This window comes from Methanobrevibacter sp. UBA188, assembly GCF_905234905.1.
Lineage (GTDB): Archaea > Methanobacteriota > Methanobacteria > Methanobacteriales > Methanobacteriaceae > Methanocatella.
In genome coordinates this window covers 1-57,671 of the sequence record NZ_CAJOJM010000006.1, presented here as the reverse complement: position 1 = coordinate 57,671, position 57,671 = coordinate 1, and the positions used below count along the sequence as shown (strand labels likewise).

The following is a 57,671-nucleotide window of genomic DNA, read 5'->3' as shown; positions in this document are numbered from 1 at the left end:
CTTTGCATCCATCACATAATCGGCACCCACCACAACACAGTCTGCAGGACTGCCTGACACAGAATAGGCCGGGCTTCCATCCTCAAGTTCGCACTGGTTAATTTCCAAATGTTTAAACAATGTTAGGCGACGACCGACACTGCTGTTATTCTTGTCAGGTGCCACAACACAAACATTTGCCAAATCCTCAACCGCCTGTTTTGCAGCCAATATGCCTGGTGCAAAAACACCATCATCATTAGATATTAAAATGTTCACAATATCAAGTCCTTAAAAATCAAATAATGTTTTTTGAGTTATACGTTTAATCTTTAAATCTTCATTTTCATAAAAACGATTATTCAAATCATTGTTAATCTTATCGAGATTCTTTAAGTTCAAAATGTCTTTCAATATCCTATATGCATCATATTTTGTTACTATTATCTTTTCAAAATCAAATGAATCCCAAATAAAATAAAATGTATTTATAATTGTATTTTTGCTGAAATTATCATGCAGAAATACCAAATTTTCATATGTCTCCAAAAGAACGCCATTATGGTCTTCCAGGTCATTGATTTTCCATATTGGATTTATGTTCATGCAATAGTTTTTCAAGACATGCACCAACATTTTTCTGTTGTTCTCCTTTTTGAAGAAATGTTCTGCCATCACCTGATTGTTTAAGACATAGCTTTCATGATTTTTTTCATCAATAGCCTTTCTGATATGAATGTTAATGAATTCAATGGGAATGTTGGCCTCTTTTTTCCTATAGTTGTCCATATAAAATTCATTGAATTCATTGAAATAATAATGATTGGAGAGATATTGATTGAAAATTCTTATTCTTCGTTTTTTATTTTTATAAAATACTTTGGATTTTGATGATAGATAATACTCATTTTCAATGAGTTTGTTGTCAATTATTCTCTTTTCTATCTTTTCTCTTTTTCCTGAAGCTTTAATGCCGTGGCTTTTCAGGATTTTTTTTAGGGTTTTGGTATTGTACTCATTGAGCTGTGCTGAAATGTCTTTCATCTTCGCCTTGTTTAATATATACTTATTTTCAATGAAATATTCTCTCAAATAATCTTCAGACAACTTATATTCTTTGACAACACCACCGATAGCTTCATCAATACCAGCGCCTTGTTTTAAAACTGGAAAGACAAAATCATATGTGAACTGGATTTCAGAAATGTCATAATCTTTGGGAACATTTTCCGAGTATTTAAGCGAAAACTTTTCTAAATAAGAAGTATCATCAAACATAATTGATAGTAATTTTATTGATAATAATTTTTATACTTATGTAAAATCGATTGTTTAATGTACTTGACTTATCATAGCTCCAAAATTGAATAAAGGATTTGTGATATTCGAATCATTAAATGAAAAGAAAAATTTTTTGCTTTAATTTAGTTGCATGTATCTGACATTAATTATGAAGTTATTGAAAATCCATCTGAATTTAATTCCACCATATATCAACCAGTATTCAAATGAAATTTTATGACAGAAATGGTCGATGTTAATGTTTAAAAAAATTAGATTGTGGAGGATTGCCCCCACTTCAATGATATCATTTGTTGATGGTGATGACTGTACTGTTTAAACCCAAAACCCTGGAGTAGTCAATTTTATCAGCAATTTTATTCAACATGGTAATATTGTCAAATTCCAAGTTTTCATTTTCAACAACAGGATTGAAGTCGATACCAGTATCCTTAATGGAAATCAGAATATTATCATCATTATCCCTAACGATAACGTCTATTGTGTCAATGCTTTCATTGGTGTTGATTATGTTTACAAGCATTTCTTCAATAGCAAGACTGACCAATGTTGCTGATTTGTCTGCTTTGAGATAATCCTTAACATCACGAGACAGATTTACCGCTTCGTTTACGTCCCCATGGATTGTATGCTCAAATACTTTTGTATCGTCATTGTGTTTGTTAATAAAGAATCCGCTATATTCGCCATTTGTACTTTTATTGAGGTATTTTGAATAAGCAAAAATAAACAGAATTGTTATGATTTCAGCTATTGCAAATGAAACCCAAATTCCATTTCCGCCAAATATGAATGACAATACCACTGCAAATGAAATAGGTACGATGAATCCTTCAAGCAATGAAATGATTGTTGACAATTTATTTTGCTGAATTGCCTGAGCATAGAATGTGTATAGAAATGTAATTGCAGTTCCCACATAGCTAATTGCAAAAATTCTCAATGCATTTAAAACCACAGGTATGTCAGCAGGATCTTTAACGCTGTAGAGGAACAGCAATGCCTGCGGATAAACAATGAACAATATAGATAGAGCCAGGCTTGCGACCAAAACTATTTTTAGAGACTTTTTGGTTACATAGCTTACTCCAGAATAGTCTTCTTCCTTAAAGTAAACTGATACGATAGGTGACATTGTCTGTGCGGTTCCAATCAGGAAGATGTACAATATGAACAGACTATTGTAACATATACCAAATGCGACAAGCCCTGATTTTCCTATATACCATCCCAATAGGATGTTCATTATGAACAGTTTTAGAGTTAGGTACAATTGTGTTGATGATGAGGAAAACCCTGAAGTTACAATTCTTTTAAGATAGCTGAAAAATGAACCTAATTTCAGTTTTATGAATTTCAATGTACGCTCATCCTTAAAGAAGTAATATGAAATGATTATTGAACCTACAATGTAACCTGTTGTTGTAGCCAAAGCAGCACCTGCAATTCCCATTCCCACATATTGAATATATATTATATCAAAACAGAGATTAAAAATATTTGCAATTAATATGGCTCTGAATGGAAGTGTTGGGATTCCATCCGCCCTTATGAAGTATGACAAACTCATCATATAACATAAAAATGGCATACCTATTATAAGTGCAGTGAAAAACTGTCTTACATCATTAGTCAAGGCAGGCTGTGATGAGCACAGAAACTGGGAGATGCTTTGTGAAAACAAAACACCGAAAACTGCAATCAGTATTCCAATTGTCAAAAGGGCAATTATTGAAACCGAAAAGTAACTGTTACTTTTTTCATCATCAAATTCCGCCTTTGAAACGGAACAAAGTACGCTGCCGCCCAATCCTATCATCCAATAGATGAGATTGACAAAAGTTATTACCGGAGCGACAATCTGGATTGCAGAGAGGTTTCCTGCTCCAAGCAAAAATGTAACAATCAAACCGTCTACAAACAAGCAAATGTTTCCTGCCATTGATGTAAACAATGTCGGCAGGAAAAATTCACTGAATTTTGCTCTTAATAATTCATAATTTCTTTCATACATGTTATACCCCTAGATACTGAAGAAATCTAAATCTTCAAGGAATTTTACAAAATTATAGATATACTCCTCGGATATGAATGGCCATTTGATGCCCAAACGATATAATGTCTGAATGGTGTATGTATTGTCGACCGGCATCCAGATTTTTTTGACTTTTCCAGAACCGATTGATGTGATAAGACCTGATACTCCCTCCTGCTTTGACTTGTCGGCAAGTGCTTCATCCAAAGCAGTTTCATAATCATCTTCCTCAACAGGCTCAATATTCAATCCTAAAGGCTTGATAATTTCAATGATGTCGCCGAAGCAAACGCTATGGTGATCATATGGATGGAATACAGTACATTCTTTAGGAGTTTTTGAAAGATTAACAATAGCTTTTGCAGTAGTGTCAATCGGTGAAAATTCCACATTGTTCATAAGCATGGAATAAGGCATTTTTCCAATTGTTACAAATGCTTTCAAACGATTTATGAATCCGTTTGATTCGAAATTAATTTGGAATTCGCTGTCTGAGCTTCTTGCCATAAGGTTTCCAACCCTCATGATTTTTACATCCAAATCATCTTCAACTGCAGCTTCCAATACCGCACGTTCTGCAAGGAATTTTGAGCTGAGATATTGGTTGTCAACTGCCTGACCGATAAAGAGATCATGTTCTGAGAATTTGACATCAACAGGAGGGTAGTTGTCTATACTTTCACCTGCAATACTGTATGTGGATACCTGCACATATTTTGCATATTTCATCTTTGCAAATTTGAGTCCGTTTATTACACCTCCAAGGTTGATATCCTCGATATCAGTTCCGGATGAGAAGTGTTTTACGTTAGCTGCACAGTTGATTATGGTATCGATTTTTTCAGAAGCAAGATTTTCAAAGTCCTCAATGTTGGTAATGTCCCCTTCAATGACATGCAACCTGTTGTTGAATTGTTCTTCATATTCATTTGAGAAGTAATAGAAGAGTAATGATTTTAACCTTTCTTCACCGCTCAGGACCTTATTTGCCCTAATAAAACAGTAAATATCTCCTGTTTCATTTTCCAAGAATTCCCGCAATACATGTATTCCTAAAAATCCAGTTGCTCCTGTAAGCAATATATTTCCTAAACTTTCTTCAATTTCACCATCAATCAGTGCTTCGAGGTTGTTTTTCTTGAGCAGATTGTTAATCTGTGTGTAGTCATAGGTAACTTCAGCCTTTTTGTCCATTGTTTCATCCGATAAAATGAACTCGGACAATGCTCTTGGAGTAGGATTTGAGAACACATCACCATAATTCAAATTATAATTACGGTTTAAAGCTTCCATTGTGATTTTAGTAACGAGAAGAGAAGTTCCACCAATTTCAAAGAAACTGTCTGTTGCACTTACTTCATCAAGACCTAATATTTCACCAAATAGGTTAGCAAAGAATGCTTCAATCTCATTTTCAGGAGCAACATATTCTGTAATGAGTTCAGGTTCAGGCAAGTTTCTCAAGTCTGTTTTGCCGTTTGCTGTTTGAGGCATTTCATCAAGTTCCATATAGACTGTTGGAACCATATAATATACAAGCTTTTCAGCAAGTGAAGCCTTGAGGTCATCTATATCAATTGAATAGCCATTTTCTTCACGGTTTTCATCCTTGTATTCATCATGAACCGTAAAGTAAGCACATAAATGGTCATTTCCTTTGATATTTTTAACTACAACTGCAACTGATTTGATTCCAGGATAATTTCCAAGACCAACTTCAATCTCACCTATTTCGATTCTTAAACCTCTAAGCTTGATTTGATTGTCCATTCTTCCGAACACATAATAGTTTCCTTCAGGTGTAACTTTAACAAAGTCTCCGGAATGGTAGAACCTTACTCCATTGATTATCTCATAGGCTTTTGCATTGTTCTCAGGACGGTTAAGGTATTCTCTTGAAACACCTTTTCCAGCAATGAACAACTCACCGATGACATTTGGAGGCAGAGGATTTGAATCGAAGTCCATAACCATTTCATGAACGTTGAATAGTTCCTTTCCAATGTGGATGTCTGGACTTTCCAAAAGATGACCGTTACAGTATACTGTTGTTTCGGTTGGTCCGTACATGTTGAAGAATTTTCCTTTGGAGTTTTTGGATAGGAGTTCATACAATCTCGCAGAGAACGGCTCTCCCGCATGGATGTATACCTTAAATCCATACATTACCTCCTGCATCGCTTCGATTTCAAGATACTGAAGCAATCTTGAAGGTGTTGCAACGTAAACGTTTGCACCGCTCCTGCGTATAAGGTCCATCATCTCAATTGGATCCTTATACTCTGTATCATTTGCAAATACCATTGGAACTCCATTCAATAGGGACCCCATCAATTCCTGTTGGAATACGTCAAATGCAACGGTTGTAGTAGACAATACCTTATAATCCTCTTTTTCAAGATTGTGGACCAGTTCATAAGTACATACGTTTCTTGGATCAGGATATACGAAGTTTGCAATGTTTCCATGTTCAAGAATTACTCCTTTTGGAAGTCCTGTTGAACCGGAGGTGTAGATAAGGTAAGCCATATTGCTGCCTGATACATCAGGGTCAGGATTGGAAGTGTCTTCCTCTTTAAGCAATTCATTAATATCCAATAGGTTTTCACTGTAATCACTTAAATTGATGCCCTTTTTCTCAATTACATCATCAATAATAATGTATTTTGATTCACTGTCAGTCAGCACATGTTCTATCCTCTCTGAAGGATATTCTGAATCCACCGGAATGAATGCAGCACCGGATTTTAAGATACCGAATGCAGATGCGATTACATTGCTGTTTCTGTTTAGAATGAACATCACCCTATCTTCAGGACCGACTCCTTTTTTGATGAGGGCATGAGCAATTCTATTTGCCTTTTCGTTTAATTCGGCATATGTGAACTCACCATCTGTTGCATACAATACAACCCTGTCCGGATGCAATTCAACCTGATTCTCAAATATCTTGTTTAATCTGTCTTCAGGAATTTCATCATATTCAAAATCGTCAACGCCCCAATCATCATTTTCAATGATTGAAATATCGCTCATCAAAGTATTTTCATCGAATGTCTGGAATTTGTTTAGGACAATTCTAATAGAATCAAGCAATGTGTCAATTAAAGATTCTGAGTATAGCTGGTCGTTGTATTCACAGAAAATTCTGTATTGATTGTCGACTTCAACTACATTGATGTTTATCTTGAATTTCAATCCGTCATAGTCAATTGACTGTCTTTCAACATTCATGCCGGCAATTTCAATGTCCTCTATGATTTTTCCATGATAAGCATAGAATATTTCCGGAGCGATGTCGAATTCATTTGATATTTCTGTTAAAGGATAAGATGAATATGCCAATACGTTGAGCCATTCATGGTTTATGTATTCAAGATATTCCTTAAGTGTTGACTGTGAGTTTAATTTCAATGCCAACGGCAATGTCTTAACCATCATTGCCAATGTTTTTTGCTGATTAGGATTGAATCTTCCGTTAGTGATTGTAGCAATTAATGTATCTCTGTTGAAAACGAATTTGTTTATTACAAATGAAGTTGCTGCCAAAAACAGATTATTCTGACTGATGCTTGATTTGGAACAGAATCCGTCAACGGCAGTCTTGTCAATGAAAATGTCTCTCATTGCAGATTTACCATCTGACTCATCACCGTTGATGTCCTGAGCAATCAATGTTGCATTATCAAATTCATTTATTTTGTTTGAAAAGAACAATTCAGCTTCCTTATAGAGGGTTGACTGTTTAACCTTGTTTTCACTTAATGAATATTCGAATCCGTCTAGCTCTTCCATCTCATAGTCTTTACCGTCATAGATTTTTGCAATTTCATCAAAAAGAATGTTTAGAGATGTTCCGTCAACAATGATGTGGTGGAAATCGGCAAGAAGCATTGAATTTCCAACTATCTTAAACCTGAAGAGCGGTCCTTCATCCAATTTGAACGGTTGCACAAATTCATCCTCATTAAATTCATCTACAATTTCAATCATATCATCGACATTTAAGGAATCTCTTCTTTGCTGGTAGACTTCACCACCATCCATAATAATTCTTGTTTTCAGGTATGGGTGATTATCTATGGCTTTGATGATTGATGATTTGAGCTTTTCTGCATCTATGCCATTGTCAAATTCCATTTTCTTTGGAAGATTGTATGCAAGATTTTCAGGGTCTTTAATGCAGTCAAAGTAAACTCCAAGCTGATTTGGTGTTAACGGATACAATTCCTGAATGTCTGCAGATGCATCTTCTTCAACTTTAATTTCTGAAGCTATTCTTTCAATTGTCTTGTATTTCAGGATTTCAGTTACGTTCAATTGAGCATTAAGATTATTGTATATTGCTGAAGTTAGCTGGATTACTGTCAGTGAGGTTAATCCTATGCTGAACAAATCAGTATTGACCCCAAACTCATCAATTCCAAGGATGTCAGATACCATATTGAACAATTCATTTTCAAGGTCTGTTCTTGGTTTTATGAATTCTTCAACATCAATTTCAGGATCTGGAAGGTTTTTGAAGTCAGTTTTTCCATTAGGTGTTTTTGGGAATTCTTCCATTTGTGTGAAATAGGACGGCACCATATATTCAGGAAGTGAATCAACCAGGTGCTGTTTGAGCTCATCCATATCGATATCACAGGTGGCCGTGAAATATGCGCACAGATGTTCTATTGAGTTGAGTTTTTTAACCACTACACTTGAAAGGGTGATATTGTCAAAGTTTGCAATCGCCCCTTCTATTTCTGACAGCTCAATTCTTAAACCTCTAAGCTTGATTTGAGTGTCGTTACGTCCCAACACATATAGCTCGCCGGAAGTGTCTTTTTTACCTAGGTCTCCTGTATTGTAATATGCAATGTCATTCAGTTGCATGAACACTTTATCAGTTTGTTCTGGATTGTTTAGATATCCTCTTGCGATACCAGCCCCTCCCACATATATTTCACCAGATACATATGGAGGCAACTGATTTCCATCTATATCCATTACCTTGCAGACTACATTAAGCATAGGCCATCCTGCAGTTACTTCAGGTGAGTCTATCAATTTATAATGTGATGCAATGGTAACTTCTGTAGGTCCGTAGGAATTGTAAATGTCGGCTGAAGTGTATTTTGACAGCCTGTCATATAGTACAGGTGGGAATCCTTCTCCACCTACAATTATGACATTGCATTTGCCGACAACTTCCTGGATTTCTTCAAGCTGAAGGTATTCAAGTAATCTTGTTGGTGTTGAACCGAATCCTTCTGCGTCGGTTGATTTGAATAATTCAACCAACTGTAATGGGTCTATTGCCTGTTCATCGTTTGCAAACACTACTGGTAATCCATTCAAGATTGTACCGAATATTTCCCTTAAAAATACAATGAAGGATACGGTGGAAATTGAAATAAACTTATTGCATCTATGGTTCAGCTCGTAAATCGGCACATTCTCCTCGACATTGGCAACATAGTTGGTTATTCCCCTGTGGGTAATCATTACTCCTTTCGGTTTTCCTGTTGAACCTGAAGTGTAGATTAAGAAACATAGATTGTCCGGAGTCAATTCAATTTTTGGATTTGAATCATCCTCCTCTTTGAGAAGTTCATCAACATCAATCCTGTTTTCACCATCATATTCAATATCAGTTGAGGCGATAACAAATCTTGAATCACTGTCTTCAAGAATCTGCTCTATTCTGTTTTTCGGATAATTAGGATCAATTGGAATGAACGCTGCTCCTGCTTTGACAATACCTAAAACTGCTGCAATCAAATCGCTGTTCCTTCTCATCATGAACATTATTCTATCTTCAACATTTACTCCCCTTTTGATTAATGCATTAGCGATTTTGTTTGCTTTTCTGTTCAATTCATCATATGTTAGTTGGCCGTCTTCAGCATAAAGTATTGTCTTTTTAGGATTTTTCAATGCAATATCTTCAAATACCCTGTTTACAATTCCTTCATTTGCAAGTTCAATCTCGAATCCTTCATCCAATTCTATTTCCTGCCTGATTGAAATGTCCTTCAACAGAGTATCTTCACAGTCAAACTTATCCAGCAACACATCCATTGACTCTAGAAATGCTTCCATGAGCTCTTTTGAATAGAATGATTTGTCATATCTGATGTTAATGTTTCCACTTTCATAATTCAATACCAATTTATAATCTTTCCTGTCGAATTCCCTGATGAAAAACAATATTTCACTTTCAAAGTTTAGCTTTCTGTTATTCATGAGAGGATATGAATTATACTCTTCAAATGTTTTTTTGAAATCGTTGAAATATTCTCCCACACTTAAATCTGTGTTGAAGTGGTATCCTGCTGCAACACGATTATAAGCTATCAGAATATCTTTTGAAAATGAAAACTTGGTTAAGTCATAAAGGAAAGTTGCAAGCAATAATTTTTCTTTTGTCAAAGAATACTTGTTAGAGAGATTCTTCAGTTTATCAATATCTATTGGCCTGGAAATTTTTGTAAATTCAACTTCATCTCCGCTGACATCAGGTGAAATTGCTGTTGGATTATCAAATGAATTGATTAAATTATTATAATAGTTTTCAGCCTTAAAGAATTCAACTTCTTCTATATCATAATCCCTGCATTTTTTGGAAGGATCATTTTCAACCTGCCTTGCCAAATCTTTAATGCCCTGCCCGATTGAGTCTATTTCTCTTGCTTCAAAACATGACTTGTCATATTCTATAAATATGGACTGTAGGCCGTCCTTATCTGAAAAATTCTTATTTATTCTGAAGTGAAGCGGGAATTTGATGTCCTTTTGAAGGGTGAGGAATTTGGAGCCATATTCTGTTGAGTTGGATACTATTGAAACCATTGAAATGCAGTCAGGGTCAATGTTGTTATTTCTTAAATCAGTAGTATATTCACTGAACTGTAATTTTGCATGACTTAAACCTTCCTTTAGAACTTTTTTGGAATATGCAAGCAATTCATCAAATGTCAATTCCTCATCATACTCAAGCCTTAATGGAATTGTATTAACAAACATTCCCAGTGCATCACCCTGTCCGAAGTATCTTCCATGAACTGAAGTGTTTAAAACCAAATCTTTGAATAATTTATTGTCCTTTTTGGATTTTGCCAGATATAAGAAACAAAGTGCAAGGGAAGTTACGAATGGAGAGTAATTGAATTCATGAGTCTTGTCAAACAGGACTTCAAGATAACCCAATTCGGAATCATCAAATGAATACCAGTCCTGATTATAATCCTTCAATGAATTAAGCCAATATTTCTTGTCGTTTTGCGCATCATCTGAAGCGAGATACTTTATCTCCTCATCAACATAACTGTCATAGGAGTAATCTATTGGAACAAATTCACTGTTGTCTTTAACGCAATCCATGTATCTTTCAATTTCTTGAGGTATTATTGAAAAAAGTGAGGTTCCGTCAAGTAAAATATGCTGAACAACCCCGATAAGCACAGTCGAATCGTCTGTTTTCAAAACTGCCCATCTGTATAATGGACTATCAAAAATGTCATCAAAAGGTTTATCGAGATAATCTTCTATGAATTCATCAATATCGTCTGAAATGTCAAATGAATCAACATTGACGACACGGCCATCAGTGAAATATTGCTTAAATTCACCATTTTCATCATATTTAATTTGTAAATTCAAATATTCTTTTGAAATACATTCAATTGCCGATTTTACAGCATCAAAATCCTCCAAATCATAATTTTTTCTAAATTTAAGATAGAAAGAATCATTATGAGGATTGTTTATCTCAGAAAACAAAAGCATTTTCTGAGCTGAAGATAAATTAAAAAGATCCATATTTTCCACCATTAATAAAAATCATTTCTTTAATAAAAATGACACATCTATAATATAATATATATGTAAAGAATATTATATAAAACTTGTTTAACTTTAAAGAATAGTATAGTAAAATTAAAAGCCCACAGAGCTTATTTAAAATATATTCAAATAGAAACTGGAAAAAATTAAAATTAACAGGTATTTTTAAGCAAAAAAACAAACAATAAATAAAAGATTGAATATAATATTAATTAAATTTTATATTTCACTTAAAAAATAAAACAAAAAATAGCATGACAGAAAAAACTTTAGATACAAGAACACGGAATTTGATACTAATCCTATTTTTAATAGGAGTATTCATGGGCTCATTGGATACTGGAATCATAGGACCCGTCCTGCCATCCATCGAACAAAGCTTTAACCTTACCAGCAGAGAATCAAGCTGGATATTTACCTTATTCGTCATTTTTTTCATGATTGGTTCACCTGTAATGGCCAAGTTTTCAGACTTCTATGGACGAAAAAAGATTTTCATTTTGGATGTGGTTCTTTTTGGAATCGGATCATGCCTAATTGCATTTTCGGCAAATATCGAATCAATATTTTTAGGAAGAATAATACAGGGCTTTGGCTGTGGTGGAATATTTCCTGTAGGAGGAGCATTTATCGGAGATGCATTTCCACTGGAAGAGCGAGGAAAAGCATTGGGAATTTTAGGAAGCGTATTTGGAATTTCAGCAATCGGAGGACCATTGGTTGGAGCGGCATTAATACCCTATGGCTGGAATTGGTGTTTCACTATCAATATTCCAATCAGCATTTTCATAATACTATTTGCACTGTATATTCTGCCGGATGCTGAAAACAAAAGAAAACTAAAAATAGATTATCCCGGAATCCTAATTCTAAGCTTGCTTTCAATATTTTTAGCATATGGCCTGAACCAAATCGATTCAAGTAACTTCATCAGCAGCTTATTGTCTTCAAAGGTTCTTCCGTTCTTGTTGATATTCATAATATTGATTCCAATATTTTTCAGGGTGGAAAAAAAAGCAGAAGAATCCATTGTAGCAATACACATGTTAAAGAACAAGGAGATTAGAATTGCATGTGTAGAAACTTTAGCCTATGGTATAATCTATTCATCAGCAATATTCATCCCATCGCTTGTTATTCTTTCAATGGGGCTGAACGACCAGTTAGCAAGTTTGATGCTTATTCCTATTTTAGGTGCAAATGCCGTTGCAGCACCTATTCTCGGAAAGATTCTGGATTCCACAGGTTCACGTAAGATAATGATGGTTGGAACAATATTACTGACCATTGGCCTAATAGCAATTGCAATATATCCGAATAACTTCCTGCTATTCATCATTGCAGGCTGTCTGGTAGGGGTGGGTTTGGTAACAATAATTGGAGCTCCTTTGAGATATATCGTTTTAAGTGAGGCTAAGCCTACCGAAAGAGGTGCTGGTCAGGCCATTGTCAATATGCTGTCAAGTGCTGGACAGTTAATAGGGGGCGCTCTAATCGGCGGAATCATAGCATCATTTGCAGGAATTATGGGATATAAAATAAGTTTGATTTTAGCCAGTGCAGTGGCATTCATCGCATTTCTGTTCACTTTAAAGCTAAAAAGTCGTGACGAACAGATTGAAACTATGAAATCAAACCAATAGCCATCTACACATTAAAAAAAATTGTTTCCTGTTTGTATTTCAAACAGGTGTATAATAATCTATTCAACTTGATTTAATAGGTCATAGAGTTCAGGAATCGCCTGTTCAAATTTAACTCCATAAGTATGAGTTTCATCACCTACAGTCTTTTCAATCGCTTTTTTAGTAAATTCACCTGCGACTTTAGCTGCAGAAGTAGGTGATTTTCCGACCATGACAGATCCCACAAACGATGAAGCAAATACATCACCTGTACCATGACTGACATAATCTACCCTGTCATTGTATACGAATTCACAGGTTGATTCCTCCTTATCCAAAACAACCATTCCAAGCTGATTTTCCTTGTGTGTATCACCTTTCAGGATAACATATCTTTTGGTGAATGCTGAAAGTTCATTTGCCATTTCCAACATTTCCTCTTTTGTAAATTCCTCTTTCCAAGGTTTATGTAAAATATAACAAGCTTCAGTTGTGTTTGGAAGAATATAATCTCCTAATTTACAAAGTTCCCCCATTTTGTCTGCAAATTCCTGGTCAAAACCATTATAGAATTCACCATGGTCAGCCATAGCCGGGTCGACAAATACGCATCCGTCAGGCTTTAATCTGGAATCAATTATTTCCTTTATATAATCCAACTGTTCCATTGATGCGATAAAACCAGTGTAAATAGCATCAAAATATATTCCTTCACTTTCCCAATGTTTTCTAATTTCTGGAAGATCTTCTGTCAAGTCCCTAACAGTGTACCCAGTGAAACCTGATGTATGTGTTGATAAAACAGCAGAAGGAAGAACTGCAGTTTCTATTCCAAAAGCAGAAACAACAGGCAGTGCAACTGTTATTGAACATTGACCGTAACATGAGATATCTTGAATTGTTAAAATTTTTGTTGTATCATTCATATTTTTAACCTGATTTTATTAATTTTTATAAAAATACCAATAATAATCTATTAAATGTAGTATTTAAATGTTTTTAGTGCAGAAAAATGTAAAATAAATTTAACTTCATAGTTATTTGAAAAATCAATTCATATACTCTATTTAATCATAACCCATTAAGGTTTGATTTCTATTTTTGAACGCCAATTCCTTCTAAAAGCATGTTCAATAAATTGTCCACATAATGATTTGTATCAAAACCAACATCAATAGAATATATCTTCCACAATAGGACTGACTGGAAAATTGAATTGAAGCACATTACTGCTATTGACCTGATATCCATATCCTTCACGATTCCCTTTTCTATTTGTATCTTAAAGAATCCTTCAAGTTTTTCAATTATGAATAGTGCAACTTCAAGCATGATGGATTTATTGTCTGAAGACTCCCTTACTTCTTCCATAGCAAGTCTAAGTATATCGAAATCACTTTCTTCAAGATTCAATATGCCGAAAAATGTGATTCTGAGAAATTCCTCTATATCCTCATCTTCACCATAATCAAATGCATCTTCCAATTTATCCATCAATAATTTAAGATAATATTCCTTTGTAGCATTGATTAAATTATTTTTGTTTTTAAATTTCCTGAAAATTGTCAATTCATTAAATCCAGATTCAGCAGCTATTTTTTTAGTTGTTGCTTTTGATCCTTCCCTTTGAAGAACCACCAATGTAGCTTTCATGATTTTTAATGAAGTTTCATCGATATTTTCTGCCATAAAAACCTATTTATTATTCATTATTTATAAACTATTTTGAATATCATCTTGAAAAAATCAGATATTAATCTCATTTTTATAGAAATCATCCATCATTGCAGAAATTTTTGCATTATTTATACCAACCAGAAGATTATGCCTTACATCATCCAAAACAATGAATTTTGACTTATTAATATGCCTGTGAATGTTTTCCTGCACACTTACAGAAAATATTTCATCATACTTTCCGGCAAAAATCAGTGCAGGGACGTCAATTTGACCAATTTCATTTTCTACATTGAAATTCAAACATGCATCCACAGCCTTTTTATATGCATCCACATTTGCATTTTGTGATGAAATCTGTTTCAACATCTCCAATTCTTCTCTGTTTTTTTCAATTACCTCAGGACACAATACTTTAGGAATCATGAAATCATAGAACTCATCATAGCCCCTATCAAGTTCCCTTTTAAATTGATTTAAAGTGGTAGTAATGTTTTCATCGCATTTCGCAAAAGTTGACATCAATACAATCGAAGATACATAATTCGGATATCTGATTGCAAAATCCATTGCAACAACGCCTCCCAATGAAAATCCAATTAAATTTCCAGCATCTATTTTAAGGTCATCCAAAAGGTTTTTCAAATCATCTGCATAAGTATCAATAGTAATCTCATCATCACCTAACTCAGATTCTCCATGGCCTCTTAAGTCTATTCTGATAACTTGATATTTTTTCCTAAGAGTGCTTGTTAAAACTTCCCAATATCTCAAATTATCGGAAAGACCGTGCAGAAATATTAACGGTTCTCCTTTTCCTTCAACGACATAATTCAATTTCATAATATTCAATTTTAATCTCAAATATGAAATACTTTATGTCAATGAAATATTCCATCAAAACATTTATATATTAAAATAACCTTATACCCCATAAGGTATATGAAATATAATATTTAATTTATTGATTATTTTTCATTGCCACTTAAATATAAATCTATGAATTAATATTAAATAAGGTTTTAGCTAATTTAAAACATTTATATTTATTATAAATTTTAATTTGCTGAAATCTTATTTTTTTTAAAAATACAAATTATACCCTATCGGGTATAACTATATATAGGGCTGTTTAAAATGAAATTCTCAAAACATGAAAAAATAGACTTGCTGGCGATAATGATTTCAGCCATAAGTTTAATTGCAAGTTTCATTCTATCCATAGATTATCTATCTTGGATTGCAGTAATTTTATGTGGAATTCCAATTTTTAAGGAATGTGCGGAAGGACTTATTACGGAATTTGATATAAAAGCAGATTTACTGGTTTCAATAGCCATTGTTGCATCAATAATAATCGGAGAGGTATTTGCTGCCGGCGAAATAGCAACAATCATGGCTATCGGTGGATTTTTAGAAGAATATACTGTATCCAAAACCCAAGGAAGAATCAAAGAACTGGTGAATATGACTCCACAAGTTGCAGTAAGAATTAGAAATGGAAAAGAAGAAAGAATACTAGCTTCGGAAGTTCAAATTGGAGATATCCTAAAAGTGCTTCCTGGAGAAAGCATTCCAACCGACGGCAGAATAATCAATGGTGAAACCTCAATTGACCAGTCCACATTGACTGGAGAATCCATACCTGTTGATAAAAAAGCCAATGATGATGTATACAGTGGAACAATCAATCTTTACGGTTCATTTACAATGGAAACCACAAAAGTAAGTGATGACAGTTCTCTTCAAAAATTAATCAAATTGGTCGAATCATCATCTCCCGAAAATGCCAATGTAGTTCGCCAAGCTGACAAATGGGCAACATTTGTTGTTGCAATAGCTTTTACAGCTGCAATCTTGACATATCTGTATACATTCGAAATTGCACGATCAGTGACAATTCTCGTTGTATTTTGCCCATGTGCACTTGTTTTAGCCACACCTACAGCAATTATGGCTGCAATTGGAAACCTGACCAAATACGGTATCCTAGTAAAGGATGGAGCATCAATAGAGGAATTGGCAAGAACTGATGAATTGGTATTCGATAAAACCGGAACATTAACATACGGCACCCCCGAAGTTGTTGACATTATTTCCAACAACCCTAAAAAAATGATGAGAATGCTTGCATCACTCGAATCAAAATCAGAGCATCCCATAGCAAAGGCAATTGTAAAATATTATGATAATGCAGAGGAATTATTGGATATTGAAGATTTCACAATGCATATCGGCAAAGGCGTAACCGGAATCATCAACGGTTCAAAAGTGATTGCAGGAAATATAAATTTAATGGAATCTGAAAACATTGACTTGAAAGATTACAAAAGCGAAAGCAGTGATATTACCATATTTGTTGCAGAGAACGGCAGACTAATCGGGAACGTATTGCTTGCAGATACCCTGCGGGAAAATTCAAAGGAAACCATAAGAAATCTAAAGAAACTTCGAATCAAAACAACACTCCTTACAGGAGACAACGAAAAAACTGCAAGACACATTGCAAAAGAGGTTAAAGTTAGAAACGTTAAATTCAACTGTCTGCCGGAAGACAAAACAAATTACATTAGAGGAGAACAAATGCTTGGACATAATATTGCCATGATTGGGGATGGAGTAAATGATGCTCCTTCACTTAAAAAGGCCAATGTTGGAATAGCTATGGGAAAAATTGGTAGTGAAATAAGTGTTGAGGCTGCCAATATTACTTTAATAAATGACAATGTTGGAGACATACCTCATTTGATTGGTATTGCCAGAAAAACTGTCAGAACAATCAATATAAGCATAGCGTTTGCCCTAACTTCAAATGTTGTTGCAATGGCATTGGCAATACTTGGAATCCTAAATCCAATTGAAGGTGCCCTGATTCACAACATCGGATCTGTAGCGGTAATAACCTATTCATCTACGCTTATCAAGTACAGAATGTCAAAAAGGGATTATAAGCAATCAAAAAAAGTAGCAATTAGTAAAAAAATCAACATGGCAATGAATTAGGATTAATGAAAATTACTTCATAACTTGGTTATGGATTAAATATTGCACTGCAAATTTCCAAAAATTATCAGCATCAAAAAAAGTTTTTAATGAATTAGAAACATATAGTATAATATTATAAAATCGGATGAGAGTTATGAATATTGGAAAATTAGTTGGAAATACACCAATGATACAAATTGATTATGAATACGAAGGAAAGAAAGGTAGCATTTATACCAAACTTGAGTTCTACAATTATTCAGGAAGCATTAAAGATAGAATCGCATTATATATCATTCAAAAAGAAAGAGAAAATGGAAATCTAAAAGACGGTCAGGCAATTGTTGAAGTCACAAGCGGAAATACTGGAATTGCATTCAGTGCCATTGGCGCTCTTTACGGTCATGATGTCCATATTTTCATGCCAGATTGGGTTTCTCTTGAGAGAAGAAAACTGATTGAAATGTATGGTGCCCACGTCCATCTTATATCCAAAGAGGAAGGCGGTTTCAAAAGAGGTCTTGAACTAGCCGAAGAGTTTGCAAATGAAACAGGCGCATACAGACCACTCCAGTTTGACAATGAATTAAATGTTGAAGCCCAATATAAAACAACCGGTCAGGAAATTCTTGATGATGTTCCTGACGTTAATGCTTTCGTTTCAGGTATCGGAACCGGAGGGACATTGATGGGTATTGGAAAAAGATTGAAAGACAACAACCCCGACTCCAAAGTTTTCGCTCTCGAACCATCCACATTATCCATTCTTAAAATGGGAATGGAAGAAGGCAGCCATATGATTGAGGGAATTGGAGATGACTTTATTCCAGGCATTGTTGATGAGGATTTGATTGATGATATTGTTTTGATTCATGACTGTGATGCAATAAACATGTCAAAAAGAATAGCCAATGAATTCGGTTTGGGAATCGGCATTTCCAGTGGTGCGAATTTCCTTGCAAGCGTCATAATGGACAATGAAGATTTAAAAATTGCAACTGTTTTTCCAGATGACAACAAAAAATACATAACTACAAGACTATCCGAAAAAATCGATGACAATCCCGAATTGATTTCCAATAGTATTAAGCTTCTTGATTTTAAAGTGATTTAACATGAATATACAAAAAGCTGAAATGGATGATTTACCTGCAATTATGGCCATCTACAAATCAGCACAGGATTTCATGATAAAAACAGGCAATCCCACCCAATGGGGCCATTCTTATCCAACCAGAGATTTGGTTAAAAAGGATATCTGCAAAAGGATCTGTTATTTGATATGTGATGATGATTCTCCCCATGGAGTATTTGCACTCTTCAACAAAGCTGAGCCAACCTACCAATACATTGAAAATGGAAATTGGCTGAACGAAGATGAATATATTACATTGCATCGCATTGCAAGTGATGGCAAGCTTAAGGGAATCTTCAATTTTTTGATTGAATATTGTAAGAACATTTCAAACAATATTCGAATCGACACCCATCCGAACAATCATATTATGCAAAATCAGATTGAAAAAAATGATTTCAAGAAATGCGGAACAATATATGTTGCGGATGGATCTGCTAGAATAGCTTACCAATGGTCCAAAAACCATGAGTAAGACTTATTTTTCCAAGACTGCAATATAGTCCATCCTATTTCTTATATTTGGAATCCATGTGAATAGCCTGAATATTGGCTTGTAGACATTCGCCCCATCAAATAGATTCACATCCCTTATCCAATTGAAAGCAGAATTTAATTTTGTCAACTCATTACCTTTTTTAACTCCCCATGTAAATTTAGAATCAGTTTCTTCAACGGATATTTCCTTAACGTTTTCAACAGAAGTTGGCGGCATGATTTCGACAAAAATTGTGCAATTCTTGAAGTTTTCATCAATGATATTCAGGATATCAGACACATCGCCCTGATTCAGATACATAGTCAGACCTTCAATGATGAACAGCACATCGCCATCAGCCTTGATTTTACTTGCCCATTCTGGATCCATCGCCGAGTAGGCCAATGTTGTTACCCTATCTGTATCTTCTATGTAGTTCAATCTGAATTTTGCTGAATTTTCCAAATCGACATTATACCATCTGATTTGACCATTATCCAATCGGTTGAATCTTGTATCCATTCCTGATGCAATATTGATTATTATACAGTTTGGATGCTGTGATATATACTCTGACACCATATCATCCAAAACAATTGTTCTTGAAATTACTCCCAGTTGCATCTTTCTGTCTTTATCTGCCATTGTGAAGTCATAGTCTATTTGTGAGATGACCTCAATAGCTTTTGAATCATAAAACTTATGATTCTTTTGTCTGGAATGCTTTGCTTTTGTGTAGATTGTCAAAAGCATTGTTTTTTCTACTCCTTCTAAATTCATTCATTTTACCTCGTTTTTTTATTATATATTCTAATATTGTTGAAGGAATATATAAATTTTTAGGTATGCCTAAATTTTATACTATACATTTAAATATAATGAATTTTTTTAAAAAAAAATTGATTCCAAATTAATTAAAATCAATGCAAAAAAAAGAAAAAACATATTTACAAAAGAAATGAAAATATACCTGGAATTCAGAATGAAAACTGTCATTCAAACATATATTAAATCCACAAATCACTTTCAATCATTTTCAGAAATCTACCTAAGTAAAATAAGATTACTCCAAGATTATATTGAATAGAAATGATAGTTTTAGTAGAAACAACTAATTAGAACAGCAGAAATTCAAGAAATAATTATTCTTTTATTCCATTAAATATTATATTTAGATATTCCTGAAAATACTGTTCTGTTTCCACACTTGGAGTTTTATTGTAGACTTTCCACAAAACGATAGACTGGAATGTTACTCCAAAACACATTATTGACAATGCCCTTGGATTAATATCCTTGATTTCACCTTTTTGAATCTGCAATTTAAAAAATTCTTCAATATTATCAAGAATAACATCATTTATTTGTGAAATTAAACGTTTTCTGTCTGAAATTTCTCCCCCTTCTTCCATAGCAACTTTAAGTACACTGAATTCCTCATCAGAAAGGTTTAAAAGTCCAAAAAAGTTATCTTTAAGATATTGCTCGATGCTTATATCCTCATCAAAGCTGAATATTTCTTCCATTTTGTTTAAAAACAATTCCATATAATGATCTTTGGTAATATCTACCAGATTCTGCTTGTTATTGAACTTTCTGAATATAGTTACTTCATTAACACCGGCTTCAGCTGCAATCTTTTTAGTTGTTACCTTATCAATACCATCCTTTCGAATAAGCCTAAATGTAGCTGAAATGATTTTATCCTCAGTACTTTCAGTCTGAATATTCATAATTATAAATATTAATCATATATAATTTAAAGTTGTCTATTTTAAATTGAATTTAGATTACTGCCTGAATTGCATCATACAATAAGTATAAGGCTCCAAAAATCACCAGTACAGCAAATATTTTAGGAATATGCCTTGTTTTTGATATCAGCCTTTCCAAATTAATTTTTGAAATGAAGAGACTTAATATGAATAATGTTAAAGCAAAACCCATACAATAGATAATTATGTTTAAAACAGCATAGGTCGGACTGCTTGAACTTATAAGCAATGAGATTAATGAAATCAGATATCCACTATAGCATGGTGCCCATGCAACCGATGTCAAAATACCCATAATATATGATGAAAACAGACCATCACCATTTATTTGAGGAATTGCTTTAAATCCCATCGAATAATCAAAAAACATCAAAATACCAATAATCAACAAAATAATTGAAGATATAATCCTTATCGGAACAATATACGAATATAGAATTGATGTGAAAAAACCTGTCAAAAATATTATAATAACAAAAATTGTCAACAAACCGCCGACAAACGATATCAGGTCAAGCTTAGAGCGGGATTTCAGACTAACGCTTACAAAAATAGGCAATATCGGCAATATACATGGGGACAATATTGATATTACTCCCGAAGTAAAGGAAATTAGGGGAAGAACTTCCATCTAAATCTCCTTAATCAAATTTAAAAATTCACCAGCGGAAACGTAACCTTCAATCCTTTGAACTTCATTTCCTTTGGAATCTAAGAATACACAAGTCGGAGTTCCCATAACTTTATATTTTGAAGCTATTTGTGGCTGTTTTGTAATATCAATGTCTACAACAATGAAATCCTTTTCCAATTGCTTTTGAACATTCGCATTGGATAAAACATCCTTTTTCAACAAATCACAATAATAACAGCTATCCTGGTCAAAGATCAATAAGACAGTTTTATTTTGAACTCCTGCATCATTTAATGCTTGAGTGAAATTTGTTGTGCTGTTTAAACCATCTACAATTGGTGAATCAGCACTGAAAACTGCAGATACGGATACAAATGCCATTAAAATCAAGATAGCTAAACCGATAGTTTTATAATTCATGCAGATAATTATGAAAAAACTCATAAATTAATGTTTTTGTGAATAATTGTTTACATTAGAATCATATTTATATAATTTTATCTTAAATACTATCATGAAAGACTTATTTGATTACTGTGAATTTGGAGATTTGAAGCTTAACAGCAGAATTGTCAGAACAGGTTTGTGGGAGTCTGAAAGAGAAAAATCAGGTAATTTGACTCCTGAAATATATAACCGATACGAAAATATTGCAGCCAGCGGTGTTGGATTGATAATTACAGAATTATACTCCCTATATCCGAGGGACGTTTTTTCAAAATATTCTAATACCGTTAACTATACTCAATTTGTACGTGAAGCGCGTGACCTGACAGATTTGGTGCACGTTTATGACGTTCCTATTTTTGCCCAATTGGGTTTTGTACAATTCAACAAGAAAACCGAGCAGAATATGAAAATTGATGACATATCAATAGAAGACATTAGAAAGATTCAAACAGACATGATTATCGCCGCCCAAAAATTCGATTATGCAGGATTTGACGGCATTCAAATAGGTCTTGGGAACTACTATTTCCTGTCCAGATTCATAAATCCCAATTTCAATTCCCGTAGCGACAGATACGGAGGAAGTACATTAAGCCGTTTGAAAATCGTTTTGGAAATAATTAAAGTGATTAAAGAGACTACAGAACTTCATATAAACTGTCGTTTAAATGCATTTGACGGAACAACAAATGGAATGACCTTGGATGAGACAATTGAAGTTGCTAAAATTCTTGAAAAATATGGTGTTGATTCACTTCAGATAACACGTCCACGTTCACCGCAATTTTTCACACGGGAAAACAAGGAGAAAAATCCGTTGGTTGAAGCAAGTGAAAAAATAATCAAAAATGTTGATATTCCAGTTATTCTAGGTGGTGGAGCCACTACCCAAAAACAGATTAATGATATTTTAAATTCAACTGATATTAACTACATTTCAATGCAAAGACCATTTGTGGCTGATCCTAGCTTTTTGGTTGAATGGCAAATTGAGGGTAATGGTGAGAGTAAATGCAAAACATGCAATAACTGTTACTGGAAAAAAACATCCACATGTTTTATTAACAGACCCGCAAAATGGGATGTACAATCAGACATTTCATCCCATTAAACCATTTTTTCGATTTCCTTAAGATTTTCTTCAATGAATTGCTTATATTTTGGGTTTGCTAAGATCTTATATTGTTTTTTATTGGTCCTTTCATGTGCTTCTTTCATAATGAGTTGTAATTCATCAATATCACTATTCAAGACAGCATGCAATTTGTTCCTTTTGTTGTCATCCATGCGATTCAAAAAGGACTCTATTTTAGATTCAAACTTGGAAACCAAATTAGTATTTTTTTTGGCCCATCTTTCTAGTAAAAATGAAGGAGTTAATGTGAAAAATTTTTCATACTGTCTAACATCATCATAAGTAATTTTTTCTTCACTCATAATTTCACCTAAATATATTCTTTTTGATATGATAATATAAAAGCTTTCGCTTTTTTTAAAAAAAAATATACATGGGAAAACCCATGCTACAAGTCATAGTGAATATTGTGCAATTTATACAGACATACAGAACTGCTTGAAGGGAATGCATAAATCATATAATCTAGTTCTTCAAGAGTTATTTTCTTGTTAATGATAAATGCAAACATGTTCGCTACATTTTCAGCGTCTGCAGCATATATTTCAGCACCGACAATGTTTAAATCCTTATCAACGATGACCTTTGCCTCTGCAGTAGTATCGTTTTTAAGTTCAAGAGAGTATGAATTGCCGTATCTGATTGTGTGGACATCATATTCGTCACTTTCATCTGCAACATACGCTGGAACACCGACAGTGGCAATTCTAGGAATGGTGTATGCAACGGCAGGAACTACAGGATAGGTTATTTCATCGGCTTCACCAAGCAATTCCTTTGCAAGGTATTTTGAGTGATGTATAGCTACGGTAACCAGTTTTGCAACGCCTGTATCTGCAACATCACCTGAAGCATAAATGTTTGGAACTTCTGTCTGAAGGTGTCCGTTTACCTTAATACCCTGTTTGGTGCTTGTAAGGCCAACATTTTCAAGACCTATTCCATCCACATTGGCTTCTCGCCCAATAGCTGCAACAACATAATCTCCACATAATGTTAGGCCACTTTCACATTTTACTGTGAATGCATTTTCATAAGCCCTGTTGTCGATTTTGGCTTCAGGATCTCTTAGCTCATCATCTGTATTCAAAGCCTTTTTGAGATTTAAAACTTTTGCTTCGGGGTTTTCAATTGTTGCACTGTCATCCTTAATGATTTCGCTTACCTGCTCATTGAAATGGAAGCGAATATTTTTTCCTTCAAGAATTTCAATTACCCTTTGAACATAAGGCTGATGGAAATACTTTAATGCCATGTCCCCTCTGATGATTACGTCTGCTTCAAGGCCTGCTTCGGCAAGGATTGATGCAAATTCCATACCGACAAATCCCGCACCTATAATGATGGAATGTTTCGGAAGCTCATCAATGTCCAAATAGTCAGTGCTGTCATGTAGAAACTCTTTTCCTTTGATATCAGGAATTACAGGCTTCAATCCAGTAGCTATAACGATTTTATCTGTAGTGAATGTTTCATCACCGACCTTTACAGTATGTTCATCTACAATAACACCCTTTCCATGAGCCACATCAAGGTCGTACTCTTCAAATTTGCCATCCAGAAATGGAGCCATATTTGCAATTCTTTTCCTTTTGAATTTCATTAATGCCGGCCAGTCAACTTCAAAGTTACCTGCTTTTCCAACACCTTCAAAGTTATCTGCCAAAGCCTTTATTTCATATGGGGCATCGAGAAGTGCTTTTGAGTTACATCCCCTGTTAGCACATGTTCCTCCATATAGGCTTTCTTCGACTATCAATATTTTAAGGCCTGCTTTTCTTAAAAACCGGCCTCCCTGCCATGCGGCATTTCCGCTTCCAATATAAATAACATCATAATCCATAATTTAATCTCCTCCATCAACTATACCAAAAAATGTATCTTATTTTTATCCAAATCACTTTCATCGTGAGGTTTTGGAATATTGTCGCTGTGACCTAAGGCAAGAATGCCCACAATTCTATAATGACCATCGATTTTTAGGATATCCCTCACAACCTCTTCGGAATCCTTGCCGTCTTTACTTCTTAAGTGTATTTGGACCCAACAACTTCCAATATCAAGTTCTGTTGCCATCAAATGCATATGAGTCAATGCAATGGATGAATCCTCAATCCATGTATCTGCAACCATAGAATCCGCAACAACTACAATAGCCTTATTTGCACCAGCTATTAAATCTGCACCATGGTCTTTTGATTTAGACAGTTCCTTTAATGTTTCAGTTCTTTCAACAACCATGAAGTTACATGGCTTTCGGTTCATTGAAGTAGGCGCTAAAAGAGCAGACTTAAGAATCAAATCAAGTTCATCCTTAGATATATTTTCATCATTGAATTTTCTTGTACTTCTCCTTTTAAACATTACATCAATTAAAGACATGATTAAAAATAGGATTTAATATACTAAAAATATAACTATTACATCAATCAAATTCATAGATAAGCACAGCTATTGAAATTGATTTAAATGACAGACAATAGAGAATATCTCAATACAGACATTGACAAGCAAAATCAAAATGACAAAACTTACCAGGCCACCTTTAAAGTATCAAAAACTTCTAAAGTAGAGCATTTAATCAAGGAGCAGAAGTATGATGAAGCATTGGTGGAAATTAACAAGATACTTCAAAGTGACAATGATTACTCCAATTGGAATCTTAAAGGAATCATTCTTGATAACTTGAAGGAATATGAAAAGGCAATAGAATGCTTCGATAATGCATTAAACATTAATGAATCATCAGACATCAAGATTAACAAAGCGAATTCACTGTACAATTGGGGCAAACTTTCATTTTTCCCAGAAGGCAATTATGACAAGGCATTAAGATTGATCAATTGCGGATTGGAAGTGCTTGGGGAAAGTGAAGACCCATCGGAATTTTATTTTTTAAAAGCGGAAATATTGGAAGGTTTAAATGACCTCGTGGAAGCACAAAAAGCATATTTGATAGCTTATAAAGAATTTGATAGATTAAAAGAACTGGAAAATCAAATTGAATATATTAACAATACATCAGACATTTTAATAATCATTACAGGCTGCAGTTTCTATAACTTTACTCCTGAAAGTGGAATTATCGTTAGTCTGGTTAAGGACATTGAAAATGAGCATGACCCTGATGCGATAGCTGTCATGAAAGATGAATCTATTGTAGGATATGTTGCAAACAGCGATTACACGCTAATCGAAGAAGTGAAAAGTGCAAGTGACATCAAAAATGTAATGAACAATGAGCAGAAGGCAGAAATACTCTTTGATTATATCGGAGAGTATACAATTGCAAAACTAATCTGAATTTTCGTTTTTAAGCTCATCTATTTCCTCTTCCAACTCTTCAATTCTATCCAAATGTTCTTCCAAGGTATTTTCCATCTCATTTATTCTAAATTCTTCATAGGAAATTTCTTTTTTAGGTTGAGTCTGTTCCTGGACAATCATTAAAAACAACGCCATGCCCATCACTGATGCAAACAACATCAAAGGATAAATGTCTTCCACAAAATGAAAAGAAATATTATTAGGAGTTAATATTACTATTAAAAGCATTTCAAATCCAATGAAATAAAAAATCAGCAATATTGAATGTAGGCTTCTAAGAATTTTTTTACCATTCCATACATATATCAGACTACCTACAATCCCCGATAAAACAGTTGAAAGGGCACATGGAAATGCAGTTACACCGCCCTGTGAAAATCTGAAGATTCCCGCAATTATTCCTGAAGGTATCCCTACAAAAGGTCCTCCAAACAATCCCCCAATCATGATTATTAAAGTTCTAACGTTTGCTGGAGTGTTATTGACATATACATGATACAATGAAGCAATGCAGCCCAAAATGGAAAAAATGATTAGACATAATATCTGATTTTTTCTTGTAATTTTGCCTTTCATAATATTTTTAAAAGGCTTTGTCTTGGTTACAATCAGCATGAATATCAGCATTACCGATAATACCTTGAACATTTCCATATAAGGAGCAATGAACATTTCAGTATTCGATGTCTTATTGAAATAGGAAATAACCATGCTTAATATTCCAATGATAATCAGATAGCATACTTCATAAATGGAGCTGTCCCCCAAATTTCTAAACTGGGGAAGTCTTGTCGAAATGAATCCTAAAATTATGATTGCAGAAACCATAGTAAGAATGTTATTCAATGTTTCAAAAGGAATATTGAAATTGCTATCATGATATAAATTGTTTAGGAACGCCACATAAAGAATGATGTTGGAAATAAACAGCAATATAAAAATAATATTTATTCTTGCATTGTTAATTTTAAATTTATTCCTTTTGTACTTCATAAAAAAACACGTCTAAAAGTAATTAAAATTTAATTTGTTCATCAGACTATAAATATTTTATACAAAAATTTTTTTTATAAACATAAATATTCATAGCTATTCAATTTAACTTTAAAAAGTTTATTATTAAATATAAAAAAGTTATTCATTGGAAAGCTCATCCAATGCTTCCATAACCTGCTTTAGGTCAAAGGGATACTCCAAAAATCCATCGGAATTGCTTTTATTTAAAACGATTGTTGCTTTTATAGAATTCTTTTCGTCTTTCATGAATATCACCTATCAAACCTTTCATCTATTTCATATAATTCCCTGACTATGACTGCCAAGTCATCATAATCGTGGAAATCTAAAGCTATTGATGCTCTTTTAGACAAATCTTCATAATCTTGCCTATTTTTATCATAAATACCCTCGGTTTTTAAATTGAAGAAGCTGGAAATGATAACATCATCCTTATTTAATTTGACATATTCTCTAATCAAATTATTGTAAATCTCATCTAATTTCACAAAGTCATTTGTATTTACTGCAATGTCCAGATATCTATTGAAATCAGCAGTTTCAAACAATTCTCCTCGTTTGGCAATATCGAGCTTATTTTTCACATTTTCCAAAAGCATTGAAAAGTTCAAGTTGAACTTTTCCCTTTTTATCATGTTTTCAAGATAATCAAGATATATTGAAGCCAACTGCATTGCTCTTTTATCTATTTTAACCAATTCAATTAACCTGTCTATATAATCTATGATTTCTATGCCTCTTATTGAACATGAATATTCATTCAAATAATCAATTGATTTTATTAAAGAGCTGTATTTATCCAGAATATACATTTGAGATATGTTGGCGCCATCGGATGAAAATGCATTGTCAAAAAACTTGATGAACATTTTATCATTTTTAACTAAAATAGGAGACCTTTCATCGATTTCAACCTTGCTATTGTGGTCATATATCACTATTTCGTAGTCTCCCTGGCGAATAAGTACCTTAAACGTACCGTCAAGATTGATTGGAACTTTACCAGTCGAGTATTCATCACCTATGAATTCAACATAATAACCAAGAAACGAATATTTGTCATCAATCGTAAAAACCCTTCCACTGACATAATCTTTCTGGATATTCAATATCAATGAAAATGGATTTGATGAAATGTCAACATTTGGCTTTTTAAGCATGCCAGCATATATTGATGCTCCTTTGGCAACAACGGTAAGTGGATTAATGCCATGTTCCAGACCCATGTCCAAATTTTCATTGATCAAATCCTGAACTATCGGACTAACGCATGACCCACCTACAAGAATGACCTTATCAATATCACTGCTTGAAAGAGAGTTATCATTTAATAGCTTTTGCACTAAATTAAATGTAGGTTTGATTAAAGGCTCAATAATTTCCACAAGCATATCTCTTGTTAAAGTATAAGTAAAGTCATAATCATTGAAAAGATTATGAATAAATATATCTGCACTACTATATTTTGACAATTCTTTTTTAGAATTTTCAGCTACTACCTTGAGCTTTGAAAAGATTCTTTTATATCTCTTATTATCTCGTGTGAAATCTTTCAGTTTTAATTGTTTGGCAATCTTTGGTGCAAAAATATCATCTACAATTGCCCAATCAAAAGCATTTCCACCAAAATCATCTAGCCTGATGCTGTCCAAACTATCAATTTCACCTGAAAAATATCTAATCAGGGAAATGCTGAAAGTGCCTCCACCCAAATCATAAATTAACCAATTATTTTCCTTCAAATCATATGCTATTGAAACGGCAACAGGTTCCAGCAAAAGACTGTGGGATCGCAATCCCGCAAGGTCAGCGGCATCATTTATCGCTTTGGTTTTAATGTAGTTAGAATTTGCAGGAACACAAATGACTGCATGTTCAACGTTTACGCCTAATTGTTTATATGCTGAAGTTCTCAAATCCTTCAGAATTTCTGCAGATAGCTCTTCAGGCTGCATTATACGTGAAGATTTTTGAAAGTTGAATGGAATGGAAAATCCCATATTATGCTTGAACTCAGAAATCGCATTCTTATCATCAACCCACAATGCATTCTTAGCATCTTCACCGACGTGAATATTGTTATCCTCATCAATCAAGACAGCCGAAGGCGTGAAATCATCACCAGTCAGATAATTCTTGACGATAATGGGATTTCCATCATTATAATATGAAAGAATGGAGTCCGTCGTTCCCAAATCAATTGCATAATCAATAGTATTGCCCTTGAACTTGTTGGATATCTTAAATTCATGATTCATATTCTGTTTCCATAAAGATAACTTATATTCATAAGAATCTCTGATATCCGAATCAAAAACAACAGCGAACTCCATAAGATTGGATGCATCAATGAGATTATTCAGATTGACCAGATGATTTGACTGTGCAACAATCTCTTCAACGGAATAAGTTTTCAGAGTATTTATGATTGGAGAATACATCTGCTTAATATGCTTATTTTTTTCCATCAGCTCTTCCAGTGAAAGGACTGCCTTAATCAGGTTGGCATCTTTTGACAATTCAATGAAAATTTTCCACAGATCAATATAATGACTGAATTTATTTTTTATTGAAGGATTGTAAGATATTGCTTCTTTTAACAAATCAATTGACAAATAATAATTTTTTCCACTGAGATTAACTGTAAAAGCTTTTGAAATCAGTTTTACATCAGGATTTGGAGATTTCCACATCTTTAATGTTTCGCCATAATGCTTGCGGATTTCATAATCATTCAGAAATTCATTTTCCAAAATTTCAATAGCCATATCCAAACCGTTTTCCCTTTTAGCCAATCGGAAAGCATTCCTAAGAGAATTATTTATTAGATAATGATAATCATCCTCAATAGCTTCAGTTCTGTTAGTCATATCAACTGCAGGTTCCAGATTATTGATGGCTATTTCAATATCAGCCAACAGTTCAGAAGCATTTTGATACCTGTCCTTCGGATTGATTTGAAGACATTTCATTACGATTTCATCAATATTTGTTGAAACATTTTTATTGTGGTAACTCGGAGGTTTGAATTGCTCTTTCCAAGGCTTCAATTCCAATAGGTCTTCCATGGAAAACATATCCATATCACAGGGAAATTTATTTGTCAAAAGTTGATAAAAGATAACTCCAACCGCATAAATATCTGTCATGGTAGATATTGTCTTTTTAAAACATTCAGGTGCCATGTATGGCCTTGTACCCACTATGTCAATATCTGAAATTTTAGTTGTAACTTCCTTCGAAAAACCAAAGTCGGAAATCTTGACAACAATCTCGCCGCAGTTATCAAAAGTAAGCAGGATATTTTTAAGCTTCAAATCCCTGTGTATTATCGGAGGATTTGACATGTGAAGCGTGTTCAAACCCATCAATATCTGTCTTATTAAAGTCAGCACCTTATTTATAGGCATCAGAATATTTGAATTTATGAATGAATTTAGGTATTGCTCCAAATCTCCGCCCTGTACATACTCCATTACAAAAAAAGCTAAATCTTTTTTATTTTGCCCGAATGTTGACATGATTCCCGCATCATATATGCTTATGATATTTTCATGTCTCAATTTGGTTGCAAGCATCACTTCCTTGAATACTGATTTGATGTTTGTTGCCGGACTTACAGGTTCCTTGATGATTTTCATTGCCCGTAGGTCTTCAAGATAATTATGCTCTACAAGATAAACCTTGGCAAAGGATCCTTCGCCTAAAAACTTTTTAACTTCATATTGGCCATTGAAGAATTCGCCGACCAATTGTTTAATATCATCCAATTCCAACAACATCACCAAATTCTAATAGGAAACGTGAATAACCGCTCCGCCATTTCCTCGGGATAATTTAATGAAAGAGTTATTTTTAACTTCAACAGCCTTATTGATTGGAATTTCAATATCTTTTATAAATGTTCCGTTTGAACTTCCACCATCAATAACATACCATTTGTCTTCCTTATTGAAGACCTTTAAATGAGGTTTTGAAACATTTGAAACTGTTTCATATTCATTATCCAATAGAATAGTAGGAAGTTCGAAGTCTTCATCAGTGAAATTGCTTTTACGGCCTATTAATATACTTTCATCCTTGTGAACCTTGAATGTTTTGCCCTTATCCGGCCCATTGAATATTGTTATGATGCAATATCCATCCTCCAATCCAAGATTGATTTTGTGCAAATCAAAGAATGTCAAGATTTCATCAGAAAAGAATGAGATTTCCAAAAACAGATCTTCAAAAGCATTATCCTTCAGGGAATATCCATTGACATTTCTCTGTCCCACTTTATTGACTACCTCTTTTTTGACAGTGACTTCCTGAATCAGCTCAGATTCAACAAGTTGCTTCAGGTGTTGTCCCAGCATTTGAACTGTTATGGAAATGTTATACTTATTTAAAAGAATTGAATTTATTTCACGGGAATATAAGGGTTCCTTGCTGTTATCCCTTAAAATTTCCAGAATTGAAAATCTGACCTTATTGTTAATTGCGGCCAACTTCTTTGAGATGATATCACATTCAAAGGTGTCTATTATTACTGTATTTGTTAACTCCGAATCACTCATTCAAAACCCTCCAAGAGATGATTTATATTAGATATATTCTAAATATCTAATAAATCACATAAAGGAAAAGGTTTATTTTACAACACCTGATACAACAGATGGCTTAACATTATTTAACTTATTGAATTCCATGACATTGTTAAATGTATCCTCAAAAGAGCTTTCAGCACCAATTTTTTCCCAAGATTCTACAATAAAATATTTATTGTCAACTTTGATTATTTCACAGGTTCCTTGCTCTTTTAAAGGTTCATCAACGAAATTATAAGTTTGATTTTTTGATTTATTTACAGAATAACCGTATTTAGTATCATTTTTAAAGTAATCCTCACCACCGGATTTGGAAAATGGAACTACAGCCATACTTTGTTCTGCTTGACCTGTTGGACCGTATTTAATAAAAACTCCATCCCCAACATCTTTAAAATCACTGTTAAATTTAAAATCAGACACTTCCTGAGCTGATACAAACCCCATCAGGAATATAGTTAGAATTAAAAATATTGATAACCGTTTAAACATTATAGTCACCTAAAAGTATATATCCCAATCATATATAAATAATTTTTCAAAAAATTTAATTAATTTCACATTAAATGTATAATTTAGATAACATGGAAATTACAGCCCAAGAAATGAAAAGAACAATTCAAAAGATTTATCAAAGACTCGATGAGGTAACCCCTGTCGATTTTGATTGTGGGAAATTATGTGGTGAAGTATGCTGTGTTTATGATGCTGATGAAACACACACTGAAGAGCTTGTTTTATACTTACTTCCCGGTGAAGAGCTAATGTATGAAGACAGCCCTGATTTTGAGCTATACTATATGGATTCATCTGAAATCAGATATCCTCATTCATGGAAAGATAATATATATCTTGTCAAATGCAAAAATCCGCCAAGATGCGACAGGTCAATCAGACCGATTCAATGCAGAACATTTCCTTTAGTGCCACATATCTCCAAAAATGGAGAATTTCATCTTGTTTTAGATGAAACTGAATTTCCATATGAATGTCCCATCATCAGGGATCATATAAAACTCAATGAGGACTTTATTAATGTCACCTATGAAATTTGGAAAATGCTTATTTCAAACCCGTTAGTTTATGATTTGGTTGATATGGACTCAAAAGACAGAGATAGGAGAACTACAAAATATAAAATAATGATTTAAATTACGATAATGAAATTGAACCTTAATAATAATTTCCCTACTTCTATTTAAATAATATCAAACACAGTATTAATATGCTTAAAAAAATCATGATTTTTATTTTTATTCTAATGTTTTTAATTAATGCAGTAAATGCACTTGATAGCTCCAATTGGACTGAAGCTATTGTGGGATATGAGGAGTTCAAGATTCCTCCGGAATACAAAAATCCATATTCAAGCGACTTCAATATGTACGAATTCGATGAGGACATTGACGTTTTCACAATAAGATATGTCAATCCAAGAATAATGGATTTGTATGGATATTTTCTGGAACACAACAGCCAAATCAAAAAAGTCAATGTTGAAGGCCACGATGCAATCCACTTCATGACATATGACCGCAATGACGGAGCAAACAATTCCAAGTTATGGTTCTCAGCAGGTGATGAGTTCTATTATATCGCATGGAGAGGCAGCGACATAACACCAACAATTAAAGAAGTGGTGAAAAGTGCAAACAAGTCAAATTACAACAAGACAGAGTTCTATTCCATTCTCAATAATGAATATAACAACTATAAGGTTGTAAATGCAATTGAATCTCAAAGATATGATTACCCTCAAAATGACAAGGGACATCATTCCTTTGTATCTGTTGGAAGCAATGGTATTAACTTTGGAGTTATGAGCTAAATCATAATCTCCAATTTATTTCTTTTAGATTATTCTGCTTTAAAAATTCATTAGCTTTTATAAAATGATTTGAACCGAAAAATCCACGTCTTGCAGAAAAAGGCGAAGGATGAGACGTTATCAAAACCAGATGATTTGGATTTTTTATCAATTCCTTTTTCTTTTCAGCCTGTTTTCCCCAAAGCATAAATACTATAGGTTGTGTTTGACAGTCCAATAGTTTTATCACATTATCTGTAAAAATTTGCCATCCACATTTGCTGTGGGAGTTTGCATTACCCTCTTCGACTGTCAAAACTGTATTGAGTAAAAATACACCCTGGTTTGCCCATGATTCCAAACATCCTGATTCGGGAATGGGATAATCATATTCTGCATTGATTTCTTTAAAGATGTTGTTGAGTGATCTTGGTTTTGGACGGCCAGAGGGTGTTGAAAATGCAAGTCCATGGGCCTGTCCCTTTTCATGATAAGGGTCCTGACCTAAAATAACAACTTTAACCTCGTTCAATGGTGTTAATTTAAATGCGTTGAATATCTCATCATATGGAGGGTAAATTGTCTTTGTTTCGTATTCTTTATTGATGAAATCATTAATTTTTAAAAAATAGTCCTTTTCAAATTCTTCCTTTAGTGCCAAATCCCAATCATTGCCTATCATAAGAATTATTTTATTGATTGAAATATATTATTTTTTTCTTTAGGCATACCAAAATATTTATATACTATAGTTGATAATTTATTAATTGTAATAAAAATTTAGGTTTACCTAAAAATCTGATTTTTCATTACTACTCCGATTGATTAAATTAGGCTAAGATATTTTTCTAATTTAATTAAAACATATGACTACTCTCACGAAATTAAATATGTCCCACCATATTTAATTTCACTCCAAAATACATATCCTATTTTTCCCGAACAATTTTTCCAGAGATATGATCTATAGTAATTTCAAAAACCTCAGTTTTATCAAGCAATCTATCAATTTCACGTACGGTTTCTTCATGAGTTGGGAAAAACTTGTCTCCAAGGTAAGTCAACCTATCGATTTTTTCTTTTTTATCAGCAATGGTTTTAATTTTTCCAAAGATTATGACACTTCTGAAGGTATACCACCAGCTATCCTCCTTTTTAACGCCAGAATCCATCACACAATATGATACCTTATCATGCTTTTTAATTGCATCATTCTTATGGCCTTCCATAGCCCCATGAAAATAGATTTTCCCATCAACAAATACATGACTCATAGGCAATGCATAAGGATAGTCATTATCCCCCAAAAGCGCTAAAACACCTCTAGGTTCATTTGCCAATATTTCAATACACTCCTCTTCAGATAGCTCTTGTTTGTGTCTTCTCATTTTTCGAAACATAATACCACATCCAAAAAGACCTGAAGTTTAACTGATTTCCTTCAATCTTTTCATCAAATCATTTTTACTGGATCTGTCAACATTTTGAATAGCTTTCTTTAGGATATCCCTTTCACTTTCCTCATCATCCTGTTTGCGGTAAATGTCAGCCAATCCATTATATGCTTCAAGATTTTCAGGCATTATGACTAAAACTTTTTTATACAATTCTATAGCTTTGCTTTCATCAGAATTTTTAGCTTCTTTCAATAACTCTGTAACGTCTTTAATAGAAGCAATATTTTTATCAACTTTCTTTGAATCGTCTGAATTGATTTTATCTAATTTATCAAAAATTTCATTGGCTTCATCCTTATCAAAATTAGAACCGAATTCACGATTGCTCTTGTTATTTTCTACCATGTTAATTAATTTGAATTATTAATTTAAAAAGATTTTTAAGATATGCTATCGAAAATATTCATGACTAAAACTTTTTTAAACAATGGGAATTAATCATTAAACATGATATTTCATATTAGATTATATTACAGAGTTGATTAGAATGGCAGAAGAGCTAAAAATGGAAACAAAATGTTATGATGCTAATGAATACGGCTATCTTTATGGTCTGAATCAAAGAATTCCTGATGAAGAATTTGAAAAGGTAAAACCATACATGAGAGACTTTAGAAGAAAAGATTTCGTTGATGGCATTATCAAAGTTACCGGAAGACCTGAAGGATACAGATGCCTCGAAAAAGATGTTAGCAAAGTAGAAGAAATTCTTGGAATTGAAAATACACTACAAAAAAGACAGGACAAAATAAAAAAGGCCTTTGCAGACCCTATTGCTAAAGTAAACCTTAAGGATAATGCATACAATTGGCTAAATACCCTATTCAAAAAGACTGGAACCCATCCTAAACAGAACCTGTCAAGACTGGCGCTTCACTCAACCAAAATCTATGACCCTGACGACAGCTTCAAAAAAGGAGCAAAAAATGGTGAAGGAGTATTGTTCATCTACACCCCTCACGGAATGTGGTATATAATCAATAATTGCGGTGAAAACAGCGATACATCACTTAATAATGTTGAATCCAATTCAGGCGGAGCAATTGGATATAGATTGATGTATGATGATACTGTTGACACATTAATCAGGATTTACACTGAAGAAAATGAATATACTGGGGAAAAATTATATTAATCCTCATCAAATTCCTTTTCAAGCAATATTGTTACAGGACCGTCATTCAACAAATCGACTTTCATATATGCGCCGAAAACACCTGTTTCAACATCAACATGTTGCCTGCATTGTTCGGTGAAATAGTCAAACAGTTCAGTTGCCTTATCTGGATTTAATGCCTTATGAAATGAAGGTCTGTTCTTTTTGGTTGAAGCATATAATGTAAACTGAGGAACAAGCAACAGTTTAGCACCAATATCCATTACTGACTTGTTCATTCTTCCGTTTTCATCCTTAAAAATTCTTAATTTCACCAGTTTTTTGGCCAGATAGTCAGCTTCTTTAACAGTGTCATTTTGGCCAAATCCTACCAAAACCATCAAACCCTTTTCAATTTCACCTACAATATCTCCATCAACTTCTACACTGGAGTTGGTGACTCTTTGAACTATCAGTTTCATTAAATTTCTCCTTAAAGTATTGCTACAAATGCAAAGATTATAAAAATAAAAATGACACAAATACAGCATGCCCCTAGGCTGGAATCCTCTTTTGCTTTTCCCATAGGTGTGGAAGTTACCTTGGTTACGACAGGATTTTCATCCATATCATAAATGTCAACAAGCTTTATGGCAACCATTATTGACCTTATCAAGGCTATGAATGCTGCCAAAAGTAAAATCCATCCATAATATATAATCATTGAAGAGGAGGAATATATTGCAGATGCCACTAAATAGAAAAACCATGGCAATTCATAGGTAATTCCTTCCAAAATCCAGTTTTTGTTGTTGAATTTCATCCCAATGTATATAAACCCAACTCCTGGAAACAGGAATGTGAAAGGGAAAATTACCCACCATGATTTTTTAATCTTTTCAAATGCATTCATAATAATCTATTGTAAACGGTTATTGTTGTTTGTTTCAATTTTTTCAACTACTTTTTGGCCATCTTTAGCCATATCACTGAACATATCAATTGTTTCTTTCATTTTTGGAAGTGCTTGTTCTTTATAATTGCTAACATCTTCAATAGCTGCAATAGCTTCAGAAAAGGCTGCTTTAAGTACCTCCGGAGAAATCATTGTCTCAGCACTTTGCTTTTGAATTTGACTTCCTTGCTCTCTTAGCATGTGTGAAGTGGTTTCAATAATGTCGCTGGTAGTTTCATTCAATATCTGAATCTTATCCATTACAATTTTCTGATCATATAATGCGCGTGCAACCATAACTCCAGTTCTTAGAGCAGATACTGTTACGTTTTTAGCCCTGTTAACTCCACGAATCAATTCCTTATTGTTTCTTCTAATTACATTTAATGATACTATTCCCTGTTGGTTTACAACTATCATCTGTTGCATATCCATTATTCTCTGCCTTAATGGGAATAGAACCTCTTCTTTGACAAAGGCAATTTTTTCAGGGTCCACGCCCTCAATTTCCGCCTGTTGTATTTGCAATTCAATGGATTCATCCATCTTTTTACCAAGCTCAATATCGGCCAATAATTTATTTGTAACTTCTCTAAGGTTATTTTCCTCATTCAATATGGTTACATTGTCATTTTGCAATACCTTGCTGCTGTGGTCAAGTGATTCAACAATATTTGAAATGGAATTTTCCGCCTTTTCATATTTGGCGAAGTATTTGCGAACAGGATTCATGAGATTTCCAAGAACACCTTTCTTTGTGAAATCCACTTTACTTGGATCCAAATCCTTCATCTGCCTGTCAAGTTCGGAGAGTTTTTCACCAATATTTTCAGCATCCTGACCTCCTTTGTTAATATCTACAAATCTGGTAGCAAGAAGCTCATTTCTTTGGGAGGATCTTGAAATATCATCCATACCAAAGTTTTCCAATGGTCTTAAAATACTTTCTCTTTCTGAAGGATTATTTAAATCAGCTTCAAATATTGCCACAGCATTTTCATCAGCCTGGTTTTTAATATTTGAATTTTCCAATTTTTCTTCTTCCTGTTTCAGTGTAGTTTCAACATCTTTCTTAATTTCATCAACATCAAGTGAAAATTCCGCCATTTTATCACCTTATTTTGTTTGATTATCTTAAAAATTAAATTTATTTTTATCAACTTTTGTAGAACATTCCTTAATAACTTTGTCCTCTTTCAGTATTTCTACTTTAACTGAATCAATATCCATATGCTTGTATGAAGTATGATAACCAACAGATATTGCATAATTGGTATCATAATAAACGTTGGCTAAGCTATCCATCTCATGACCAATATCAGTATTGTTCTCATCAAGATATGTAACTTTTACAATATAGTCTTTTTGATTTGATGGAACCTTTTGGAACAGTACTTCTGTCCAAAAGAAGTAATTTTTATTTTCTTTACTATAATAACCGTTAACATCACTTATAGTAAATGAAAATTCGCTGGCTTCCTTGGCTATTTCGCTATCAACGCTCTGATTGTTATTATTACTGCCATTCCCACCCATTGAAAATATCAGGATGCCTCCGACAATAAGTACGACAAAAATTAAAACCAAAAAGATTTTACCATTTGAAAATACCCTTGATTCTTCCTTGCCACTCTCATTATTATCCAAATGATATCCACATGCAAGGCAAAAATTTGATTCATCAGGCACTTCCTTTCCACATTTAGGACATTTTTTTGTCATTTTAATCATCTATTTGTAATCTTTAACAGAATCTATTAAATTTTCCATGTCATCTACCAAATTTTTAACATCATCATCAGATTTATCATCGGAACTTATATTTATCACAAGCTCATTGGTTAAATCTTCAATTTGGTCTATAATTGATTTCAATGTATTGATTTTATTTTCTAGTTCATTTTTAACTCTTGGAGTGTCTTCAACGGCTAATTGGGTTATATTGAGAGCACTTTCAGCTTCATGATAAAACAAGTCATGAGATTTATCAATGATTGTCATGAACCGTTCATAAGTTATTTGTGGAGGCTCAAAGCGTTTTTCAATTAGTTTCCTGACGGCACTCTCTTTTGAATCGTATGATGCTTTCAAATCTTCAATTTCATCAGCATATTTTTTGAGTGATTCCAAACCTTCAGATTCATGATTTTCCTGAGTGCTGCCAATAGTCGAAAATCCAGACTTTTTAACTTGTTTTTTGGCACTTTTATCAACATACTGCTTTAAATTAAATATGTAGTAAAGATAAAGCAACGGCAGTATGGCTAAAATCAAAACAAAAAACATCAATGATTTATTTCCACCATATACAACCGGAATTGCAATGCAAATTAAAATTGTATAATAAAATCCGATAATCCATGGAAGAGAATCATAAATCAGCATCACATCAGAATTGTTTCCAACGCCCCTTCTGAGTCTGACCTTAGCGGCTTCCTTTGAGTTTGGAGCATACTCCAAGATTTCATCATCACTTAAAATATTGCTGTCCGGTTCAATGACATATTGCAACTTAGAAAAAGTTTCAACACCTTTTATCTCATTTCCATGACTGTCATAAACCTTGTAATCATCATATTTCAAAGGAGACTTCAATCTATTAATTTCAACCGTTTTGGAATTATCATTAACCATTTCTTATTCTCCAAAGTCATTATATAAGAATATATAATTTTTAATGTTTTTAAACATTTGTTTTTAAGTTGTTAATATAATTAAAATAATTAAAAAAAAGGAGATGAATCATTTTTTAAATTCACCTAAAAAATTCATTTTTTCACCACTTTTAAGCATATCTATGATATTAGGCAGTTTTTGAGAAAAATGCATCCCCAAAAAAGTTGTGGGCATTTTACAGGAATCCTACATTAACTCCAATGATGAATCCTAAACCATTTTCAAAAACGATGAAAAAACCAAATGCTAATGAGAATGACCATTACCAATCATTATCAAGAGCTTGTAAAACTTCATCGGTGGTTTCTTTTACTATTCGACATGCTTCATGAAATTTATTCTTTTCATAATCATTCATATGAATCGGAACAATCATGGCTATTCCCTTTTTTGATAAAACAACAGGAACGCCTAAAGAAACATCATATACGTCTTCAATTTCACCATCAAGATATGTGCTCACAGTCAAGATTTTATGGCTATCAGTGATTATTGTTGAAATTAAATTTGAAATAGCAAATGACGGACCATATTCAGTTGCACCCTTTTTGCTGATAATGGTATTTCCAGCATTTTTTAAACGATTAAGCAATCTTTTGACATCAACATCTACAGATTTGACAAAATACTTTAATGGAATACCCCCAATTGTTGTTGAACTCAAAAGAGGAACCATATGATCACCATGCTCACCAATGACCCTTGTATGTACCTCAGAACTGTTAATGTTTATGAATTGGGAGAAATATGCTTTTAATCTTAATGAATCCAAGTGGTTTCCAATTCCAATAACCTTTTTGCGGTCAAATCCGGAATATTTTAAAGCGACAGTAGTCATTATATCAACAGGGTTTGTTGCAATTAAAATAATGGCATCAGGAGCATGAATAGCAATTTGTTCCGAGTAATTTTTTACAATTTTTGCATTTGGAATTGCCAAATCACGTCTGTTCATTCCTTCCTGCCTTGGAATTCCTGCAGTAATCAACACAATTGCAGAATCCTTGATATCATTAAAATCAGATGTAGGAGTGAGCTCGCAATCAATATCTTCAGCTGCCAATGCATCATACATATCAAATGTTTCGCCTTTCGCCTTATCAACACTTTGAGGCCTTGCAAACATAACAATTTCATCAACTGTATCAGCTCTTGCCAAGGTAAATGCTACGTTTTTACCTATTACTCCAGTTGATCCTAAAATACTTACTTTCACCATGGTTATATTTATTGTTCTTCGAGTTTATAAAAATTTTGAAAAATAATTCCAAACTTCGCATATAATAACAAATTGTTAAACAATACACAAAACTGATAAAATTTTTATAAAAAATTACCATAAATGGAAATAAATATAATTAAAAATGAAAAAGATTCATGAAATTAACTTACAACTTCATGAATATTGTGAGCAGCCCAATTTGGAGCCATGCTTGAATAATACGAATTGATTTGATTTTGAACATTTTTGCTTAACTTATAATTTAGCCGGACAATCAAACCATCATCATAATTCTTGTAATATCTGGTTTTCATATATTCAACAGTAAGCCATTTGGAAGGAATATCATCATAACTTCCATAGGAATTGCTTACCAAAACCTTCTTGCCGTCTTTACTGATATCCAATATGGCTACATAATGGTGTTTAGCATGAAATACTACAGCACATCCACCTTTTTTAAGTTCATTCAATGCTTTTGAAAAAGAATTTCTATAAAACAAAGTGCAAATAAAATTTTCTTTATTCAAAGCTTTAACCATGCCTGAACAGGTAGTTCCATCTGCCCGTGTTGTTCCCGAATGTTTGGCAAGGTATGATTCGCACAGATAATTCTTTAAAACCTGACTGCACATGCTACAGGAAGTCGGTCCGCAGGTATAAGACGTATCCTGCCAGTCCCTTATTTCTGGATATGAATATGATTTGCCTTTCAGAGATACAGTAATGGAACCCGGCCAGTAGCCATGCTTATTTGCATCAACAAGCTTTTGATTAATAGCCTTTTCAATCACGTTCCATTTTTCTCTTTTGATTAAATGATTGGTTTTTGGATGAGATTTTGTTTTAAAGAAAGTGTATTTTGTCAATTTATTGTTTAAGAACAGACAATAGCTATCCCTTTTTAAAACTTCCCTATATTGTGCCTTGGTAAGAGTATATGTTCCGCTTCCATCAGCCCAAACAAAGTTTCCAGGCATCACATCAATATCCGGAACTCCATTTCTCAATGGAATTGCCTCTTTTAATGGATCTTTAACATTTCCATTAAAGCATCTTATAATTTTTGAAGTGTAATACTTACCGAAACTAGCCGTAATCTTATATTTGCCGACACTCATTTTAGGTTTAATGACAACAATACCTTCTGAATTGGTTTTTTTAGAAAATCTTTTATTTCCTATAGTGATTTTGATGGTTTTTTTCCAGATTTTGGACTTTGTAGCATCATTCAGATATACCCTTACAAAACCGCCAGTAAGCAATCGGGAATTGCCTATCTTAATTGAAGTAAATTGATTTACATAAAAACTGATTTTTTTAGATGATGCCTTGTAATATCTGTCGCCGTCAAATTTGCATCTCAATGTAATTATCTTAGATGAAGATTTAATCTTTAAGGCAATCCGGCCATTTTTATCTGTTTTTCTTGAAAATGTTTTCCCATTTACCTTAACGCTTACCTTTTTAGATGCAACTCCATTATCTTTCCCATCTTTCAAATATGCATAAAAGTAATTGTTATTTAAAACGAAATTAGAATATTTCTTAATGCTTGTCGATAATTTTGACACAGTAATTTTGAATGTTTTGGAAAAGGATGTGAAATTGTCATCTTCACCAACAGAGATTTTCAAATTATAATTCCCTGCAGGAAGATTAATGTTCAATACCGTAATACCTTTTGAATTTGTTGATAATTTATAGTCCTTATTGTTTATTGATGCTTTAAAACTTTTAAAAGGCAAAGCTGTTCCGTTGCAATCTTTTAAATCAATTTTCAGAGTATCTTTACTTTTTACTTTAGTTGAATCAATTGAAATTACCGGATGTGATTTTTGTGAACTGTTATCCGAATCAAGTGATGAATTATCCTTTAGTATTGGCACTTCAACACTGGATTCATTAGTCACATCATCCGCTGTTAATTCTGTCTGGTTGACATCATTTGCATATGCAACATTAATTGAAATTAATAGAAAAACTAAAATAAAAATCAATTTGGATTTCAATTTCATAATTCACAATTATTATTTAAACAAATTCATAATTAATAAAAGTAATCCAAAAATCATTTCAAAATTTTTAAGTAATATGAAATTATAATTATATTCTATCAAAAAAAGGAGCGTGTAACAATGGATTTCATTGTTGTTTTAGCTAAAGTATATCCAAAAAATGGTTGTAAAGACAGCATTATTGAAATTTCAGAAGAGTTAATAGAAAAAACTCGTGAAGAAGATGGAAATATTGAATATCAACTATTAATGTCTTTAAATGACAATACATTAACCTTTGTTGAAAAATGGGAAACTTTAGATGACCTAAAAAAACATATGGCATCCCCACATTTCCAATCATTTGGTGAAGAAACCAAAGATTTTGTTGAAAAAACAGATATTCAAGTTATAGGTGCTGAAGAGCTTAACCTATAATACCTTATTTTTTTTAAATGCATTCATTGCAGCTTTTGACAGCAGATTTTCATCAATCATCCTACATACTTCATCTTTTGAAAACCATCCATATTCGTCGTGCTCTTTGCTTATTTTTACTTCATCGCTTCTGGAAGTTACTTTCATGATAAGCTGAATTGATTTGATTTGCTCATTGGTCTTGCAGGCAGTATAGTTATTTTGAATTGTATTATAAAGAGATTCTATTGTAATTTCAAGTCCTGTTTCTTCCAAATATTCGCGCCTTAATGCATCATCAAAAAATTCTCCTTTTTTGACTTTGCCGCCTGGAATTTCCCATCTGTTTGCATCATGACTTGATTTTGATCTGACTTTTAAAAGTAAAATTTTTCCATTTACTTCACATATTCCCCTTACTGTCAATCCCCACATATCCTTCACAATAACACATCCAAATAGATATTTAAAAACAATGTTTAATTTACTGTAATGCAGTCGTTTGGACATATTGCCATGCAGACTTTGCAGTTTCTACAGACCTGATGGTCACGAACGCAACATGTTTCATCGACCAGCATAAACACATTGTTTGAACAAGCTATCACACACTTTTCACAGCCGTCACAACTGCCTATGTCAATGTCTATGTGTGATTCATCGACTTTTTCTTCTTTTTTATCTTTTTTATTTCTCTTAAAAAGTGAACCTAAACCCATATAAACTACCTTAGATTACAATATTACTTTTTTGATTCTAAAATTTACTGCAAATGCTTTTCACAAAACTCTGGAATTTTTATCCCAAAGCAAATCCAAAAAAATAGTGAAAAAGATTGGAAAAAAATCCAATCTACATCTTTAAATTAAAATTTTAAACCTAATTCGTAAGCTTCTTTTAATTTGTCTTCCTGTTCGGTAGCTACGATACCGGCAGGACCTGCACTACCAGCATCCACATGGCCAATTACTTCGTAGCCCATAAATGTGAATGGTGAGAATTTTGTAAGTTCAATGTAGTCTGCATAAGTTCCTTCAGGCTGATTTTCAGTGAATATCAATGCAGCTTTACCGGATAAGCTTTTATCAGGATTTTGTCCAATGCTGTAGAAACGGTCAATGATTAGTTTACCTTGAGCAGTCATTTGACCATAATAAATTGGTGTTGCAAAGATTACGCCGTCAGCAGCAACCAAATCATCCAATATTTTGTTACCGTCATCTGCACGAACGCATTCAGGATTTTCAGCACAGTACATGCATGCTTTACATGGTGCAATGTCTTCTTTTTCCAAGTAATATTTAACTACTTCTCCACCGTTTTCTTCAATACCTTTAATCATTTCATCCATTAATACATCACAATTTCCACCTTTACGCGGACTTGCTTGAAGTGCTACAATTTTCATTTTATTACTCTCCGATTTTTTAAGTGAATACTCTCATGTCACTTGTTATTAAATTTTGTTGAAACTTATTAAAAATAGTTTTGACAATATCCAATTGACTTGCTCAAATCCTCATGTCAAATAGTTCAAATGATGAAAAAATGCATTATCATAAACCACTTTGTTTTAACTTAATTATATATAGTTAAAAATCAAATAATTTAGTATGGACAGTATGAAAAAACTTTATGCTTTACTTATCATTTTAATTGTTATTTATGTTGGCATTAATGTAGGTGCCAATGGCTTAAATATTCTTAATTCAAATGATAACACTACCACCACTGTTGATGCTGGTAATAAAGACGTTAAACTTGGTGACAGTAGCTTTTCCAAAATAGGCAACTTTACAGATTCCAAAGTTAACGATACTGCTATTAGATTAGTTGACAATAGAACAGGAGTGAGCATTTTAGTTGAGCAAATCGACAGTTCGCTTAATTTGAATGATACCTATAACAGCCTAATCAGTCAAGGATCATACTCATCCAATCAAGAGCTTAATCAAAATGGAGTACCGGCATATTTCTTATACAAAGAAAGTGGTGAAGGCTACGATTCTGACATCTATTTTGCTAAAAACAATCAGAATTACAAGATTAGTGGAACCAACGTTACTTATGACAACAGTGAGTATTTCATTAATTCCTGTAAAAACATTATTGATACCATCGGTGGCTCTTCAAGCAATGATGGTAAAATTAGCAGATGGTAAAATTTTAATTAAGAGAGTTTTTTACTCTCAAAAAACTTTTTTTTAAGTGTTACTATGAAATTATCTAAATCAAAAGTAAATTCTTATCTCAAGTGTCCTTTGGAGTTCAAATTTCAGTATATTGATGAAATTGAAATGCCTCAAAACCAATATATGGCACTTGGAAGCGATGTTCATCAGGTAGCCGAAAAGTTCACAGAAAAGTTCGGCGATAACATAAGCGATATCGACACAAGAAACGAGCTTATAAAGATTGCCTATGATTTGGATATCGGATATGACTTAACTGAGCATATTGACAACTTAAGCATATTTTTTAATGAAGTCTTTGTTGAAAACAATTATAAGCTATACTCCAATGAAGAATATCTTCTTGATGAAAAAAACAGGTTTTCAGGAATTTGTGATATTATTCTAGAGGATGAAAATGGAGGCCTTGTCATTATTGACTATAAAACATCTAAATCAAGTTCATTTTCTAAATACCGCCTGGAGCTATGCTACTATAAGCTGCTTGTTGAAAACGTCTACGGAAGAAATGTTTCAAGTGTTGGAATATTTTTTACAAAAAACGGAAAATTGAGACTGCTGGATGTTTGCAATGAAGACAATAAACGCAAATATCTAAACCAAAGTGAAATCAATCATGCAATTGATACATTGCATGAAGTTAGAGAAAAAATAAATGACGGAAAGTTTCCCGCCAGAAGGCAGTTTCTATGCAGATACTGCACATACAGGAAACTTTGCGATGAATATTAGAGGTAATTTTTAATCTCTGAAATTATTTCCTGGACATCCTGATCATCGCTAAATTGATTTAAATAGTTCAAACATATATCGATTCCACTTAAATCAGAGTTTTTGTAGAAATACCTTTCAAAATCAGTGTAATCAATACAGCTCATATCAAATTCTTCATAGTAATTGAGAGGATGGTTCAAGATAAATTCATAGCCTTCCTCAGTTATTTCACCATTGAAATAATTGTTTTCTTCCAGGAATCCATTAAGTTTTTTCCAAGTTATGTTATAGGTATTTTCAATTGTACGGACAGCATATTCAAACTCGATTCCATCATCAATCAATTTCAGAAACTTGTATGCAACATATCTAATGTCTTCTTTAAAATCGCCGCTTGGAGTTTTTATGTTATCCATCAGGCTATCGAACATATTTTCACTGTCATAATTCAGATTTATCCCACAGAAATGGCAAAACCTGTCATGATCATCAATTGGCATGTCACAGTAGGGACATGTATCTGAGTGGGATTTAATAGTTGCTTCAGATGGTTTTTCAAACAGATATGCCAGTCTAATCAATAATGATTCATTCAATATCATTCCGGCCTCATATTCCTCTTTTATCTGATTTTTGATTTCCAAAGCCTTTTGACGGGTTACATGAGCATCATCAATCAACGATTCTATATAATGGGAGAACTCATCACCCTCACCTATGACTTCTTCCAATGTGTAGGTCTTAAGGTTAAGGTTTTCTTCAAGTTCAATGACAGCATCTATAAAGTCATCATCATGTTTCAGGAACAGTTCCCTGATATTTTCAAAGTACCCATCATCCATTTGGCTTCTCTTTTCCAAACAGTCATAATGCATAATATCATAATTCAGAGGGCCACTGTATGCAACGTGTGACTTTTCCAAATCCAGAAAATGAATACTTGCACATATATTTAAATCATAAAAATGGGTAGCCAGCTCCTCGGAGGAATCATATTCAATATTTGACAGGACATGGGCTCCAGGCACGATAAACTCAATGGAACTTGCAGCGATATTGTCGGTGATTTTTTTTGCAAATCCATACCTAATCAAAAGCTCAACGACCAGTCTTGTTGGCTCGACAATGCTTGGCTTGTTCTGCTCTTTCATAGTCTTTTCAAGTTCTTCAAAAAACAGCCCGTTTCCTCTGAATTGGGGAAGGACATAAATGTTATTTAAAGCGGAAGTCATGAAGTGCCTTGAATAGTCATATGTGCAGAATCCAACCACCTTGTTGTCAAAAACCAGTTCCTTGAACAGGCTGCATGTTGGATTTTTAATTGAAAAGTCTTCATTTTTCATGGACTCGACAATATAATCATAGTTTTCATCCAATATTTCAGAAACATCCAAAGTGTTTTCAGTCAGATATATCCTTTGGGTATTATTTTCACGCTGCAAATAATTCATGATAATGCCTCTTTAATTAATAGTTATATAATAAATTCATTATATTTAAATTAATCTATTTTTGTATTATTTTTAGGTTAATAAAATAATAATTATTTAGTTTATCCAAAATCAAGAATTTTAAATGTATTTATCTTTTAGATTTGCCTAAAAAGTATTTCAATGATGAAAAGCAAATCAGATATTATGAAGATTTTATTAATAGGTGCTGGAGGAGTGGGCATAGGCCTTGCAGCTTCAGTTGCATCACAGGGAGCAGAAGTTTCAATCTTTGCACGAGGCAAAACTGCCACTGCAATTAAAGAAAATGGAATAAAAAGATGCGGATTGTTCAAACATTATGAAATTAAGGACATCCCAGTCTATGAAAAATACTCGGAAATTCCAAAAAATACTTTTGACTATATTTTCATAGCAACAAAAACAACAGCCAACAGAGAAGTTGCTGAAAACCTAAATAACCACAAGGAAATTCTTAAGGACACAGGCAAAATAATCATTTTCCAGAATGGATTTGGAAATGATGAAGCGTATCTTGAATACTTCCCTGAAGATAAGGTTTTTTCGGCAAGGGTCATTACAGGATTCAGAAGGCATGAAAGACACATAAGTGAGGTTACCGTTTATACCGAACCCATTTTGCTTGGATCACTTCAGCATGAAAATCCAAATTCCCTAAAAGATATAGCAGATATGATTACAGCATCCGGAATCAAATGTGAGATTACCCACGAAGTCGACAGATACCTGTGGGCAAAAATGATTTACAACTGTGCCCTAAATCCTTTGGGCGCAATATTGAATGTGAACTATGGAAAATTAACTGAAAATGAATATTCAAAAGAAATAATGGATAAAATCATTGATGAAATCTTTGAAGTCATTAAATTATCTGGTTATTCAACCCTTTGGAATAGTTCAAAAGAGTATAAGGACATTTTTTACTCCAAACTTGTCCCTGATACCTATGAACATTTCTCATCAACCCATCAGGACATTCAAAGAAAAATCAGAACAGAGATTGACTCGTTAAACGGCAAAGTCATTGAGCTTGGTGAGAAAAATAATGTTGATGTTTCAACAAATAAAATTATCTATAACCTAATCAAAAGTATTGAAAGTGATTTTTAATATCTATTGAGAAACTAAAACTTTATATAGGTTGAAATTATAAATAGTATTGTTCATATTGTTATATACTATTTTTTTATAATATGAACAATGGTGATGGTTGAAATGAGCATTCGTTTGTATTCCTTTAGTGGTGTTTAGGAAGAGAATGTTCATTTGTTTTTAAAGACTTTTTTTAACGATTATTAATTAATTAGGTGGATTATTATGAGTGAACTTAAACAATTAGTAGAAAAATTTATAGAACTTGACGATGAGTTGAATGTAAAAATAGAAAAGGAATTGGAAAATTCAGAAGAACTTCCTGAATCTTTTGAAGATGACAACAAAGAACAGATTGAAGAGCTTGGTGAAATATACCATGAAATTGAACACCAAGTATTCCATGAAGAGTTCATCATCGTTTCTAATGCTTTGAGTGAAGAAAAGGAAGTAGTTGCACTAATTGTCAGTGAAGAAGACGAAGATGAAGAATTCGTCATTCCTGTTTATACCGATGAAAAAGAAGCCGAAGAAGCTATTGCTGTTTTTAAAGAACAATTCGGTGAAAATGAATTTGAATGTGATAAAAAAGTTGGAAGTGAAATTTTAGCTGATTACTCTGATGATGAAGGATTCATTGGTCTTGCAGTTAACGCACCACAATGGGACTTTGTTATTGGCAGCGAAGATGTTCACGATTGCTGTGAATAAGTATGACTCCTAAAGATTACGAAGACTATCAGAAAAATAATGTAAAAGCTTCCAAAAGTCAGCTTAAGGATTATATTCAGATCTATGCTGACATGGCAAAAAAATTGAAAGATGAAAATTCAATAGAGCTTGATGCAATAAAAAACAACATCAAAGACACATATCCCAAAGAGATTTACTTTACATTAATCGATGAAAAAAATGAATTTGTAAAATTAATGCTGAGTGATACAAGCAATGAATATATCATTCCTATCTTTACAGACATCAGAGAATACGCTTTGGGAAGTTCAAAAATATCAGAATTGTTTTTAGACAATCTTGAGATGAAAGTCCTGACACCTGAAGACATTGCAAAAATAGCTGAAGAGGATGAATATTTCCAGGGCTTTGTTATCAATCCCCATTCTCAAAACTTTAACATGGGAAGAAACGGAGAAATTTAAAAAAAGAAGAGATTATTCATCCAAATCTTCTTCTGTCTCATCTTCCTCGACAACATCATCCTTATAGTATTTGTACCTATAAGACATTTTAAAGCCGTTAATAACTTCTCTTTTAGGCCTTCTTTTACGTTTTACAACAGGAGCATGGGAAGTTCTATATTCTTCCTGATGAGGTTTAGCCTGATTTTTGTTTTCACGATAATATAGTGAATTTCTATGACGAGAATGTGGTGACTTATACATTCTTTTTCTTAAAAGTCGTCTGTTGCTACTAACACGTCTTAACACTAAAATCACTTACGATTTCTATTTTTAGTTGCTGATTTATCTAAAGTAGCTTGAATTTCATCGATTCTTTCAACTACTACTTTAATAGCTTGTTCTCCTTGACGAGTAGGATTTATACCTTGTTCTACAAGTAATGCATCCCTAATATCTCTTAATCTATCAATTGAATCAATTTTCATTATTGTACTGTAAAACATTAGAGTTCCTCCAATCTATATTATTAATTTGACTGTTATTTTGAACTACCTCAACTTTATAGAAGTTGAGGATTCTTACTTCACGGGCTGTATACTCTAATGAGTATAGGATTACCGTGCTATCCCCCTCGTCCCGAAGGTTCAGACATATTCAATTAATATTGCTTTTTTAACTTGATTATCGTTGAAAAAGTTTAATTTAATTTTGTCAATATCATTTATTATTTTTTGTTATCATATTATTTAAATTTCATCAGAGAGCATTTGAAAAATAATGCCTCCCTTGGTGCAATTCATCCATGACTTATAGAATTCATGGTATTCTTGCACTAATTAGATTAAAAAGATTTTTGCCGGAATTTGAAATGCCAAGGTTTAAATATTTAACACATATAGTAATTAACATGTTTGAAAAATTACAGATTATATATTTGGCTGGAGGATGTTTTTGGGGTGTTGAAGCTTTTGTTTCACGCTTGAAAGGAGTGAACCAAACGGAAGTGGGTTATGCAAATGGACACGACCTTGCACCAACATATGAAAAGGTTTGCAGTGGCAAAACAGGTCATGCGGAATGCGTCAAGGTCACATACAATCCAAAAATCATTGCCCTTGAAGAAATTTTGGAAAAGTTTTACATGATTATTGACCCACACAGCATCAATCGCCAAGGTAATGATTTTGGAACACAATACAGAACTGGGGTTTTCTGGCAGGAAGATTCACAAAGGGAATGTGTCCTGAAATTTTTTGCCAAAAAGCAGAATGAGGATCCTGAAAAAATTGTCGTTGAAGTTGGTCCCATAAACAGCTTTTACCCTGCAGAATCATATCACCAGAAATATCTTGAGAAAAACCCACAGGGCTATTGTCATGTTGATTTAAATTTAATAGATGATAAAGAATTTGACCACTTAACCCGTGAAGAGTATGAAATAACACAGCTTTCTATGACAGAACCACCATTTAGTGGAAAATATGATAACTTTTTTGAAGATGGTGTATATGTAGACGTAGTAAATGGTGAAATTCTATTCTCTTCTGAAGACAAATTCGATTCGGGATGTGGCTGGCCTGCATTTTCAAAGCCAATTTCAAAAGATGTAATAACAAAGAACAGGGACTTTTCCTATGGAACAACACGCATAGAAGTGAGAAGTTCAAAATCAAACTCACATTTGGGCCATCTGTTTCATGATGGACCTGGAGGGTCTCCAAGATACTGCATCAACTCAGCAGCATTGAAATTCATACCAAAAGACAAAGTTGAAGATTATTTAAACAATGAAAACAAGAAATAGATACAATGAAAATCGAAGAAATAAAACATCCTGAGTTGAAGAATCATATAAACATGATTTATATGCATGGCGAAAACGAAAACCAGAAAGCCATTGAAAAAACAGAATCCGAAATTAAGGAATACATCAAAGACAAGGAATTTATCATTTCCATTGAAGATGGAGAAACAGTCAAAATTCCCTATGGTAATGACGGCAATTATCTTGTTCCTATCTTTACCGATGCTTTGGAATATAAAAATGGAATGCAATACTTTTCATTAAACGTGATGGATGAAAACAAGGAATATATCATCGCCAAACTGGAAAAATACAATAAAAAATTAAAAGAAGATCCTAATTTCTTAGGATACATCGTAAATATAGCTCGTGTAAGTTATATAATTAACATTACACTGATTTAACAAAATTTCTCATTTATTTCTAAAACTATTTCCTTAAATCTTTTTGAAACTTCATCATCAGGATTTAATGTTGAAATAGTTGCATCTTCATTTGGTGAATTTGAAACTGCTTCTTCAATTGGCAAATCACCTAAATATTCAATTTCCATCTCTTCAGCAAACTTCTCACCATTGCCTTTGCCGAAAATATGCAATTTTTCACCGCAATGAGGACACATGTAATAAGCCATGTTTTCAACAAGACCGATTTTTTTGATGTTCATCATGCCAACCATCTTAACACATTTCAAAACATCTTCCTGAGATACAACATTAGGTGTTGTTACCATAATTACTGCATCTGCATCTGGAATAGTTTGCAATACTGTTAAAGGTTCATCACCAGTTCCTGGTGGGTTATCGATGATTAAATAATCAAGTTCGCCCCAATTACAGTCAGAAATCAATTGCTTGATTGCTCCTGTTTTTTGAGGACCTCTCCAGATGATTGGAGTATCCATGCTTTCAAGTAAAAATGCCATTGACATTACTTTCAAGCCGCTTGGCAATGTTACTGGAAACATTGTAGTATTGAATTCCTCTTTAATAGATTCAATATATTCTAATTTTTCTTCATCTGTTTCAAAATCTTTTTCTGCAAGTCTTGCTTCAGTGATTTCTTTGAATGTATCGAATTGGTTTTGGCTGAATGCTTCACCGTATAATTCAAGACCTAACATTTTTGGAATGTTTGGTCCGTGAATATCTGCATCCAAAATACCGGTTTTAAAGCCTAGGCTTTGTAAAGTCTCAGCTATGTTAGCTGCAACAGTAGATTTTCCAACTCCTCCTTTTCCACTCATTACAACTATTTTATGTTTAATCTGACCAAGATTTTTTGCTATTCTCAATTCTTGTTCAATCATTTGTCTTTGTTGTTCAGGAGTCATTTGGCCTCCGTGACCATGATGACCGTGACCATGTTCAGGCATTAATATCATCTCCAAAATATTTTAATTAATTAAATTTTTTACTTACCTCTTCAACGGCAAGGATTAATGGGTCTGTAACCATTGATACAGGTGGCGCATAAGCAAATTCCATATTACTTAAATCAAAGCATGTCAAACCTTCAGTAATTGCCAAAGTCATTGTATCGATTCTTTCAGCAACTCTCTCTTCAGCAATGATTTGACAACCAATAATAGTTCCGTTTCCATCACATATAACTTTGATATCCATAGGTTTGGCATTAGGATAATAGCGAGCTCTTGTAAGTGCTTGTACCTTTTGTACAACAGGTCTGATTCTGTTTTGTTGAGCAAAACTTGTAGTGTATCCTACAGCACCAAATTCCAATTTTCCCACTTTTGAAACCATTGAATTTAAAACTGGATTGAATTTGGACTTTTTGCCACAAATGGTACGGGCCAATGTTTTAGATTCGCGGACTGCAGTTGTACCCAATTGAGAAATGGTATTTGAACCTAAAATCAAGTCTTTGGATTCAACACAATCCCCTACAGCATATACATCTTCAACAGAAGTTTCCATCCTGTCATTTACCAAGACAGCCCATCTTCCGATTTCACAGCCTGCCATGCGGGCCAAGTCAAGTTCCGCACGAACACCTGTAGCCATAATAACCATGTCTGCATCATAAAGATCCTCATCACCAAAGCATGCCTTTTCAACTTTTCCGTCACCTATCAATTTGGTAATCGGTTTTCCTAAAACCACATTGATACCTTCCATTTCAAGATACTTTACTAAAATGTCAGACATGTCCTTATCAAGGGACCTTGGTACAATTTGAGGCAACATTTCACTTAAAATAACATTCAAGCCTTGTTTTTTAAGGGCAAATGCAATTTCAATACCAATCAAACCTGCACCAGTGACAATAGCACTTTTGGCATCCTTCATTGCTTCCTGCACTTTAATACCATCGTCAATATTTCTGATTCTGAATACTCCATCAAGTTCCACCCCTTGCATTGGAGGGACGAACGGATTACCGCCAGTAGCTAAAACCAATTTATCATAATCAATGACAGTTTCTTTACCCTCTTTTTCGTAAGTAACAGTTTTTTTGTCACTGTCAACTTCAGTTACTTCCACTTCTGTAATTACGTCTATGTTCTTTTCCTTATAATCTTCAGGAGTTCTCATTACAATATCATCAAATGATTCGATTGTACCTGACAATACATAAGGAATGGCGCATGGTGAATATGCTACCTTATTGTCTCTTGTGAGAACTGTAATTTCTATATTTTGATCCAATTTACGAATATTTGAAGCTGTTGAAATTCCTCCAGCTCCACCACCTACGATTACTACTTTCATTATAACAAACCCATTAAAGATTTATACAATATAATATATATTAAAAAATGATATAAAAAGATTAAGGTTTTTTAAATGAGAGAAATTGAATTTAATTTAGATGAAAATCCTTTTATTAATTTTCAATCAGCCAGATATTCAATGTCTGCAAGAGTTAATGTTGAAAAGCTGTGGAACTGGTGTCATGAAAATGGCAAATCATTTTTCATAATGAGCCTTGGATGTCTGATGAATGCAGTAAACTCTGTTGATGAACTTAAAAGAAGAATAATTGACAATAAAGCAGTTGAATTTGATTATTTGGATGGTGTAACCCCAATAATGAATGAAAATGAAGGAATTTACTGTGAAATGAAAGTAAAAACTCCACAGGAATTTGAAAACATTATCCAATGGCATGATTATGTTAAAGACTTATCAGCGGATATTTTAAGCGGCAAAAGTGAAAGCTTTTTCATTGAAATGGAGAAAAGGGATTTGACAAACATTGCCAATTTTTCATGCATTCCATGGGTTGATTTTGACATGATAACCAATTGTACTGTTAAAGGAAAAGCTATCCAGCCCCTAATCACATGGGGAAAAGTAAATGAAAACTTTGAAATGAGCGTTTCAATTACAGTAAGTCACATATTCGTAAATGGTCGAGAGCTCGGATACTTCTATGAGAATGCACAAAGGGAATTTAACAATATTGAATAGTTAATCACCGTTTAAATATTGGAAATAACATAAAAATCGAAATTAGGATTAAAAATAGAGGGTTTCCTGTAGCATGCATCTTGGGTGAAACAATTTCAACATCTTTAGAAACCTTTTTTTCAGGCTCGAATACATCAATTTCCTCTTCCTCATAACTTTCATTGATATTGGAATTTTCACTGTCGGTGACAATATATGCCTTATTAATCATTTTACCATTTGTTAATGCCAAAGTAGTAATCCATAATTCTACAGTCCCATCATCAATACTTAAATTGCCGATGTTCCAGATTCCTGTTTTTGGATTGAATGTTCCTTTGGTTGTTGAATGCTTAATGTATTTAAGACCTTGAGGTAATTTATTGTATACTTTTGTGTTTTTTGCAGTATCTTGACCTAAATTTGAAGCGGTTATAATCCAAGTCACTTCCTCCCCTACAACGATATCTTCTTTATCGGCATCATTATCCAACACCAAATAAGAGCTTGACAAATTTTCAGAGGAAACTGTGCTCGAAATTATCTCATCGGATTGTGAAATCTCCAATATATCATTATCAGCAGTTTCATCAACTGTTTGATTTGAAACTTGCGCTGCAGATACTGCAGTAAATGATGAAATTAATGTAATTGTTATTAAAAATAACAATAAAATCACAATCTTTTTTTTAAAATTACCCATAATAAATAATATATATCTTTTAAAAATAAATTATTTTTCTATTTTAGATTCAATATCAGTTTTTTCAAGTTTCATGATAACAGGCCTAAGCCCATCATTGCAAGAAACAATAGCAACACCAGGTGTTTTAATCCAGTCCTTATAATACCAAATATCATTAACTCCATGAGCTAATGCGAAAACATACTGGTATATAGCTTTCCATGCTTCATCACAAAAATTTTCAGGTTTGGCGTAATCAGCATAGTAAACTTCCCCTTCATTCATCATAGGGCATGTTGTGAGGCCATCAACACCATATTCACTAGCAAGATCTTCCTGAAGTGTTGTTTTAAGTATTGTAATTTTGACTTTCTTCATGAATTAATATTTGTTATAAGCCATTATAATAAGTTGGCTTCCATTATAATCATAAACTGTCAAGAATTCAAAAAAATCAGGTAATCAAAGACCATATCATAATTTGATTACAAATGAAATTTGAAAAATTGATTATATTAACTACATGCATTTAAAGCCCAATTCATTAAGTATTTTCTGCAAATACTTCTTCTTTAAAACAAGTTCACGCTTATTTGCTAATTTATCACTGTTAGGTTGAAGAACTTTTTCATCCACTCTAGAAGCTCCTAAATACTTAGTATCACCTTCACGTAGTTTATGAGCCTCACCCATATCAATTGACTTTTTAATATAGTAATAATCCATTAACAAAATGTCAAAATCGTTGCTTAGATAATAAAGCTCCAAATCAGTGATTACATCTTCAAAATACCAGATTATCAAAATGGCTTCAAACTTAAACAGATCAGTAAAGTCAATAATGTCAAAATAATCCAAGTCTGCAAGCTTAAGCTTTGAAGCTGGATATCTCTTGCCACAATTCTTATAAAAATACTCCAATGGAGCAACAAAAAAAGTATCTGATTCATTCAAGACTACTTCATTAATGTTTTTTCCAATTAAAGTCTCAAATGAATCCATTTATATCTATTCCTTATCGAGTGCAGGAATTCCTGTAATTCTTAAACCACCATAATGTGATTTGTATTTTATGTTTAATCCAATCAGTAATGGAGTGATTTTTTCAATTATACGTGCTTTTTCTAGAATTCCACAGTCAATTGTTTTGATTCCAGGAATCTTGTCAATGATTTCAGCAGCTGTTGCTTTAGCTTCAGCATCATCACCTGCAATAAGACAGTCACAGTCGATATCTTCAGGAATGTTTGCCAAATGGGAATTTGAAATGTTACAGAATGCACAGATGACTTTTGCACCTGTTCCTTCAAGAATTGAAGCGGTTCTTTCAGCAGCTGATCCTTCCATAAGGTCAATGAATCTGAATGGTTTTCCACCGATTGCAGTTTCTAAAGGTACAGTTGCATCCATGACAATTTTATCAGCACAAAATTCTTTGATTCCTTCGATTGTTGGTTTTTGAGCTGCCAATGGTACAGTAATAATCAATACGTCACCTTCTTTTGCAGCATCTTCATTTGCCATTCCAACCATATTTGATAAATCATAATCTGACAAATC

At 33.3% G+C, this 57,671-nt stretch carries 59 protein-coding genes (1 of these 59 running past the window's edge); 18 read left to right on the top strand and 41 right to left on the bottom strand.

What is annotated here, in order from left to right; genetic code table 11:
• From surE to QZ143_RS02360, 4 genes are all read right to left on the bottom strand, one after another.
• Nucleotides 1-258 carry the beginning of a 5'/3'-nucleotidase SurE gene (gene surE, locus QZ143_RS02375; protein ID WP_292880864.1) on the bottom strand. It extends 558 nt beyond the left edge of the window, so 258 of the gene's 816 nt are visible here — the first part of the coding sequence; its start codon is at nt 256-258; its stop codon lies off the left edge, out of view.
• 12 nt (nt 259-270) lie between these two features.
• Entirely contained in the window at nt 271-1,257 is a 987-nt protein-coding gene (locus QZ143_RS02370; RefSeq protein WP_292880861.1) for an SAP domain-containing protein, read from the bottom strand.
• Nucleotides 1,258-1,567: 310 nt separating this feature from the next.
• Complete coding sequence (locus QZ143_RS02365; RefSeq protein ID WP_292609098.1) at nt 1,568-3,295, bottom strand: MATE family efflux transporter; 1,728 nt, start codon at nt 3,293-3,295, stop codon at nt 1,568-1,570.
• Nucleotides 3,296-3,304: 9 nt separating this feature from the next.
• Nucleotides 3,305-11,122 carry a non-ribosomal peptide synthetase gene (locus QZ143_RS02360; protein ID WP_292880858.1) on the bottom strand — a complete coding sequence of 2,606 codons (7,818 nt, stop codon included), beginning with the start codon at nt 11,120-11,122 and terminating at the stop codon, nt 3,305-3,307.
• A 278-nt stretch (nt 11,123-11,400) separates the two neighbouring features.
• On the opposite strand from QZ143_RS02360, the gene QZ143_RS02355 reads away from it, so the two are divergent.
• Nucleotides 11,401-12,789: an MFS transporter gene (locus tag QZ143_RS02355; RefSeq protein WP_292880855.1), complete on the top strand. Its 1,389-nt coding sequence runs from the start codon at nt 11,401-11,403 to the stop codon at nt 12,787-12,789.
• 59 nt (nt 12,790-12,848) lie between these two features.
• Here the strand turns inward: QZ143_RS02355 and QZ143_RS02350 are convergent, their stop codons facing one another.
• The 3 genes from QZ143_RS02350 to QZ143_RS02340 form a co-directional block, all read right to left on the bottom strand.
• Nucleotides 12,849-13,697 (bottom strand): pyridoxamine kinase, encoded by an 849-nt coding sequence (locus tag QZ143_RS02350; protein WP_292880852.1) that lies wholly within the window; start codon nt 13,695-13,697, stop codon nt 12,849-12,851.
• 169 nt (nt 13,698-13,866) lie between these two features.
• A complete protein-coding gene (locus QZ143_RS02345) occupies nt 13,867-14,460 on the bottom strand; it encodes a TetR/AcrR family transcriptional regulator (RefSeq protein ID WP_292880849.1) in 594 nt (197 codons plus the stop codon).
• 57 nt (nt 14,461-14,517) lie between these two features.
• On the bottom strand, nt 14,518-15,291 hold the full coding sequence (locus tag QZ143_RS02340; protein ID WP_292880846.1) for an alpha/beta hydrolase: 774 nt from the start codon (nt 15,289-15,291) through the stop codon (nt 14,518-14,520).
• Nucleotides 15,292-15,585: 294 nt separating this feature from the next.
• Between QZ143_RS02340 and QZ143_RS02335 the strand changes: the two genes are divergently transcribed.
• From QZ143_RS02335 to QZ143_RS02325, 3 genes are all read left to right on the top strand, one after another.
• Nucleotides 15,586-17,451, top strand: coding sequence for a cation-translocating P-type ATPase (locus QZ143_RS02335; protein WP_292880843.1), 1,866 nt, complete (start codon nt 15,586-15,588; stop codon nt 17,449-17,451).
• A gap of 136 nt (nt 17,452-17,587) precedes the next feature.
• Nucleotides 17,588-18,547, top strand: a complete 960-nt coding sequence (locus tag QZ143_RS02330) for a cysteine synthase family protein (RefSeq protein WP_292880839.1) — start codon at nt 17,588-17,590, stop codon at nt 18,545-18,547.
• A gap of 1 nt (nt 18,548) precedes the next feature.
• Complete coding sequence (locus QZ143_RS02325) at nt 18,549-19,043, top strand: hypothetical protein (RefSeq protein ID WP_292880836.1); 495 nt, start codon at nt 18,549-18,551, stop codon at nt 19,041-19,043.
• Between the two features lie 3 nt (nt 19,044-19,046).
• Here the strand turns inward: QZ143_RS02325 and QZ143_RS02320 are convergent, their stop codons facing one another.
• The 4 genes from QZ143_RS02320 to QZ143_RS02305 all read right to left on the bottom strand — a co-directional run bounded on the left by QZ143_RS02320 (nt 19,047) and on the right by QZ143_RS02305 (nt 21,875).
• Complete coding sequence (locus QZ143_RS02320; protein ID WP_292880834.1) at nt 19,047-19,826, bottom strand: class I SAM-dependent methyltransferase; 780 nt, start codon at nt 19,824-19,826, stop codon at nt 19,047-19,049.
• 362 nt (nt 19,827-20,188) lie between these two features.
• Complete coding sequence (locus QZ143_RS02315; RefSeq protein WP_292880832.1) at nt 20,189-20,779, bottom strand: TetR/AcrR family transcriptional regulator; 591 nt, start codon at nt 20,777-20,779, stop codon at nt 20,189-20,191.
• Nucleotides 20,780-20,831: 52 nt separating this feature from the next.
• Nucleotides 20,832-21,452 carry a cytochrome c biogenesis protein CcdA gene (locus tag QZ143_RS02310; RefSeq protein ID WP_292880829.1) on the bottom strand — a complete coding sequence of 207 codons (621 nt, stop codon included), beginning with the start codon at nt 21,450-21,452 and terminating at the stop codon, nt 20,832-20,834.
• A complete protein-coding gene (locus QZ143_RS02305) occupies nt 21,453-21,875 on the bottom strand; it encodes a thioredoxin fold domain-containing protein (protein WP_292880827.1) in 423 nt (140 codons plus the stop codon).
• 94 nt (nt 21,876-21,969) lie between these two features.
• Between QZ143_RS02305 and QZ143_RS02300 the strand changes: the two genes are divergently transcribed.
• Complete coding sequence (locus QZ143_RS02300) at nt 21,970-23,016, top strand: NADH-dependent flavin oxidoreductase (RefSeq protein WP_292609128.1); 1,047 nt, start codon at nt 21,970-21,972, stop codon at nt 23,014-23,016.
• Here the strand turns inward: QZ143_RS02300 and QZ143_RS02295 are convergent.
• The 3 genes from QZ143_RS02295 to QZ143_RS02285 form a co-directional block, all read right to left on the bottom strand.
• The gene (locus QZ143_RS02295; protein ID WP_292609130.1) at nt 23,013-23,342 is read right to left on the bottom strand and encodes a hypothetical protein; all 330 of its coding nucleotides are present in this window, start codon (nt 23,340-23,342) and stop codon (nt 23,013-23,015) included. The genes QZ143_RS02300 and QZ143_RS02295 overlap by 4 nt on opposite strands.
• A gap of 86 nt (nt 23,343-23,428) precedes the next feature.
• Nucleotides 23,429-24,883, bottom strand: coding sequence for an NAD(P)/FAD-dependent oxidoreductase (locus QZ143_RS02290; RefSeq protein WP_292880824.1), 1,455 nt, complete (start codon nt 24,881-24,883; stop codon nt 23,429-23,431).
• 20 nt (nt 24,884-24,903) lie between these two features.
• A complete protein-coding gene (locus tag QZ143_RS02285; RefSeq protein WP_292607094.1) occupies nt 24,904-25,422 on the bottom strand; it encodes a nitroreductase family protein in 519 nt (172 codons plus the stop codon).
• Between the two features lie 87 nt (nt 25,423-25,509).
• On the opposite strand from QZ143_RS02285, the gene QZ143_RS02280 reads away from it, so the two are divergent.
• Complete coding sequence (locus QZ143_RS02280) at nt 25,510-26,343, top strand: tetratricopeptide repeat protein (protein WP_292607096.1); 834 nt, start codon at nt 25,510-25,512, stop codon at nt 26,341-26,343.
• Here the strand turns inward: QZ143_RS02280 and QZ143_RS02275 are convergent.
• The 5 genes from QZ143_RS02275 to QZ143_RS02255 all read right to left on the bottom strand — a co-directional run bounded on the left by QZ143_RS02275 (nt 26,335) and on the right by QZ143_RS02255 (nt 32,465).
• Nucleotides 26,335-27,360, bottom strand: coding sequence for a LytS/YhcK type 5TM receptor domain-containing protein (locus QZ143_RS02275; RefSeq protein WP_292880821.1), 1,026 nt, complete (start codon nt 27,358-27,360; stop codon nt 26,335-26,337). The genes QZ143_RS02280 and QZ143_RS02275 overlap by 9 nt on opposite strands.
• A gap of 141 nt (nt 27,361-27,501) precedes the next feature.
• Nucleotides 27,502-27,630: a hypothetical protein gene (locus QZ143_RS02270; RefSeq protein ID WP_292607100.1), complete on the bottom strand. Its 129-nt coding sequence runs from the start codon at nt 27,628-27,630 to the stop codon at nt 27,502-27,504.
• A 5-nt stretch (nt 27,631-27,635) separates the two neighbouring features.
• The gene (locus tag QZ143_RS02265) at nt 27,636-31,160 is read right to left on the bottom strand and encodes an Hsp70 family protein (protein ID WP_292880818.1); all 3,525 of its coding nucleotides are present in this window, start codon (nt 31,158-31,160) and stop codon (nt 27,636-27,638) included.
• 15 nt (nt 31,161-31,175) lie between these two features.
• Entirely contained in the window at nt 31,176-31,943 is a 768-nt protein-coding gene (locus QZ143_RS02260) for an FHA domain-containing protein (protein WP_292607107.1), read from the bottom strand.
• Nucleotides 31,944-32,015: 72 nt separating this feature from the next.
• The gene (locus QZ143_RS02255; RefSeq protein ID WP_292880815.1) at nt 32,016-32,465 is read right to left on the bottom strand and encodes a hypothetical protein; all 450 of its coding nucleotides are present in this window, start codon (nt 32,463-32,465) and stop codon (nt 32,016-32,018) included.
• Between the two features lie 74 nt (nt 32,466-32,539).
• Here QZ143_RS02255 and QZ143_RS02250 point away from each other — a divergent pair, with 74 nt between their 5' ends.
• Together QZ143_RS02250 and QZ143_RS02245 are read left to right on the top strand one after the other, a co-directional pair.
• Nucleotides 32,540-33,124, top strand: coding sequence for a hypothetical protein (locus QZ143_RS02250; protein WP_292880812.1), 585 nt, complete (start codon nt 32,540-32,542; stop codon nt 33,122-33,124).
• Nucleotides 33,125-33,234: 110 nt separating this feature from the next.
• Complete coding sequence (locus QZ143_RS02245) at nt 33,235-33,801, top strand: hypothetical protein (RefSeq protein ID WP_292607966.1); 567 nt, start codon at nt 33,235-33,237, stop codon at nt 33,799-33,801.
• A 1-nt stretch (nt 33,802) separates the two neighbouring features.
• On the opposite strand, the gene ung is transcribed toward QZ143_RS02245, so the two are convergent.
• The 3 genes from ung to QZ143_RS02230 form a co-directional block, all read right to left on the bottom strand.
• Nucleotides 33,803-34,462 (bottom strand): uracil-DNA glycosylase, encoded by a 660-nt coding sequence (gene ung, locus QZ143_RS02240; RefSeq protein WP_292880809.1) that lies wholly within the window; start codon nt 34,460-34,462, stop codon nt 33,803-33,805.
• Nucleotides 34,463-34,709: 247 nt separating this feature from the next.
• On the bottom strand, nt 34,710-35,180 hold the full coding sequence (locus tag QZ143_RS02235) for a pyridoxamine 5'-phosphate oxidase family protein (RefSeq protein WP_292880806.1): 471 nt from the start codon (nt 35,178-35,180) through the stop codon (nt 34,710-34,712).
• A gap of 27 nt (nt 35,181-35,207) precedes the next feature.
• Nucleotides 35,208-35,582, bottom strand: a complete 375-nt coding sequence (locus tag QZ143_RS02230) for a hypothetical protein (protein WP_292880803.1) — start codon at nt 35,580-35,582, stop codon at nt 35,208-35,210.
• Between the two features lie 142 nt (nt 35,583-35,724).
• Here QZ143_RS02230 and QZ143_RS02225 point away from each other — a divergent pair, with 142 nt between their 5' ends.
• On the top strand, nt 35,725-36,372 hold the full coding sequence (locus QZ143_RS02225) for a hypothetical protein (RefSeq protein ID WP_292607978.1): 648 nt from the start codon (nt 35,725-35,727) through the stop codon (nt 36,370-36,372).
• Here QZ143_RS02225 and dtd read toward each other — a convergent pair.
• The 7 genes from dtd to QZ143_RS02190 all read right to left on the bottom strand — a co-directional run bounded on the left by dtd (nt 36,369) and on the right by QZ143_RS02190 (nt 43,204).
• Complete coding sequence (gene dtd, locus QZ143_RS02220) at nt 36,369-36,815, bottom strand: D-aminoacyl-tRNA deacylase (RefSeq protein ID WP_292607981.1); 447 nt, start codon at nt 36,813-36,815, stop codon at nt 36,369-36,371. The two genes, QZ143_RS02225 and dtd, sit on opposite strands and share 4 nt — an antisense overlap.
• 11 nt (nt 36,816-36,826) lie before the next feature.
• Nucleotides 36,827-37,246, bottom strand: coding sequence for a hypothetical protein (locus QZ143_RS02215; RefSeq protein ID WP_292607983.1), 420 nt, complete (start codon nt 37,244-37,246; stop codon nt 36,827-36,829).
• A gap of 6 nt (nt 37,247-37,252) precedes the next feature.
• Nucleotides 37,253-38,395 (bottom strand): toxic anion resistance protein, encoded by a 1,143-nt coding sequence (locus QZ143_RS02210; protein ID WP_292607985.1) that lies wholly within the window; start codon nt 38,393-38,395, stop codon nt 37,253-37,255.
• 27 nt (nt 38,396-38,422) lie between these two features.
• Nucleotides 38,423-39,019, bottom strand: coding sequence for a zinc ribbon domain-containing protein (locus QZ143_RS02205; RefSeq protein ID WP_292880800.1), 597 nt, complete (start codon nt 39,017-39,019; stop codon nt 38,423-38,425).
• Nucleotides 39,020-39,922, bottom strand: a complete 903-nt coding sequence (locus QZ143_RS02200; RefSeq protein ID WP_292880797.1) for a hypothetical protein — start codon at nt 39,920-39,922, stop codon at nt 39,020-39,022.
• A gap of 304 nt (nt 39,923-40,226) precedes the next feature.
• A complete protein-coding gene (locus tag QZ143_RS02195) occupies nt 40,227-41,180 on the bottom strand; it encodes a malate dehydrogenase (RefSeq protein ID WP_292880875.1) in 954 nt (317 codons plus the stop codon).
• A 167-nt stretch (nt 41,181-41,347) separates the two neighbouring features.
• Nucleotides 41,348-43,204 (bottom strand): cysteine peptidase family C39 domain-containing protein, encoded by a 1,857-nt coding sequence (locus tag QZ143_RS02190; protein WP_292880795.1) that lies wholly within the window; start codon nt 43,202-43,204, stop codon nt 41,348-41,350.
• Nucleotides 43,205-43,324: 120 nt separating this feature from the next.
• On the opposite strand from QZ143_RS02190, the gene QZ143_RS02185 reads away from it, so the two are divergent.
• Nucleotides 43,325-43,621 carry a putative quinol monooxygenase gene (locus QZ143_RS02185; RefSeq protein ID WP_292607997.1) on the top strand — a complete coding sequence of 99 codons (297 nt, stop codon included), beginning with the start codon at nt 43,325-43,327 and terminating at the stop codon, nt 43,619-43,621.
• Here QZ143_RS02185 and QZ143_RS02180 read toward each other — a convergent pair.
• The 3 genes from QZ143_RS02180 to QZ143_RS02170 form a co-directional block, all read right to left on the bottom strand.
• Nucleotides 43,616-44,035 carry an NUDIX domain-containing protein gene (locus tag QZ143_RS02180; RefSeq protein WP_292880872.1) on the bottom strand — a complete coding sequence of 140 codons (420 nt, stop codon included), beginning with the start codon at nt 44,033-44,035 and terminating at the stop codon, nt 43,616-43,618. The two genes, QZ143_RS02185 and QZ143_RS02180, sit on opposite strands and share 6 nt — an antisense overlap.
• Before the next feature lie 44 nt (nt 44,036-44,079).
• Entirely contained in the window at nt 44,080-44,319 is a 240-nt protein-coding gene (locus QZ143_RS02175; protein ID WP_292608001.1) for a ferredoxin, read from the bottom strand.
• 146 nt (nt 44,320-44,465) lie between these two features.
• Entirely contained in the window at nt 44,466-45,008 is a 543-nt protein-coding gene (locus QZ143_RS02170; protein WP_292608004.1) for a flavodoxin family protein, read from the bottom strand.
• 205 nt (nt 45,009-45,213) lie between these two features.
• Here QZ143_RS02170 and QZ143_RS02165 point away from each other — a divergent pair, with 205 nt between their 5' ends.
• Both QZ143_RS02165 and QZ143_RS02160 read left to right on the top strand, forming a co-directional pair.
• Entirely contained in the window at nt 45,214-45,762 is a 549-nt protein-coding gene (locus QZ143_RS02165) for a hypothetical protein (RefSeq protein WP_292880792.1), read from the top strand.
• A gap of 54 nt (nt 45,763-45,816) precedes the next feature.
• Nucleotides 45,817-46,524, top strand: coding sequence for a PD-(D/E)XK nuclease family protein (locus tag QZ143_RS02160; protein WP_292608009.1), 708 nt, complete (start codon nt 45,817-45,819; stop codon nt 46,522-46,524).
• Here the strand turns inward: QZ143_RS02160 and QZ143_RS02155 are convergent.
• Nucleotides 46,521-47,957: a GNAT family N-acetyltransferase gene (locus QZ143_RS02155; RefSeq protein ID WP_292880789.1), complete on the bottom strand. Its 1,437-nt coding sequence runs from the start codon at nt 47,955-47,957 to the stop codon at nt 46,521-46,523. The two genes, QZ143_RS02160 and QZ143_RS02155, sit on opposite strands and share 4 nt — an antisense overlap.
• A gap of 186 nt (nt 47,958-48,143) precedes the next feature.
• Between QZ143_RS02155 and QZ143_RS02150 the strand changes: the two genes are divergently transcribed.
• The 3 genes from QZ143_RS02150 (at nt 48,144) to QZ143_RS02140 (ending at nt 50,227) form a co-directional block, all read left to right on the top strand.
• Complete coding sequence (locus tag QZ143_RS02150) at nt 48,144-49,088, top strand: ketopantoate reductase family protein (RefSeq protein WP_292880786.1); 945 nt, start codon at nt 48,144-48,146, stop codon at nt 49,086-49,088.
• Between the two features lie 207 nt (nt 49,089-49,295).
• Nucleotides 49,296-49,781: a hypothetical protein gene (locus QZ143_RS02145; protein WP_292608016.1), complete on the top strand. Its 486-nt coding sequence runs from the start codon at nt 49,296-49,298 to the stop codon at nt 49,779-49,781.
• Nucleotides 49,782-49,783: 2 nt separating this feature from the next.
• Nucleotides 49,784-50,227, top strand: a complete 444-nt coding sequence (locus QZ143_RS02140; RefSeq protein ID WP_292880783.1) for a hypothetical protein — start codon at nt 49,784-49,786, stop codon at nt 50,225-50,227.
• Between the two features lie 12 nt (nt 50,228-50,239).
• Here QZ143_RS02140 and QZ143_RS02135 read toward each other — a convergent pair whose 3' ends face one another.
• Nucleotides 50,240-50,515 (bottom strand): hypothetical protein, encoded by a 276-nt coding sequence (locus tag QZ143_RS02135; protein ID WP_292608021.1) that lies wholly within the window; start codon nt 50,513-50,515, stop codon nt 50,240-50,242.
• A 5-nt stretch (nt 50,516-50,520) separates the two neighbouring features.
• Nucleotides 50,521-50,712, bottom strand: coding sequence for a hypothetical protein (locus tag QZ143_RS02130; protein ID WP_292608024.1), 192 nt, complete (start codon nt 50,710-50,712; stop codon nt 50,521-50,523).
• Nucleotides 50,713-51,011: 299 nt separating this feature from the next.
• Between QZ143_RS02130 and msrA the strand changes: the two genes are divergently transcribed.
• Nucleotides 51,012-52,013, top strand: coding sequence for a peptide-methionine (S)-S-oxide reductase MsrA (gene msrA, locus QZ143_RS02125; RefSeq protein ID WP_292880780.1), 1,002 nt, complete (start codon nt 51,012-51,014; stop codon nt 52,011-52,013).
• A 5-nt stretch (nt 52,014-52,018) separates the two neighbouring features.
• Nucleotides 52,019-52,417, top strand: a complete 399-nt coding sequence (locus tag QZ143_RS02120; protein ID WP_292880777.1) for a hypothetical protein — start codon at nt 52,019-52,021, stop codon at nt 52,415-52,417.
• On the opposite strand, the gene QZ143_RS02115 is transcribed toward QZ143_RS02120, so the two are convergent.
• Nucleotides 52,414-53,388, bottom strand: a complete 975-nt coding sequence (locus tag QZ143_RS02115; protein ID WP_292608029.1) for an Mrp/NBP35 family ATP-binding protein — start codon at nt 53,386-53,388, stop codon at nt 52,414-52,416. The genes QZ143_RS02120 and QZ143_RS02115 overlap by 4 nt on opposite strands.
• Before the next feature lie 25 nt (nt 53,389-53,413).
• The gene (locus tag QZ143_RS02110; RefSeq protein WP_292880775.1) at nt 53,414-54,745 is read right to left on the bottom strand and encodes an FAD-dependent oxidoreductase; all 1,332 of its coding nucleotides are present in this window, start codon (nt 54,743-54,745) and stop codon (nt 53,414-53,416) included.
• Nucleotides 54,746-54,820: 75 nt separating this feature from the next.
• Between QZ143_RS02110 and QZ143_RS02105 the strand changes: the two genes are divergently transcribed.
• On the top strand, nt 54,821-55,447 hold the full coding sequence (locus tag QZ143_RS02105; protein WP_292880773.1) for a CatA-like O-acetyltransferase: 627 nt from the start codon (nt 54,821-54,823) through the stop codon (nt 55,445-55,447).
• Nucleotides 55,448-55,451: 4 nt separating this feature from the next.
• On the opposite strand, the gene QZ143_RS02100 is transcribed toward QZ143_RS02105, so the two are convergent.
• The 4 genes from QZ143_RS02100 to npdG all read right to left on the bottom strand — a co-directional run.
• Nucleotides 55,452-56,129 (bottom strand): DUF11 domain-containing protein, encoded by a 678-nt coding sequence (locus QZ143_RS02100; RefSeq protein ID WP_292880770.1) that lies wholly within the window; start codon nt 56,127-56,129, stop codon nt 55,452-55,454.
• 30 nt (nt 56,130-56,159) lie between these two features.
• Nucleotides 56,160-56,489, bottom strand: coding sequence for a TIGR04076 family protein (locus tag QZ143_RS02095; RefSeq protein ID WP_292880767.1), 330 nt, complete (start codon nt 56,487-56,489; stop codon nt 56,160-56,162).
• A 141-nt stretch (nt 56,490-56,630) separates the two neighbouring features.
• Nucleotides 56,631-57,113, bottom strand: coding sequence for a hypothetical protein (locus QZ143_RS02090; protein WP_292880764.1), 483 nt, complete (start codon nt 57,111-57,113; stop codon nt 56,631-56,633).
• Between the two features lie 6 nt (nt 57,114-57,119).
• On the bottom strand, nt 57,120-57,671 hold a 552-nt coding region (npdG, locus tag QZ143_RS02085; protein WP_292880761.1), incomplete at its 5' end, for an NADPH-dependent F420 reductase.

Coding starts and splice junctions, on each gene's coding strand:
- QZ143_RS02110 (WP_292880775.1), bottom strand. CDS start 54,745: ATGAAAGTAGTAATCGTAGGTGGTGGAGCTGGAGGAATTTCAACAGCT.
- QZ143_RS02270 (WP_292607100.1), bottom strand. CDS start 27,630: ATGAAAGACGAAAAGAATTCTATAAAAGCAACAATCGTTTTAAATAAA.
- QZ143_RS02225 (WP_292607978.1), top strand. CDS start 35,725: ATGGCAGAAGAGCTAAAAATGGAAACAAAATGTTATGATGCTAATGAA.
- QZ143_RS02280 (WP_292607096.1), top strand. CDS start 25,510: ATGACAGACAATAGAGAATATCTCAATACAGACATTGACAAGCAAAAT.
- QZ143_RS02285 (WP_292607094.1), bottom strand. CDS start 25,422: ATGTCTTTAATTGATGTAATGTTTAAAAGGAGAAGTACAAGAAAATTC.
- QZ143_RS02095 (WP_292880767.1), bottom strand. CDS start 56,489: ATGAAGAAAGTCAAAATTACAATACTTAAAACAACACTTCAGGAAGAT.
- QZ143_RS02305 (WP_292880827.1), bottom strand. CDS start 21,875: ATGAATTATAAAACTATCGGTTTAGCTATCTTGATTTTAATGGCATTT.
- QZ143_RS02160 (WP_292608009.1), top strand. CDS start 45,817: ATGAAATTATCTAAATCAAAAGTAAATTCTTATCTCAAGTGTCCTTTG.
- QZ143_RS02275 (WP_292880821.1), bottom strand. CDS start 27,360: ATGAAGTACAAAAGGAATAAATTTAAAATTAACAATGCAAGAATAAAT.
- QZ143_RS02210 (WP_292607985.1), bottom strand. CDS start 38,395: ATGGCGGAATTTTCACTTGATGTTGATGAAATTAAGAAAGATGTTGAA.
- QZ143_RS02155 (WP_292880789.1), bottom strand. CDS start 47,957: ATGAATTATTTGCAGCGTGAAAATAATACCCAAAGGATATATCTGACT.
- QZ143_RS02250 (WP_292880812.1), top strand. CDS start 32,540: ATGTATAATTTAGATAACATGGAAATTACAGCCCAAGAAATGAAAAGA.
- QZ143_RS02370 (WP_292880861.1), bottom strand. CDS start 1,257: ATGTTTGATGATACTTCTTATTTAGAAAAGTTTTCGCTTAAATACTCG.
- QZ143_RS02260 (WP_292607107.1), bottom strand. CDS start 31,943: ATGAGTGATTCGGAGTTAACAAATACAGTAATAATAGACACCTTTGAA.
- QZ143_RS02180 (WP_292880872.1), bottom strand. CDS start 44,035: ATGTGGGGATTGACAGTAAGGGGAATATGTGAAGTAAATGGAAAAATT.
- QZ143_RS02360 (WP_292880858.1), bottom strand. CDS start 11,122: ATGGATCTTTTTAATTTATCTTCAGCTCAGAAAATGCTTTTGTTTTCT.
- QZ143_RS02140 (WP_292880783.1), top strand. CDS start 49,784: ATGACTCCTAAAGATTACGAAGACTATCAGAAAAATAATGTAAAAGCT.
- QZ143_RS02215 (WP_292607983.1), bottom strand. CDS start 37,246: ATGAATGCATTTGAAAAGATTAAAAAATCATGGTGGGTAATTTTCCCT.
- QZ143_RS02120 (WP_292880777.1), top strand. CDS start 52,019: ATGAAAATCGAAGAAATAAAACATCCTGAGTTGAAGAATCATATAAAC.
- QZ143_RS02310 (WP_292880829.1), bottom strand. CDS start 21,452: ATGGAAGTTCTTCCCCTAATTTCCTTTACTTCGGGAGTAATATCAATA.
- msrA (WP_292880780.1), top strand. CDS start 51,012: ATGACTTATAGAATTCATGGTATTCTTGCACTAATTAGATTAAAAAGA.
- QZ143_RS02320 (WP_292880834.1), bottom strand. CDS start 19,826: ATGAATTTAGAAGGAGTAGAAAAAACAATGCTTTTGACAATCTACACA.
- dtd (WP_292607981.1), bottom strand. CDS start 36,815: ATGAAACTGATAGTTCAAAGAGTCACCAACTCCAGTGTAGAAGTTGAT.
- QZ143_RS02115 (WP_292608029.1), bottom strand. CDS start 53,388: ATGCCTGAACATGGTCACGGTCATCATGGTCACGGAGGCCAAATGACT.
- QZ143_RS02235 (WP_292880806.1), bottom strand. CDS start 35,180: ATGTTTCGAAAAATGAGAAGACACAAACAAGAGCTATCTGAAGAGGAG.
- QZ143_RS02145 (WP_292608016.1), top strand. CDS start 49,296: ATGAGTGAACTTAAACAATTAGTAGAAAAATTTATAGAACTTGACGAT.
- QZ143_RS02230 (WP_292880803.1), bottom strand. CDS start 35,582: ATGGTAGAAAATAACAAGAGCAATCGTGAATTCGGTTCTAATTTTGAT.
- QZ143_RS02150 (WP_292880786.1), top strand. CDS start 48,144: ATGAAGATTTTATTAATAGGTGCTGGAGGAGTGGGCATAGGCCTTGCA.
- QZ143_RS02105 (WP_292880773.1), top strand. CDS start 54,821: ATGAGAGAAATTGAATTTAATTTAGATGAAAATCCTTTTATTAATTTT.
- QZ143_RS02290 (WP_292880824.1), bottom strand. CDS start 24,883: ATGGATTATGATGTTATTTATATTGGAAGCGGAAATGCCGCATGGCAG.
- QZ143_RS02090 (WP_292880764.1), bottom strand. CDS start 57,113: ATGGATTCATTTGAGACTTTAATTGGAAAAAACATTAATGAAGTAGTC.
- QZ143_RS02165 (WP_292880792.1), top strand. CDS start 45,214: ATGGACAGTATGAAAAAACTTTATGCTTTACTTATCATTTTAATTGTT.
- QZ143_RS02185 (WP_292607997.1), top strand. CDS start 43,325: ATGGATTTCATTGTTGTTTTAGCTAAAGTATATCCAAAAAATGGTTGT.
- ung (WP_292880809.1), bottom strand. CDS start 34,462: ATGATAGGCAATGATTGGGATTTGGCACTAAAGGAAGAATTTGAAAAG.
- QZ143_RS02175 (WP_292608001.1), bottom strand. CDS start 44,319: ATGGGTTTAGGTTCACTTTTTAAGAGAAATAAAAAAGATAAAAAAGAA.
- QZ143_RS02170 (WP_292608004.1), bottom strand. CDS start 45,008: ATGAAAATTGTAGCACTTCAAGCAAGTCCGCGTAAAGGTGGAAATTGT.
- QZ143_RS02130 (WP_292608024.1), bottom strand. CDS start 50,712: ATGTTTTACAGTACAATAATGAAAATTGATTCAATTGATAGATTAAGA.
- QZ143_RS02315 (WP_292880832.1), bottom strand. CDS start 20,779: ATGAATATTCAGACTGAAAGTACTGAGGATAAAATCATTTCAGCTACA.
- QZ143_RS02295 (WP_292609130.1), bottom strand. CDS start 23,342: ATGAGTGAAGAAAAAATTACTTATGATGATGTTAGACAGTATGAAAAA.
- QZ143_RS02255 (WP_292880815.1), bottom strand. CDS start 32,465: ATGTTTAAACGGTTATCAATATTTTTAATTCTAACTATATTCCTGATG.
- QZ143_RS02365 (WP_292609098.1), bottom strand. CDS start 3,295: ATGTATGAAAGAAATTATGAATTATTAAGAGCAAAATTCAGTGAATTT.
- QZ143_RS02340 (WP_292880846.1), bottom strand. CDS start 15,291: ATGAAATTGAATTATGTCGTTGAAGGAAAAGGAGAACCGTTAATATTT.
- QZ143_RS02190 (WP_292880795.1), bottom strand. CDS start 43,204: ATGAAATTGAAATCCAAATTGATTTTTATTTTAGTTTTTCTATTAATT.
- QZ143_RS02300 (WP_292609128.1), top strand. CDS start 21,970: ATGAAAGACTTATTTGATTACTGTGAATTTGGAGATTTGAAGCTTAAC.
- QZ143_RS02100 (WP_292880770.1), bottom strand. CDS start 56,129: ATGGGTAATTTTAAAAAAAAGATTGTGATTTTATTGTTATTTTTAATA.
- QZ143_RS02245 (WP_292607966.1), top strand. CDS start 33,235: ATGTTTTTAATTAATGCAGTAAATGCACTTGATAGCTCCAATTGGACT.
- QZ143_RS02205 (WP_292880800.1), bottom strand. CDS start 39,019: ATGATTAAAATGACAAAAAAATGTCCTAAATGTGGAAAGGAAGTGCCT.
- QZ143_RS02355 (WP_292880855.1), top strand. CDS start 11,401: ATGACAGAAAAAACTTTAGATACAAGAACACGGAATTTGATACTAATC.
- QZ143_RS02325 (WP_292880836.1), top strand. CDS start 18,549: ATGAATATACAAAAAGCTGAAATGGATGATTTACCTGCAATTATGGCC.
- QZ143_RS02335 (WP_292880843.1), top strand. CDS start 15,586: ATGAAATTCTCAAAACATGAAAAAATAGACTTGCTGGCGATAATGATT.
- QZ143_RS02350 (WP_292880852.1), bottom strand. CDS start 13,697: ATGAATGATACAACAAAAATTTTAACAATTCAAGATATCTCATGTTAC.
- QZ143_RS02345 (WP_292880849.1), bottom strand. CDS start 14,460: ATGGCAGAAAATATCGATGAAACTTCATTAAAAATCATGAAAGCTACA.
- QZ143_RS02200 (WP_292880797.1), bottom strand. CDS start 39,922: ATGGTTAATGATAATTCCAAAACGGTTGAAATTAATAGATTGAAGTCT.
- QZ143_RS02330 (WP_292880839.1), top strand. CDS start 17,588: ATGAATATTGGAAAATTAGTTGGAAATACACCAATGATACAAATTGAT.